At 66.2% G+C, this 56,701-nt stretch carries 53 protein-coding genes (2 of these 53 running past the window's edge); 22 read left to right on the plus strand and 31 right to left on the minus strand.

The window, feature by feature from the left end:
• From FA90_RS02970 to FA90_RS02980, 3 genes are all read right to left on the minus strand, one after another.
• Positions 1–291 carry the beginning of a porin gene (locus FA90_RS02970; RefSeq protein WP_036165789.1) on the minus strand. Its footprint begins 954 nt before the window's first position, so 291 of the gene's 1,245 nt are visible here — the first part of the coding sequence; its start codon is at positions 289–291; its stop codon lies beyond the left edge, outside the window.
• Positions 292–529: 238 nt separating this feature from the next.
• A complete protein-coding gene (locus tag FA90_RS02975) occupies positions 530–1,072 on the minus strand; it encodes a YgjP-like metallopeptidase domain-containing protein (RefSeq protein ID WP_051971357.1) in 543 nt (180 codons plus the stop codon).
• Between the two features lie 83 nt (positions 1,073–1,155).
• Positions 1,156–1,485, minus strand: coding sequence for a KGG domain-containing protein (locus FA90_RS02980; RefSeq protein WP_036165792.1), 330 nt, complete (start codon positions 1,483–1,485; stop codon positions 1,156–1,158).
• Between the two features lie 243 nt (positions 1,486–1,728).
• Between FA90_RS02980 and purU the strand changes: the two genes are divergently transcribed.
• Genes purU through FA90_RS02995 form a run of 3 tightly spaced genes read left to right on the plus strand, consistent with a single transcriptional unit; the run spans position 1,729 to position 3,668 of the window.
• Positions 1,729–2,598 (plus strand): formyltetrahydrofolate deformylase, encoded by an 870-nt coding sequence (gene purU / locus FA90_RS02985; protein WP_036165795.1) that lies wholly within the window; start codon positions 1,729–1,731, stop codon positions 2,596–2,598.
• A 31-nt stretch (positions 2,599–2,629) separates the two neighbouring features.
• Positions 2,630–3,175, plus strand: a complete 546-nt coding sequence (locus FA90_RS02990) for a YaeQ family protein (RefSeq protein ID WP_036165799.1) — start codon at positions 2,630–2,632, stop codon at positions 3,173–3,175.
• A gap of 31 nt (positions 3,176–3,206) precedes the next feature.
• Positions 3,207–3,668 (plus strand): copper chaperone PCu(A)C, encoded by a 462-nt coding sequence (locus FA90_RS02995; protein WP_036165802.1) that lies wholly within the window; start codon positions 3,207–3,209, stop codon positions 3,666–3,668.
• Between the two features lie 6 nt (positions 3,669–3,674).
• On the opposite strand, the gene FA90_RS03000 is transcribed toward FA90_RS02995, so the two are convergent.
• Positions 3,675–4,445, minus strand: coding sequence for a head GIN domain-containing protein (locus FA90_RS03000; protein WP_036165804.1), 771 nt, complete (start codon positions 4,443–4,445; stop codon positions 3,675–3,677).
• Between the two features lie 291 nt (positions 4,446–4,736).
• Between FA90_RS03000 and FA90_RS03005 the strand changes: the two genes are divergently transcribed.
• Together FA90_RS03005 and FA90_RS03010 are read left to right on the plus strand one after the other, a co-directional pair.
• Complete coding sequence (locus FA90_RS03005) at positions 4,737–5,879, plus strand: PEP-CTERM sorting domain-containing protein (protein WP_036165807.1); 1,143 nt, start codon at positions 4,737–4,739, stop codon at positions 5,877–5,879.
• 159 nt (positions 5,880–6,038) lie between these two features.
• Complete coding sequence (locus tag FA90_RS03010; RefSeq protein ID WP_036173849.1) at positions 6,039–7,160, plus strand: type IV pilus twitching motility protein PilT; 1,122 nt, start codon at positions 6,039–6,041, stop codon at positions 7,158–7,160.
• A gap of 95 nt (positions 7,161–7,255) precedes the next feature.
• Here the strand turns inward: FA90_RS03010 and FA90_RS24745 are convergent, their stop codons facing one another.
• The 4 genes from FA90_RS24745 to FA90_RS03030 all read right to left on the minus strand — a co-directional run bounded on the left by FA90_RS24745 (position 7,256) and on the right by FA90_RS03030 (position 11,366).
• Positions 7,256–8,236, minus strand: a complete 981-nt coding sequence (locus FA90_RS24745; protein WP_051971358.1) for a phytanoyl-CoA dioxygenase family protein — start codon at positions 8,234–8,236, stop codon at positions 7,256–7,258.
• A gap of 275 nt (positions 8,237–8,511) precedes the next feature.
• The gene (locus FA90_RS24750; protein WP_051971359.1) at positions 8,512–8,964 is read right to left on the minus strand and encodes a transglutaminase N-terminal domain-containing protein; all 453 of its coding nucleotides are present in this window, start codon (positions 8,962–8,964) and stop codon (positions 8,512–8,514) included.
• A 1-nt stretch (position 8,965) separates the two neighbouring features.
• A complete protein-coding gene (locus FA90_RS03025) occupies positions 8,966–9,931 on the minus strand; it encodes an alpha-E domain-containing protein (RefSeq protein WP_036165811.1) in 966 nt (321 codons plus the stop codon).
• Positions 9,932–9,944: 13 nt separating this feature from the next.
• Positions 9,945–11,366: a circularly permuted type 2 ATP-grasp protein gene (locus FA90_RS03030; RefSeq protein ID WP_036165814.1), complete on the minus strand. Its 1,422-nt coding sequence runs from the start codon at positions 11,364–11,366 to the stop codon at positions 9,945–9,947.
• 272 nt (positions 11,367–11,638) lie between these two features.
• On the opposite strand from FA90_RS03030, the gene FA90_RS03035 reads away from it, so the two are divergent.
• On the plus strand, positions 11,639–12,403 hold the full coding sequence (locus FA90_RS03035; protein WP_156116561.1) for a hypothetical protein: 765 nt from the start codon (positions 11,639–11,641) through the stop codon (positions 12,401–12,403).
• On the opposite strand, the gene FA90_RS03040 is transcribed toward FA90_RS03035, so the two are convergent.
• The 6 genes from FA90_RS03040 to FA90_RS03065 all read right to left on the minus strand — a co-directional run bounded on the left by FA90_RS03040 (position 12,372) and on the right by FA90_RS03065 (position 16,723).
• Complete coding sequence (locus tag FA90_RS03040; protein WP_081933600.1) at positions 12,372–13,691, minus strand: cytochrome c; 1,320 nt, start codon at positions 13,689–13,691, stop codon at positions 12,372–12,374. The genes FA90_RS03035 and FA90_RS03040 overlap by 32 nt on opposite strands.
• Entirely contained in the window at positions 13,688–14,428 is a 741-nt protein-coding gene (locus FA90_RS03045) for a c-type cytochrome (RefSeq protein WP_081933601.1), read from the minus strand. The genes FA90_RS03040 and FA90_RS03045 overlap by 4 nt, the downstream gene beginning before the upstream one ends.
• A gap of 55 nt (positions 14,429–14,483) precedes the next feature.
• Positions 14,484–14,918 carry a phosphate-starvation-inducible PsiE family protein gene (locus tag FA90_RS03050; protein WP_051972085.1) on the minus strand — a complete coding sequence of 145 codons (435 nt, stop codon included), beginning with the start codon at positions 14,916–14,918 and terminating at the stop codon, positions 14,484–14,486.
• 150 nt (positions 14,919–15,068) lie between these two features.
• Positions 15,069–15,533 (minus strand): cytochrome c family protein, encoded by a 465-nt coding sequence (locus FA90_RS03055; protein WP_051972086.1) that lies wholly within the window; start codon positions 15,531–15,533, stop codon positions 15,069–15,071.
• Between the two features lie 84 nt (positions 15,534–15,617).
• Entirely contained in the window at positions 15,618–16,286 is a 669-nt protein-coding gene (locus tag FA90_RS03060) for a 3'-5' exonuclease (RefSeq protein WP_051971360.1), read from the minus strand.
• Between the two features lie 5 nt (positions 16,287–16,291).
• Positions 16,292–16,723: a ProQ/FINO family protein gene (locus FA90_RS03065; protein WP_051972087.1), complete on the minus strand. Its 432-nt coding sequence runs from the start codon at positions 16,721–16,723 to the stop codon at positions 16,292–16,294.
• Between the two features lie 769 nt (positions 16,724–17,492).
• Here FA90_RS03065 and rpoD point away from each other — a divergent pair.
• From rpoD to FA90_RS03090, 5 genes are all read left to right on the plus strand, one after another.
• Positions 17,493–20,303, plus strand: a complete 2,811-nt coding sequence (rpoD, locus tag FA90_RS03070; protein ID WP_036165819.1) for an RNA polymerase sigma factor RpoD — start codon at positions 17,493–17,495, stop codon at positions 20,301–20,303.
• 276 nt (positions 20,304–20,579) lie between these two features.
• The gene (locus FA90_RS03075) at positions 20,580–21,308 is read left to right on the plus strand and encodes a gluconate 2-dehydrogenase subunit 3 family protein (RefSeq protein WP_036165821.1); all 729 of its coding nucleotides are present in this window, start codon (positions 20,580–20,582) and stop codon (positions 21,306–21,308) included.
• Positions 21,309–21,326: 18 nt separating this feature from the next.
• Positions 21,327–23,102, plus strand: a complete 1,776-nt coding sequence (locus FA90_RS03080) for a GMC family oxidoreductase (protein ID WP_036165824.1) — start codon at positions 21,327–21,329, stop codon at positions 23,100–23,102.
• A gap of 15 nt (positions 23,103–23,117) precedes the next feature.
• Positions 23,118–24,500 (plus strand): cytochrome c, encoded by a 1,383-nt coding sequence (locus FA90_RS03085; RefSeq protein WP_036165827.1) that lies wholly within the window; start codon positions 23,118–23,120, stop codon positions 24,498–24,500.
• 151 nt (positions 24,501–24,651) lie between these two features.
• A complete protein-coding gene (locus FA90_RS03090) occupies positions 24,652–25,470 on the plus strand; it encodes a transporter (RefSeq protein WP_051971361.1) in 819 nt (272 codons plus the stop codon).
• 52 nt (positions 25,471–25,522) lie between these two features.
• On the opposite strand, the gene FA90_RS03095 is transcribed toward FA90_RS03090, so the two are convergent.
• Together FA90_RS03095 and ppc are read right to left on the minus strand one after the other, a co-directional pair.
• Complete coding sequence (locus tag FA90_RS03095; RefSeq protein ID WP_036165830.1) at positions 25,523–26,161, minus strand: hypothetical protein; 639 nt, start codon at positions 26,159–26,161, stop codon at positions 25,523–25,525.
• A 151-nt stretch (positions 26,162–26,312) separates the two neighbouring features.
• On the minus strand, positions 26,313–29,153 hold the full coding sequence (ppc, locus tag FA90_RS03100) for a phosphoenolpyruvate carboxylase (protein ID WP_036165833.1): 2,841 nt from the start codon (positions 29,151–29,153) through the stop codon (positions 26,313–26,315).
• A 147-nt stretch (positions 29,154–29,300) separates the two neighbouring features.
• Between ppc and hemC the strand changes: the two genes are divergently transcribed.
• From hemC to ppa, 5 genes are all read left to right on the plus strand, one after another.
• Positions 29,301–30,308, plus strand: a complete 1,008-nt coding sequence (gene hemC, locus FA90_RS03105) for a hydroxymethylbilane synthase (protein WP_373994585.1) — start codon at positions 29,301–29,303, stop codon at positions 30,306–30,308.
• Between the two features lie 13 nt (positions 30,309–30,321).
• Positions 30,322–31,098 carry a uroporphyrinogen-III synthase gene (locus FA90_RS03110; RefSeq protein WP_036165839.1) on the plus strand — a complete coding sequence of 259 codons (777 nt, stop codon included), beginning with the start codon at positions 30,322–30,324 and terminating at the stop codon, positions 31,096–31,098.
• Between the two features lie 5 nt (positions 31,099–31,103).
• The gene (locus FA90_RS03115) at positions 31,104–32,294 is read left to right on the plus strand and encodes a uroporphyrinogen-III C-methyltransferase (RefSeq protein WP_036173877.1); all 1,191 of its coding nucleotides are present in this window, start codon (positions 31,104–31,106) and stop codon (positions 32,292–32,294) included.
• Between the two features lie 17 nt (positions 32,295–32,311).
• Complete coding sequence (locus tag FA90_RS03120; protein ID WP_081933604.1) at positions 32,312–33,508, plus strand: heme biosynthesis protein HemY; 1,197 nt, start codon at positions 32,312–32,314, stop codon at positions 33,506–33,508.
• Between the two features lie 67 nt (positions 33,509–33,575).
• The gene (ppa, locus tag FA90_RS03125; RefSeq protein ID WP_036165845.1) at positions 33,576–34,112 is read left to right on the plus strand and encodes an inorganic diphosphatase; all 537 of its coding nucleotides are present in this window, start codon (positions 33,576–33,578) and stop codon (positions 34,110–34,112) included.
• Positions 34,113–34,312: 200 nt separating this feature from the next.
• On the opposite strand, the gene FA90_RS03130 is transcribed toward ppa, so the two are convergent.
• The 10 genes from FA90_RS03130 to FA90_RS03175 all read right to left on the minus strand — a co-directional run bounded on the left by FA90_RS03130 (position 34,313) and on the right by FA90_RS03175 (position 45,344).
• Positions 34,313–35,779, minus strand: a complete 1,467-nt coding sequence (locus FA90_RS03130; RefSeq protein WP_081933605.1) for a PA domain-containing protein — start codon at positions 35,777–35,779, stop codon at positions 34,313–34,315.
• Positions 35,780–35,818: 39 nt separating this feature from the next.
• Positions 35,819–36,190, minus strand: coding sequence for a post-PEP-CTERM-1 domain-containing protein (locus tag FA90_RS03135; protein WP_036165848.1), 372 nt, complete (start codon positions 36,188–36,190; stop codon positions 35,819–35,821).
• Between the two features lie 10 nt (positions 36,191–36,200).
• Positions 36,201–36,872 (minus strand): choice-of-anchor J domain-containing protein, encoded by a 672-nt coding sequence (locus FA90_RS03140; protein ID WP_156116562.1) that lies wholly within the window; start codon positions 36,870–36,872, stop codon positions 36,201–36,203.
• A 222-nt stretch (positions 36,873–37,094) separates the two neighbouring features.
• Positions 37,095–38,165, minus strand: a complete 1,071-nt coding sequence (locus FA90_RS03145; RefSeq protein WP_036165852.1) for a branched-chain amino acid ABC transporter permease — start codon at positions 38,163–38,165, stop codon at positions 37,095–37,097.
• The gene (locus FA90_RS03150) at positions 38,165–39,217 is read right to left on the minus strand and encodes a branched-chain amino acid ABC transporter permease (RefSeq protein ID WP_081933606.1); all 1,053 of its coding nucleotides are present in this window, start codon (positions 39,215–39,217) and stop codon (positions 38,165–38,167) included. The genes FA90_RS03145 and FA90_RS03150 overlap by 1 nt, the downstream gene beginning before the upstream one ends.
• Positions 39,214–39,954, minus strand: coding sequence for an ABC transporter ATP-binding protein (locus FA90_RS03155; RefSeq protein WP_036165855.1), 741 nt, complete (start codon positions 39,952–39,954; stop codon positions 39,214–39,216). Before FA90_RS03155 ends, FA90_RS03150 begins: the two co-directional genes overlap by 4 nt.
• A complete protein-coding gene (locus tag FA90_RS03160; RefSeq protein WP_239700516.1) occupies positions 39,932–40,726 on the minus strand; it encodes an ABC transporter ATP-binding protein in 795 nt (264 codons plus the stop codon). The genes FA90_RS03155 and FA90_RS03160 overlap by 23 nt, the downstream gene beginning before the upstream one ends.
• Positions 40,727–40,764: 38 nt before the next feature.
• A complete protein-coding gene (locus FA90_RS03165; RefSeq protein WP_036165858.1) occupies positions 40,765–41,952 on the minus strand; it encodes a substrate-binding domain-containing protein in 1,188 nt (395 codons plus the stop codon).
• Positions 41,953–41,977: 25 nt separating this feature from the next.
• Positions 41,978–42,889, minus strand: coding sequence for an alpha/beta fold hydrolase (locus tag FA90_RS03170; protein WP_036165861.1), 912 nt, complete (start codon positions 42,887–42,889; stop codon positions 41,978–41,980).
• 73 nt (positions 42,890–42,962) lie between these two features.
• On the minus strand, positions 42,963–45,344 hold the full coding sequence (locus tag FA90_RS03175; protein ID WP_081933607.1) for a TonB-dependent receptor: 2,382 nt from the start codon (positions 45,342–45,344) through the stop codon (positions 42,963–42,965).
• Between the two features lie 281 nt (positions 45,345–45,625).
• On the opposite strand from FA90_RS03175, the gene FA90_RS03180 reads away from it, so the two are divergent.
• The 3 genes from FA90_RS03180 (at position 45,626) to FA90_RS03185 (ending at position 48,383) form a co-directional block, all read left to right on the plus strand.
• Positions 45,626–46,546, plus strand: coding sequence for a LysR family transcriptional regulator (locus tag FA90_RS03180; RefSeq protein WP_036165864.1), 921 nt, complete (start codon positions 45,626–45,628; stop codon positions 46,544–46,546).
• Between the two features lie 711 nt (positions 46,547–47,257).
• Complete coding sequence (locus FA90_RS26155) at positions 47,258–47,497, plus strand: hypothetical protein (protein ID WP_156116563.1); 240 nt, start codon at positions 47,258–47,260, stop codon at positions 47,495–47,497.
• A gap of 481 nt (positions 47,498–47,978) precedes the next feature.
• Positions 47,979–48,383: a hypothetical protein gene (locus tag FA90_RS03185; RefSeq protein ID WP_036165866.1), complete on the plus strand. Its 405-nt coding sequence runs from the start codon at positions 47,979–47,981 to the stop codon at positions 48,381–48,383.
• Positions 48,384–48,482: 99 nt separating this feature from the next.
• On the opposite strand, the gene FA90_RS03190 is transcribed toward FA90_RS03185, so the two are convergent.
• Positions 48,483–49,649, minus strand: coding sequence for a GNAT family N-acetyltransferase (locus FA90_RS03190; protein ID WP_036173893.1), 1,167 nt, complete (start codon positions 49,647–49,649; stop codon positions 48,483–48,485).
• A gap of 28 nt (positions 49,650–49,677) precedes the next feature.
• Here FA90_RS03190 and FA90_RS03195 point away from each other — a divergent pair, with 28 nt between their 5' ends.
• From FA90_RS03195 to FA90_RS03205, 3 genes are all read left to right on the plus strand, one after another.
• Positions 49,678–51,750 carry an NAD(+) synthase gene (locus FA90_RS03195; protein WP_036165869.1) on the plus strand — a complete coding sequence of 691 codons (2,073 nt, stop codon included), beginning with the start codon at positions 49,678–49,680 and terminating at the stop codon, positions 51,748–51,750.
• A 50-nt stretch (positions 51,751–51,800) separates the two neighbouring features.
• A complete protein-coding gene (locus tag FA90_RS03200; RefSeq protein ID WP_036165871.1) occupies positions 51,801–52,139 on the plus strand; it encodes a P-II family nitrogen regulator in 339 nt (112 codons plus the stop codon).
• Positions 52,140–52,241: 102 nt separating this feature from the next.
• Positions 52,242–52,589: a response regulator gene (locus tag FA90_RS03205; protein WP_036165873.1), complete on the plus strand. Its 348-nt coding sequence runs from the start codon at positions 52,242–52,244 to the stop codon at positions 52,587–52,589.
• A 2-nt stretch (positions 52,590–52,591) separates the two neighbouring features.
• Here the strand turns inward: FA90_RS03205 and FA90_RS03210 are convergent, their stop codons facing one another.
• The 4 genes from FA90_RS03210 to trxB form a co-directional block, all read right to left on the minus strand.
• Complete coding sequence (locus FA90_RS03210) at positions 52,592–53,209, minus strand: trimeric intracellular cation channel family protein (RefSeq protein WP_036165875.1); 618 nt, start codon at positions 53,207–53,209, stop codon at positions 52,592–52,594.
• A gap of 66 nt (positions 53,210–53,275) precedes the next feature.
• Positions 53,276–55,438 carry an ATP-binding protein gene (locus FA90_RS03215; protein WP_239700518.1) on the minus strand — a complete coding sequence of 721 codons (2,163 nt, stop codon included), beginning with the start codon at positions 55,436–55,438 and terminating at the stop codon, positions 53,276–53,278.
• A 212-nt stretch (positions 55,439–55,650) separates the two neighbouring features.
• The gene (locus FA90_RS03220) at positions 55,651–56,328 is read right to left on the minus strand and encodes a Smr/MutS family protein (protein ID WP_036165879.1); all 678 of its coding nucleotides are present in this window, start codon (positions 56,326–56,328) and stop codon (positions 55,651–55,653) included.
• Between the two features lie 21 nt (positions 56,329–56,349).
• Positions 56,350–56,701, minus strand: the 3' portion of a protein-coding gene (trxB, locus tag FA90_RS03225; protein ID WP_036165881.1) for a thioredoxin-disulfide reductase. The gene runs 602 nt beyond the window's last position; only the last 352 of its 954 coding nucleotides appear in the window; the start codon falls outside the window, past its right edge — the gene reads right to left on this strand; its stop codon occupies positions 56,350–56,352.

Consider the following 56,701-nt stretch of genomic DNA (forward strand, 5'->3'; position numbering starts at 1 on the left):
GCTGACCACCTGCAGCACCGCCGACCAGCGGTGGTCGAGCTTGAGGTCGAGCTGGGCGCCCAGGCGGCTGTCGACGTCGGCGCTCCAGGCGCGCGTGGCGCCGGCGCCGCTGTACTTCATCACGCTCGAGGTGTAGTCGGCGCGGTGCTCGCTCGAATGCACGAAGCCGAACGTGCCGAAGCCCGATACCGACCAGCTCGGGGTTTCCTGGCCCCACGCGGCGCCACCCATACCCAGCCCGGTTGCGAGCAGGAAAAGGGACAAGGTGTAGCCAGGAAGTCGGTGGTGCATTTATCTTTCTCGATAGTTCAGCCGGCGTCGCCTGCGGCACGCCTGGCATCTGGATTCGGGGAGTAGAAGGCCTCGGGACGCACACGAGGAAGGCGCGCGGCAAGCGCAGACATCGACTTTAAACCGTGACATACGGAAAGTCGATAGTTTAACTAAATTCTCAGGAGCAATTTTTATAACACTGTTGCGGTTGGGCAACGGTCACTTCAAGAATCGGTGGGATATGACGAAAGCCGGCTCAGCCCCACAGCCGTTCGCCGTCCAGTTCGAGCTGGGCCAGGTACAGCCGGACGTCCAACTCGAACTGGTGGTAGTGCGGCTCGATCCAGGTGCACAGCTTGTAGAAGGCCTTGTCGTGCTGCTTTTCCTTCAGGTGGGCCAGTTCGTGCACGGCGATCATGCGCAGGAACTCGGGCGGCGCATCGCGGAACACGCTGCCGATGCGGATCTCGTGCTTGGCCTTGAGGCGGCCGCCCTGGACCCGCGAGACCGCCGTGTGCAGGCCGAGCGCCTGCTGGACGATGCCGATCTTGCTGTCGTAGGCGACCTTGGACAGCGGTTCGGCGTTGCGCAGGTAATCGTCCTTCAGGTCCTGCACGTAGCCGTACAAGGCCTTGTCGGTGCGGATCGCGTGCGCGTGCGGGTAGCGCGTGCGCAAGTGATCGGCCAGGCGGCGCTCGTCGACGAGACGCGCGACCTGGGTGCGCAGGTGCTCGGGATAGGCGCCGAGGTATTTGCCGAGCGTGGCGTGGAGCAGGGCTTGCGGTTGGGCTTGGGACATGGGATGTGCACTCTAGCACAGGCCGGTGAGGGAGGGGCCCGGCGGTGCGCCGCCAGGCCCGGATGACGAGGGACTGTTCGCCTTTACTCTCCTTTGCCACCCTGGCGGTTGCCGTTCTTGGCCGCCGCGGCGGCCCGGTTGGCCGATTGCCGGCTTTCTCCACCCTTGCGGCCGATATCGGCCATGTGGGCGCGGTTGCGGCTGACCACTTCGCCGCCTTTCTGGCCGGCCCGGCGCGCTTCCTCCGAATCGAATTCGTGCGCCGTCCCTTTCTGGTGGGCCGCCTGGCCACCCTTGCTGGCGATTTGCCGCTGCTGGTTCTGGTCCATCGCAGCGAAACCGCGCTTTGCAGGCTGGCTTTTCTGCTCGTTGCCCGAGCTGGAAGCGCTCCTGCCGTCCTTGCTTGTCGCCATATCGATCTCCTTGTGCCTGTCGGTGAACAGTCAAACCCGAGCGTTTGGGGGTGCTCCCCCCTTATGGATGCGCTCGTGCGTTTAGAGAGGCGGGGCAGTCAATAGTTCCGGCAGTTCGCGCGCGCGGCGGGCATGCTCGCGGAATTGCCGGAATTGCAAAGCATGCGACAATGGCCGAGCCGCATTTTCCCGGTAGTTGTCGCGGCCTTTTCCTTCTAACGTCAACCCTTCCATCGAGCCAGCATGCAGTATCCCGAATACATCCTGACCCTGTCCTGCCTCGACCAGCGCGGCATCGTGCTGCGCGTCTCGGGCTTCCTGGCCGAATACGGCTGCAACATCATCGACTCCGCGCAGTTCGGCGATCCGGACTCGAAGCTGTTCTTCATGCGCGTACACTTCGCCCTGGAGGACGCGCAGGTCGACGACGCGCGCCTGCGCGCGGGCTTCGATGCCCTGTGCGCCAGCCTTGGCGCCGGCGGCCAATTGCACGATGCGCGCGTCAAGCCGCGCGTGATGATCATGGTGTCGAAGATCGGCCATTGCCTGAACGACCTGCTGTTTCGCTACCGCAGCGGCGTGCTGCCGGTGGAGATTCCGGCGATCGTCTCGAACCACATGGAGTTCTACCAGCTCGCGGCCAGTTACAATATCCCGTTCCACCACTTGCCGCTCGAAGCCGGGGCGAGCGATTCGGCCAAGCTCGCCCAGGAGGCGCGCATCATCGAATTGCTCGACACCCACCGCATCGACCTGGTCGTGCTGGCGCGCTACATGCAGATCCTGTCGCCGGGGCTGTGCGAAGCCTTGAAGGGCAGGGCGATCAACATCCACCATTCGTTCCTGCCGAGCTTCAAGGGTGCGCGCCCGTACGCGCAGGCGCACCGGCGCGGCGTCAAGCTGATCGGCGCCACTGCCCATTTCGTCACCGGCGACCTGGACGAGGGCCCGATCATCGAGCAGGACGTCGAGCGCGTCGACCATGCGATGCACGTCGATCAGCTGACGGCGATCGGGCGCGACGTCGAAAGCGTCGTGCTGGCGCGCGCGGTCAAGTGGTTCGTGGAACACCGTATCCTGCTGAACGGCGACAAGACCGTCGTGTTCAGCTGAACCTCTGACTCTCGAAAGCAGGCAATACCAGATGGCACTGAAGGCAACGATCTACAAGGCAGACCTCAGCATTGCGGACATGGATCGCAATTACTACCAGGAGCACGCGCTCACCATCGCGCGCCATCCTTCGGAAACCGACGAGCGCGTGATGATCCGCGTGCTCGCCTTCGCCCTGAACGCCGACCCGGCGCTGGCCTACGGCAAGGACCTGTTCGACGTCGAGGAACCGGCCCTGTGGCTGAAGGACCTGACCGGCGCGATTCAAACCTGGATCGAAGTCGGCCAGCCCGAAGAACGCCGCCTCATGAAGGCCAGCGGCCGCGCCGAGCACGTGATCGTGTACAGCTACAGCGCTACCAGCCACATCTGGTTCAAGGGCATCGCCAAGCAGATCGATCGCGCCCGCAACATCAGCATCGTCAACATCCCGGCGGAGACCAGCGCCCAGCTGGAAAAAATGGCCAAGCGTAACATGCAGCTGCAGTGCACGATCCAGGACGGCCAGGTCTGGCTGACCGATGGCGAGACCACCGTGCAGGTCGAGCGTGACACGCTGCTGGCGGAACGCCGATAATCCCAGCGTCGCTCATTTCCTCAGGCAGATCATGTCCAAACCGCTTTACACTCCGATCCGCAATCTCGTGCTGGCGCTGGCCGGCTTGTGCGCAGCCCCGCTCGCGCTGGCCCAGGTCAGCGTCGGCGCGCCCTGGATCCGCGCCACCGTCCCGGCCCAGAAGACCGCCGGCGCCTTCATGCAGATCAAGTCCGTCAAGGCGGCGCGCCTGGTCGGGGTCAGCACCCCGGTGGCCGGCCGCGCCGAACTGCACCAGATGTCGATGGACGGCCAGACCATGCGCATGCACGCGGTCGACGGCGTCGACCTGCCGGCCAACCAGCCGGTCGACCTGGCCGCCGGCGGCTATCACATCATGCTGTTCGACCTGCAGCGCCAGCTGAAGGACGGCGACCAGGTGCCGTTGACGCTGCGCGTCGTCGATGCCGGCGGCAAGCCCGAAAACGTCACCGTGCAGGTGCCGGTCAAGCCGATCGGCTACGTCGCCCGCTAAAGCGGCTCAACCCGGCGTCGCGCCCAGCCGGCGCACGCTGCCCGACCCCATCATCGACCTGGCCACGCGCGGGTCGCCGTAGTAGCCGATGCTGCCCGAGCCCATCACGGTGGTGCTCAGGCTGTCGCGCACCCACACGGTGGCGTCGCCGGAGCCGGCGATGGTGACGTTGGCGCTTTCCGTGCGCACGCGCGCGAGGTCGATGTCGCCCGAACCGCCGACCGAGATCGACACCGTGCGCGCCGTGCCGCCCTCGACGCGCAGGTTGCCGCTGCCGCCGACACCGACCACGATCCGTTCGGCGTCGACCTTGCCGACCCGGATCGTGCCGGTCCCGCCGATGTCGAACCGTACCCGTGCGCCGTCCATGCGGTCGACGTCAATGTCGCCCGAGCCCGCCAGCGCAAGCCGGTCGAGCTGGCGCACCGTCACCAGCACGCGCAGCTTGTACGTACGGATGCTGACCGCATGGCGGGTGCGGATCTGCAGCGTGCCGTCTTCGACCGCGGTCTCGATCAGCGCCAGCAGGTTGTCGTCGGCCTCGACCACGATACTGTCGCGCTCGCCGCGGCGCACCTCGACCTTGCCGGCCAGCGCCATCGCCACCCCGGTGAAGTGGCCGGCGTCGCGCGCCTGCCGCGTGATGTTGCCGCTGCCCTCGACCTGCTGGTAACGCTCCCCGGCGAAGGCGCCGCCGTACTTGGCACTGGCGCCGGCGGCGAGGGCACCGAGCAGGAAGGTGCGGCGCTTGAAGGAATGAGGCGTGGTCGTTCGCATGGCAGGTTCCTTGTGGTGAGGGTGGATGGGGGCATCCTAGCGCCTGCGGCCCAGGCGGGCAGCGGCCATGCGACGAAATGCAGCCGGGGCAGGACAGGCTGCGTCGGGCATGTCGGCATCCCTTGACTTTTGGTTTCCGGCATTTTTACAACGTATTGACGCTATATTGTCCAGAAAGTTAGATTTACTGCTGGAAATGATGATATTCTGTAGGCGCTCTCCTACTTCGACCTCGTCATGGACAATCGCACCGCTCATATCCGTCAGATTCGTGCTACTCAGCGTTTCAAAATGCGTTTGGCCGGCGTGGCGATGCTCGGTGTCGTCATTTCCTTGGCGGGCGTGCTGGCGGGACATCAGGTGGCGCTGCAGTTCCCGGCGGTAACTTCCACGCCGGACAGCGCGCCGGCGCTGACGGCCGGCCGCGCCGTCGCCACGAGCACGGCGCCGGCGCAGGCGCCGGCAAGCCAGTCCAAGGCGCGCCGCGTGTATCCGTTTTCGATCGTGCCCGGCGGCGTGCTCGATCGCGCCGAGCTGGCGCATGTGATCGCGCGCGACAAGGTGGCGGCGGCGCACTATGCCGGCTTCCAGGCCGACCAGGCCAAGGTGGTCACGGTCGCCAAGGCGCGCGCCGTCTATGTGTCCTACCGCAAGAACGGCCAGGTGTACTGGACGTCGAAGAAAGTCATGCTGGCCGAAGGCGAGACCCTGCTGTCCGACGGCGCCAGCGAAATCCGCACGCGCTGCGGCAATCGCGTCTCCGAGGAGCGCCGCCTGCCGGTGGCGGCCGACGAGCCGGCGCCGGAAGTGCTCGACACCGCGATGGAAGCCGGCGACGACGAAGGCGGCGCCCAGCCGGCCAGCATGGCGCTGGGCGACGACGGCGCCGGCCCCGGCGGCATCGGCGCGATCCGCACCCCGGTGACCTTCGCCAACGGCAGCGCCCTGGTGCAGGCCGGCCCTGAGCGTACCTCCGCGCCGGCCACGCCGCTCGGCACGTCCGGCCTGCCGCGCACCTACAACGGCAAGCCCACGACGATCGCCGCGCCGCAGGCCGCCCAGGTCAAGCCGGTGCCGGTTTCCGGGATCGACCGCGCCAGCGGCGGGGTCGCGGTGGGGGCCCGGGGAAGCGGCGGCACCGGCACGCGCACGGCCGCCACCAGCGCCAGCGTCGACCCGGCGCCCGCCGATTCGACCAATCCGCTCGCCGGCACCGCCCCGGTGCTCGGCTCGATCGACCTCCCGCCGCCTTCGGGCACGCCCGAACTGCCGCCACTGACGGACACGCTGGCGCCGGTCCCGGCCGCGCCGCTCGCGCCGGCCCAGCCGGGCGCCGACACCGCCAACGTCCCCGAGCCGGGCAGCCTGTGGCTGAGCGGCATCGCGCTGGCGGCACTGGCAACCCTGCGCCGCAAGACGCGCCAGCCGCGCTGAGCCTCCCTCGCGCGCCGGCGCACGCCCGCGGCGCGGGTGTGGCGGCGAGTGCACGGCCGATCTTGATTGCCGAAAAAATCTCTTTCCGAATGGAACTTTTCGGGCATGCTGGTTTTATAATTCCTGCATCGACCGATTCCAATTGCACAAGCCAGCATGATCGAACACCACCAGTCCTCGCAGATTCCCACCCTGTCGTACATCGAGAACGAAGACCACCCGGTGTTCGGCACCCTGGTCGAGCAGATCCTGCACCTGCTGAATTCGAAACTGGTGTTCTCGGACGTCATCATCCACCAGAACAGCCCGCTGATGCTGCGCCAGCCGAAGGGCCTGGTGGCGGTCACCGATTCGCCGATCACCAAGGAAGAGCTGGAAGAATTCTTCGACGTCATCGAGCCGAACTGGGCCGAGCGCATCCAGGAACGCGCGTTCGACCGCTCGATCGACCTGCACACCGCGCGCATCCGCGCCAACTGCTTCAGCTTCCAGGGCAAGAAGCGCCTGGGCTGCGTGATCCGCCGCTTCCCGAAGGAGCCGCTGGCGCTGGGCGAACTCGGACTGCACCTTGACGAGCAGGAATTCGCGCGCCTGACCTCCGGCCTGGTGCTGATCATCGGCGACACCTGCCAGGGCAAGTCGACCACGATCGCCTCCATCCTCGACGAGATCAACCGCCAGCGCTCGGGCCACATCATCACCATCGAAGACCCGGTCGAGACCCTGATCCCGCAGCGCAAGTGCATCATCACCCAGCGCGAAGTCGGGGCCGATGCCGACGTCGGCAGCTACTACCTGGGTGCGCTGGACGCCTTGCGCGAACGGCCCGACGTGATCGTGATCGGCGAGATCCGCGACGCCCAGACCGCCCAGGAAGCGCTGGCGCTGGCCGAGAGCGGCCCGCTGGTGCTGGCCACGCTGCACGCGCGCTCGACCGAGCTGGGCCTGCAGAAGATGCTGCGCCTGCTGGGCAACTCGGGCGCGCAGAACCAGGCGCTGGCGCACGCGCTGCGCGGCGTGCTGTGCCAGGCGCTGCTGCCGTCCAGGCAGGGCAACCGCTACCACCTCGCGACCGAATGCCTGTCGGTCAGCCCGGCCGTGGCCGGCATGATCGAGGAGGGCGACCTGGGCGCGATCCGCGCCCACATGAACCTCGGGCGCACACCCGGCTGCCACACCATGAACAGCGTGCTGGAAGGCCTGCTGGCTTCGCACAAGGTGGGTGTGGACGACGCGCGTGCGGCGACCACGGACCGGATCGGGTTTGCGGAGATGGTGTAGGCCGGCTGAGCTGTGCAGGCCGCCGCCATGCGAAGACGTTGGGAACGGATGCGGCTTTTCCGCCAATAGCGACGCAGCGGCTTGCCGCGATCGGTTCAGGCGACGGGCGTCGGTTCGCGCAGCGGTTCGTCGCTCGTCTGCGTGGCGACGGCGGGGGCGGGCGCCGGCGCCGCCTCCTCGGTGATCATCAGGCGGTTGATGTGGCGGTCGAACTGGCCGGCCTGGCGGCATTGCACCGGCGCGTATTCGTACAGGAAGCAGGGCAGCAGCGCGTACTGGATGCCGAGCAGCAGGCGCGGCTTGCGCAGCGGCGCGGCGCCTTTGTGGATGCCCTTGGTGTCGATCAGGAAGCCGGTGCCGGCTTCGCCCTCGATCGACGTGACGCTCGCGTACTTGCGCGCGACCTCGGCGTCGGCATAGGGCCGCAGGCGCATCGGCATGCGCTCGCGGTGGCTGCCTTCGACGTAGACGTGGGGCCCGCAGTCGCTGTCGACGTCGGTCAGGTAGATCAGCAGCTTGGTGCTGCCCGGCTCCGAATCGCGGTGGAAGCGCTGCACGGTGTCGGCCGCCGTGCCGGCGCGCGCGGCTTGCGGGAACGACCAGCGCAAGCCGAGGCTGACGATGGTCGGTGTGAAGCCGAGGTAGTCGCTCACCAGGCCGATGACGGCGGGATCGTTGGCGATCTGCAGCAGGTGCGGGCAAGCGACGATGGTCTCGAGCGGGTAGTCGCCCAGGCTCGCTTCCTGCGGTACCTCGCCCAGGCGGAAGCGCCGGCCGCTCCCGCGCGCATCGACCATGACCTTGTCGTCCAGGTAGCGCAGCATGTCGTCGCATTGCGCCCGCGACAGCAAGGGTCCGAGCCGCAGGCAGCCGGCCGCGCGCAAGCCGGCGGCCGGGTGGCGCGCACCCTGCGCGGGCGGGTGCGCGGCGCCGCGGTGGACGCGCAACGCGGCCACCAGGACCCGATGGCCGATATGGCGCAGGGTCCGGCTGGTGACGATCCGATGGAGGTAGTAAAGCGCGAGCCTGAGCCGGGTGGCGGCGGAACCGCGGCGAAACGATGCATAGGTTTGCATGATGACCCCCGAATGACTGAAAGCGAGCCGCCACGCGACCGGCATCCGAGTTTAATTCAGTTCAGCAACTTTTCCTATCTGCATCTTTGTCTAATTGTCAGAATTTTGTATCCATCTCAAACGAACGTGCATGCATCCTGCATGACCGTTGCCGGATGCTGCTGCGCAGCGCGTTGAAGTACCGGTTCGGCTCGTCGATGGTGACGAAGCGCGTCACCGCAACGCTGCCTTCGTCGAAGCCGCCGCCGAATTCGGCCTGCCGGGCGTGGTTTGACTTACTGTTGCGTTACCACCAAGGGCATCACCAGCGCCTCGACGCGCATGGTCTCCTCGCCGCTGCCGCTGCCGCTGCCGCGCCGCATGCCGCGCACCGGCGCCGCCGATTCGTAGTCGCGCCCGATCGCCAGGCGGCAGCAGGCATCGGTCATCGGGCGGATCAGCGGCGACAGGTGCTCCGGCAGCTGCAGCCGCCCCCGTCGCAGGGGGATGGTGCTGACTACGCCTTCGACCAGGATGCGCACCGCGTCGTGCGCTTCGCTCAGGGTCAGCATGTGCGAAACGTTGCCGTAGGCGTCGCCGTAGGGCGCGCAATGGCCCGGCGCCGCGATCTTCCAGGACAGCACCTGCTGTTGCGGCCCGGCGCGCGGCGTCGGGTGCCGCTGCTCGATGCTGTAGGCTTGCGGCTGGGTATGGCGGTACAGGGTTTCGTGGCGGATCGACAGGTGCATCTCAGGCGCCCAGGGGCACGAGGAAATCGCGGCTGATGCCGTTGCCGAGCGCGTAGACGTTCTTCATGAAGCGGTCCAGCGTGGCGTCCAGCCCGGCCTCCAGGACGTCTTCGATGCGCGCGAATTGCAGTTCGGCGTGCATCTTGCCGGCCAGGCGCTCGGTCTCGGACGAGACGTCGTTGCGCACCGCCTTCAGGTTCGCGACCACCTGCTCCATGCAGGCCAGCAGCGAGCGCGGCATGTCGGCGCGCAGCATCAGCAGTTCGGCCACGCGCGCCGGGGTGATCGAGTCGCGGTAGACCTTGCGGTAGATTTCGAAGCCGGCCACGGAGCGCAGCAGCGCGGCCCAGTAGTAGAACTCGCGCTGGGTCAGCACGTCGTGGTCGTCTGACGAAGGGGCGGCGCCTCTGGTGCGGTGGTACTTCACGTCGAGCAGGCGCGCGGTGCTGTCGGCGCGCTCCAGGAAGGTGCCGAGCTGGATGAAGTACAAGGCCGCGTCGTTGAGCATGGTGCCGAGCGTGACCCCCCGCGCCAGGTGGCAGCGGTGCTTGACCCATTCGAAGAAGGCGCCGGGGTCGGCGCTCGCATCCATGCCGCCGCGCACGCGCTCGGGCAGTTCGAGCCAGGTGGCGTTCTGCGTCTCCCAGAGTTCGGTGGTCAGCACCCCGCGTACCGCGCGCGCGTTCTCGCGCGCGGCGGTCAGGCAGGCCACGATCGACGAGGGGTTGGACGGATCGCGCACCATGAAGTCGAGCACGTTCTCGACATCGAGCGCGCCGTGGCGCGCGTCGAAGGCGTCCTGCAGCTCGGAGATGCCGAGCATGGCGCGCCAGGCCTGCTCGGTCTCGAGCCTGGACTGCGGCAGCATCGAGGTCTGCAGCGCGACGTCGAGCATGCGCGCGGTGTTCTCGGCGCGCTCGGTGTAGCGCGCCATCCAGTACAGGTGGTCGGCGGTGCGGCTCAGCATGTCGTGTGCTTCCTCATTCTTCCAGAATCCAGGTGTCCTTGGTGCCGCCGCCCTGCGACGAGTTCACCACCAGCGAGCCTTCGCGCAGCGCCACGCGCGTCAGGCCGCCGGGCACCATCGAGATCGTCTTGCCCGACAGGACGAACGGGCGCAGGTCGATGTGGCGCGGCGCGATGCCGTTCTCGACGTAGGTCGGGCAGGCCGACAGGGCCAGTGTCGGCTGGGCGATGTAGCCGTCCGGTCTGGCGATCAGCCTGCGGCGGAAATCCTCGATCTGCGCGCGGCTCGCGCTCGGGCCGATCAGCATGCCGTAGCCGCCGGCGCCGTGCACTTCCTTGACCACCAGCTGTTCCAGGTGGGCCAGCGTGTAGGCCAGGTCGGCGGGCTTCCTGCACTGCCAGGTCGGCACGTTGTTCAGCAGCGCTTCCTCGCTCAGGTAGAAACGGATCATGTCCGGCACGTAGGGGTAGATCGACTTGTCGTCGGCCACGCCGGTGCCGATCGCGTTGGCCAGCGTCACGCGTCCGGCGCGGTACACCGACAGCAGGCCGGGCACGCCCAGCGTCGAATCCGAGCGGAACGCGAGCGGGTCGAGGAAGTCGTCGTCCAGGCGCCGGTAGATCACGTCGACGCGGCGCGGGCCGCGGATGGTGCGCATCCACACCGCGTTGGCGTTGACGAACAGGTCCTTGCCCTCGACCAGCTCGACGCCCATCTGCTGGGCCAGGAAGGCGTGCTCGAAGTAGGCCGAGTTGTACATCCCCGGCGTGAGCACGACCACGGTGGGGTCGTCGACGCCTTGCGGGGCCACGCTGCGCAAATTGTCGAGCAACAGGTCCGGGTAGTGGTCGACCGGCGCGATGCGGTGGCGCGCGAACAGTTCCGGGAACAGGCGCATCATCATCTTGCGGTCTTCCAGCATGTACGACACGCCGGACGGCACGCGCAGGTTGTCTTCCAGGACGTAGAACTCGCCCTGGCCGGCGCGCACGATGTCGACCCCGGCGATGTGGGCGTAGATGTCGCTGGCCACGGTGATGCCCTGCATCTCCGGGCGGTATTGGGCGTTCTGGTAGATCTGCCGGGCCGGGATGATGCCGGCCTTGACGATGTGCTGGTCGTGGTAGATGTCGTGCACGAACATGTTGAGCGCCTTGACCCGCTGCACCAGGCCGGCCTGCAGCGCGCTCCACTCGTGCGCCGGGATGATGCGCGGGATGGTGTCGAACGGGATCAGGCGCTCGGTGCCGGCGTCGTCGCCGTACACGGCAAAGGTGATGCCGACGCGGCGGAACGCCAGGTCGGCTTCCAGGCGCTTGCGTTCGATGCGCTGCGGGTTCTGGCCGCGCAGCCAGGCCTCGAACTCGCGGTAGTGCTCGCGCGTCGCCCCACCTGCCGTACCGCCGCTCGTCATCTCGTTGAAGAAGTCCCGCATGCCGCCACCCCCGTATCTTTTTATATGATCAACATACAAGAAGCATGCCAAACCAATCCGGCGCGAAATGCCCTACGCTGGTGCGCGCCGGCCTGCATGGGTGCGGGGCGGGGTGCGGCGCGCACCCGCGCGTGGCACGGCCGGCGCCGCATGCCGTGCGCCGCAGCCGGGCCATCGACAAACTGCCCGGCAAGGCGTCGAATCGTGCTAGCCTGATTGCCGCATGCGTCGCTGCTCGTTTCGCTTCAGCCGATAGAAAGGGACCATACAATATGCATCGTTTGCGCCATGTGCTTGCCGTCCTGCTGGCCTGGTCGCCGCTGGCGGCGGGCGCCGCCCAGGAGGCGACGCCGGACACCGGCCGCGTCGAAGTCAGCAGCACGCGCGACCCCGAACTGCGTTCCTATACGCAGATGCTGAAAGGCTTGCAGGCCTATCGCGACAAGCATGCGCTGGCGCCGGACTCCGAGATGTATTTCATCCTGATCCCGAAGTCGAAACAGGTCGGGATGCAGGGTCTCAAGATGCGCCTGGCCAGCGACGACGATTCGATCGACATCCCGGTCGACGCGGGCGGCAGGTTCAAGCTGCCCCTGGTCGAACAGAAGCGCGACGGCGAATACGACCTGATCCTGGACCGGCCGAAAGGGCTTTTCAGGATCAAGCCTTATGTGAAAAGCGCCCAGCTGCCGCCCGACACCAAGCGCCTGGGGGATCTCAGGCTCGAATGCAAGGTGCGCTGGGCCATCGAAAAGCAGGAAGTGACCCGGGTGTTCCTCACCTATGTGAACCTGGTAGGCACCGGCGATCCATGCACGTCGCGTGCGGTGTCCGTCATGTTCCTTGCGCCGCTTGGCATCGACGCGGTGACGCTCGATACGCCCGGGCGCACCATCGCGCTCAAGGTGCGCGACTACGAAAATTATGCGCTGCCCTTGTGGGACGCCAGCCTGGCCGACGATAGCCCGGTCCGCTACACGAGCGGCGCGGCGCCGTCCGGCAACGTCAATCCGGCGGCACCGCCCGGTTCGCGTTGACCTCGCTCGGCGTCACGGCGCGCGCCGCGTTGCCCCAGCTGGCGCGCACGTAGCTGATGACGGCGGCGGCCTCTTCGTCGTCGAGCAGCGTGCTGAATGGCGGCATGCCATAGGGGCGCGGATTGCCGGCGGTGGCCGGCGCGAAGCCGCCGTTCAGGACAATGCGGATGGCGTTGACCGGTTCCGCCGCGCTCACGACGCGGTTGCCGGCCAGCGGCGGATAGATCGTCTGGCCGTCGCCCTCGACGCCGCCGCCGTCCTTGCCGTGGCAGTCGGCGCAGTGCCGGGCATACAGCCGTTCGCCACCCTTCATGAGCGCATCCGGCGCGGCGGCGGCCGGCGCGGTTGCCGCGTGCCGGCCGGGCGGCGCCGGCAGCGATCTCAGGTAGACGGCGATGGCCCGCAGGTCGGGCTCGGAAAGGTGCTGCAGGCTTTGCCCGACCACCTCGGCCATCGGTCCGAACACGGCATGCCGGGGCGCGACGCCGCTGCGCAGCAGCTGGACCAGGTCGGCCTCGATCCATTGGTCCGGGCCGGCTGGGCCGCCAGTGGTCAAGGCCGGCGCATACCAGCCGCTGCCGGCCATCAGGCCGCCATCCAGGACAGCGCTGGACGCGCCCATGGCGTTGCGCGCGCTGTGGCAAGCGCCGCAATGGCCCAGGCCCTCGACCAGGTAGGCGCCGCGGTTCCACACGTCCGCGCGCGCGGGCGCGGGCGCCGAAGTGGGCGACAGCGCGGGCGCATACACGCCGGGCGTGAAGTACAGCAGGCGCCAGGCGGCCAGCGCCGCCTGCAGCTTGTAGGGAAAGCCGAGCGCGTGCGGCGCGTTCGGCCGGCGCACGGATTTCAAACTGCGCAGGTAGGCGAACAGCGCGTCGCTGTCTGCGCGCGTGACCCGCGTGTAATTCGGGTAGGGGAAGGCCGGGTACAGCAGGCGCCCGCCCGGCGCGATGCCGTTGTGCAGCGCATTCCAGAAGTCGTCCGCGCTCCAGGCGCCGATGCCGGTGGCGCGGTCGGGCGTGATGTTGGGCGCGACCAGGCGTCCGAACGGCGTGTCCAGGGCGCGCCCGCCGGCATAGGCTGCACCGCCGCGCGCCGTGTGGCAGCCCACGCAGCCGCCGGCGCGCGCGAGGTAGGCGCCGCGTGCGATGTTGTCCGGCGTGGCTGCCCAGTCGGCGCGCGAGCTGGACGGGATCATTTGCATGCGCGGCCAGGCCAGCGCGATCGCCCCGGCCGCACAGGCCGTCGCCGCCAGCAGCGCCAGCCGGGCCATGCGCGCCATGCTCATGCGCCCTCCGCCACGCTGCCGCAGGCCAGCGGCAAGGGCCGCCCCACTGTCGGCGCCGGGGTTGGATCCGCCGGCTGCGGTTCGCTCGCCAGCCATGCCGAGATCGCGCTCACGTCCGACAGGCTCAGGCGAGTGGCGATCTGCGCCATGCAATCGGGCGCCTGGGCGCGGCGCGTGCCGTTGCGCCAGGCGCCGAACTGGGCGTTGATGTAGTCGCGCGGCAGGCCAACCAGGCCGGGCACCGCGGGCAGGGCGCCGCTCAGGCGTTCGCCGTGGCAGGCGATGCAGGCCGGCACACGCAGCGCCGGGTCGCCGCGCGTGACCAGCTGGCGCCCGCGCGCCAGCTCGCCAGTAGGCAGGCCGGCGCGCTCCAGCACCGGGCTCGGGAGGTGCTGGGCGGCGAACCAGTCGGCGATTTCGTGCAGGTAGTCATCGGACAGCGGCGTCACCATCCAGGTCATCAAGGGGTACTGGCGGCGGCCGGCGCGGAAGTTCTGCAGCTGGTTGTAGAGGTAGCCGGCCGGTTTGCCGGCGATGCGCGGGTAGTAGCGGCGTTCGGCGGTGCCGTTGCCGTGGCAGGACAGGCAGGGCGCCAGGCGCTGGGCCATGCTGTCGGGGACGCGGCGCAGGTCCGGTTTCGAAGAAATGGACTGCGAAGGCGCGGCCCGTGGAGCCAGCCCCGCCAGCAGGCAGATGGCAAGCGAGCAGGCGGCAAGAACGGGGATCGGACCTCGCATGGCGCTCCAGTGAGTGACGGTCGAGCTCAGCTACGACGCATCATACCGCGTGGTGTCAGGCGCCGGCGCCGCCGTCGTGTTCGCGCACCAGCCGGTACACGATGCCGAGCGCCAGCAGCGCCCCGGCCAGTGCGGCGATCTTGCCGGGGCTGGTGTCGGCGTCGAGGATGACGAACTTGCGCGCCAGCGCGAGCAGGGCGATCAGGATCACGGTCTTGACCTGGATGATGCTTTCGCGGCGCAGCGCGACCTTGACGATCGAGTGCTTGAATTCGAGCGCGATCAGGAGCGTCATGATCATGCCGAACACGAGCTGGAAGGCGTCGCTCCGCATCGGATTGAGCGGTTCGTTGATCAGGATCAGCGCCACGATCTCGACCAGCTCGACGACGGCCACGATGATGACCACGGCGATCACGGCGCTGAGGATCAGCGCGACCAGCTGCTCGAAGCGCTCGTAGAAGGTCATCACGCGCCAGTAGCGGCGCATCTCCTCGCGCAGGCGGGCACGCGCCGCGCCGGCGAGGTCCGCCTCGGCCTGCTGGAGGCGCGCGCCGATCGGCTTGTCGTCGTCCATCCTTGCTCCCTGGGCTGCAATCAGTGTAGCAGGGTGGCGCGGCGCGGGCGCGCGTATCGGCGGCTAGCGCGGCGGCGCGCCAGGCGCGGAACCGGCGGGCGGCTGGCCGGCAGGTGGCTGGCCGGCCGAGGGCGACTGGAAGGTGCGCAGGTAGGCCAGCAGCGCGGCGATCTGGCGCACGTCGCCGATGCCCCAGAAGCGCATCGCCGTGCCCGGCACCAGCTTGTCGGGAGCGTGCAGGAAGGCGGCCAGGGTGGTGTCGTTCCAGACGATGCCGGAGGCCTTCATGGCAGCCGAATAGCGGAAGTCGGGCGTGGACCCGGCGCGGCGGCCGAACAGGTCGTTGAGCTGCGGCGCGAAGCCGGCGCGGGCGTTGGGGCCGACCTGGTGGCAGCCGGCGCACTGGGCGAACAGTTTTGCGCCGGTGGCGGCGTCGGTGCCGGAGGGAGAACAGCCGGCCAGCGTCAGGGCAGCCGCGCACAGGGCGGCCCAGGCTGCGCGGCGTGGAAGCGGGTGAAGCGGGTTCATGCCGGCATTATAGGCCTGCACGGCGGGGCGCATGCAGGCTCGCGTAGCGGCGCCCGCCGGCAGCACGCCGGGTCGGCCAGGATTTCAGTCCTGCGGCTCGACGCGCCTGCCGGTGCGTTCAGGCGCGGACGCAGGCGCCTGCCCCGGCTGCACCTGTGTGCGCCAATGGCGATAGATGCGCAGCGCGACGTGGGCGTCGTCGGCCGCGTACAGGATCTGCTTGTCGGAGAGACGCGGCATGGCCCAGTTGGTGGTGGTGATGCGGCGCGATTTTTGCAGGCGCTGGCCGAAGAAGCGCTCGACCGCGGTCTTCGCGCCCCAGGCATTGCGCTCGCCGCGGCGCAGGGCGGTGGCCAGGTCGAGCACGTTGGCGGTGTCGATGCCGAGCTTGGTGCGCAGGCGGCGCACATCGTCGCCCAGGCCGAAGCCGACCTTGAGCACGGCCGGCGATTCCAGAAGAACGCGCAGCGCCGCCAGTGCCGGCGACGCGGCGCCGGCTCCGGCGTCCAGCGCGCCGATCTGGAACAGCCAGGCATGGCGGTCGTCGGCCAGCTGCACCAGGTGCGGGCCGGTCGAGACTTCGCCCTTGCGGAAGGTCGGCTTGGATTCGGTATCGAAGCCGATCGCGTCGGCCTGCGCCATGGCGGCCAGCGCCGCGGCGGCATCCTCGGGCGTGCGCACCATGCGCACCTCGGCCAGGGTCAGGCCCTGGTAGGGCGGCAAGGCGTCGTCCGGCGTCGGCGCGTCGGCCATGCGGTTTAGCGGCGCGAGAACTTGGATGCCAGCTGCTGCAGCTTGTCCTGGCGCTTGCGTTCGGCTTCGGCCTCGGCGGCGGCGTCGCGCTCGGCCTTCTTGCGGTCGGCTTCCTTCTTGTAGCGCTCCTGCAGCAGCTCCTTGGCGTGCTGGCGGTGGGTGTCGTTGACTTCGGCGCCGGGATTGCCGTCGAGGTCATAGCGCACGGTCGCCTTTTCCATCGCGCGCAGGTAACGCATCGAGCCGGTGTGGATGCCGAGCGCCGCGCGCATGGTCTTGCGGTTCAGGCCGGGCATGCGCGCCAGCACCTGCTTGTCGATGCCGATCGCCAGCGGCAGGCACTCGCGGAATGCCTTGAACTGCTGCTGCAGCTGCTTGAGCAGGGCGCGCGGCGATTGTGCGTCGGCGCCGGGGGCCGCGGCGGGTGCGGCTTGCACGGCGGACGTGTCGGCGCCGCCATCGACCTCGCTGTGTGGCTGCTGATCTTGCGGCTGATCTTTCTGCTGATCTTGCGGCTCGGCGTGCGGCAGGGACTCGCCGGCATCGTTGATTTCAGGAGACTCGGCGACGGAACTGATCGTATTCATTGACTTCATGGTGAGAACGGGAAGCGGAAGGATAGCATGGCAAAGCGGCCATGGGCGGCTCTGCCTTGTAACGTATCATCGTTTGGAACCGTTCTTCCAGGAATTCCTTGCGGAATCGAAAGGCGCGGCCCCTTGAAGTCGTGTATGATCCGCCCCTTTCCTTGCGTCGGGCTTGCGCCGACGCAGACCGGCCGAGGGGTCGGAGGTGGGCAAATGGAGCGCGCAACTGGACCGGGAAGTATGCGGATCCGTTATATCGTTTATCCGATATTTTAATTATCACTGAATCTTTCCTTGGTGCATAATATGCCTGTCTCCTCTATTTCTCCCTTGGAAAATAGATTCAAGCCCGTTGTCTGACGGGCTTTTTTTCGTTCCGACATGCATAGCCGCGATTTCAACCTCTGCCCGTTCCGCCCCAGCCCCCGTCCGAGCGCTCCGCCGCCAGGAGCGTCGCCGCTGGAGTCTGGTCGGTGCCGCTTGATTTCCGGCCGGTCCGCCCCTAGTTAGGCCCCTTAGTTCAGCCTATTACTTATTGCGCCGCATTGGCCTGCCGAGCAGGCCAGGTGGCTTATTGACTTCGCAGGCGCGCACTTCGCCTCGACTGGAGAAAAGTTACATGAAAAACACCGCCAAGACTCTGACACTGACAGCGAAGAAGGCGCCGGCGAAAAGCACGGCACAGCTGTCGGTGCCGAAAACCGCGACCTCCTACTTTCTCGAAACGGAAGCGGCGGCCAAGGTGACGGTGGTCAAGACGCGTTCCCGTCTGGCGTCGCTGAAAGCGGTCCAGGCCGAGCAGGACATGGGCGCGGATGCCCCGGCCGCCGCGGTCCAGGCCGAGGCGGAGCAACTTCAGTCGGCGGACTTCGACCAGGCCGCCGCCTCGGGCGCCGCCGCTGCCGAGCAATTGGCCGAAGCGGCCAGCGCCGACGACAGCGCACCCGCAGCCGTTGGCTCGGCCGACCTCGCCGCAGTTGACGCGCCGTCTGCCGCTGCCCCGGCCGTCGCTGCCGTCGCCGGCGACGACGATTTCATCCCGACGCCCGCAACGCCGGCCGCGCCGCCGGTGATCGTGCGCAAGCGCACCTCGAAGCTGGCTGCGCTGAAAGCCGCCGCCGAACCGAGCCCGGCCGCAGAACCGGCGCCGGCCGCCGAGCCGGTCGCCGCAGTTGCCGCGCCGGCCGCCAGCGCCTCGGACGCCGCTGCCGCTGCCGCCGACGCGCCCGCGCGCGTGGTGCGCACCCGCACGCGCCGCGTCGAGCCGGGCGCCACCGCCGCCTTGCAAGGCGCCGCCCCGGCCGCCGGCACCGGCAGCGTCAGCACCACCACCGACGCCGCCGCGCTGGCCGCGATCGATACTTCCGGCTATCTGCTGCCGCAGGTGAAGGTTCCGGGCCGCCGCGGTCGCAAGCCGAGCGAGTTCGTCCCCGAGAACGACGAGATCGCCGCGCTGAACGCGGTCGAGCGCGCCGAACTGAAGGCCGCTTCCAAGCTGCGCGAGCGCAAGGCCAAGGGCATCGCCGGCATCATGGGCACCGAACAGGGCTTCTCGGGCGAGGAACTGGAAAAGCGCCGCACCCAGCTGAAGAACCTGATCAACATGGGCAAGGAGCGCGGCTACCTGACCCACGCCGAGATCAACGACCACCTGCCGGAAAACATCATCGATCCGGAAGCGATCGAAGGCATCATCGCGACCTTCAACGACATGGGCATCGCGGTGTACGAGCGCGCCCCGGAAGCCGAGATGATGCTGCTGTCGGACGCGGTCGTGACCCCGACCAGCGAAGACGAAGTCGAAGCCGCGGCCGCGACCGCGCTGTCGACCGTGGACTCCGACTTCGGCCGCACCACCGACCCGGTCCGCATGTACATGCGTGAAATGGGCGCGGTGTCGCTGCTGACGCGCGAAGGCGAGATCGCCATCGCCAAGCGCATCGAGGACGGCCTGAAGGACATGGTGCAGGCGATCTCGGCCTGCCCGGTGACGATCTCGGAAATCGTCGCGCTGTCTCACAAGATCGCCAGCGACGAGCTGAAGATCGATGACGTGGTCGACGGCCTGATCGAGCCGGACGAAGGCGCCGCGCCGGCCGCACCGGTGGCTGCGGCTGCTTCGGACGACGAGGACGAGGAAGAGATCGAGGAAGAAGAGGAAGAGGGCGTCGAAGGCGGCGGCAGCGCTGCCGCCGGCTACTCGGCCGAGCAGCTTGCCGCGCTGAAGAAGACCGCGCTGGACAAGTTCGCGATCATCGAGAAGCAGTTCGACAAGATGGGCCATGCGTTCAAGACGCACGGCTACGGCTCGCTGCAGTACATCGCGGCCCAGGACATGATCTCGACCCAGCTGCTGGGCATCCGTTTCACCGCCAAGATCGTCGAGAAGCTGTGCGACACGCTGCGCGGCCAGATGGACGAGGTGCGTTCGATCGAGCGCGCCGTGCTCGACATCTGCGTGAACCGCTGCGGCATGCCGCGCGCCCACTTCATCAAGGTCTTCCCGGGCAACGAGACGGACCTGGAATGGGTGCAGCGCGAAGTCGATTGCGCCTACCCGTACTCGGCGGTGCTGTCGCGTAACGCGCCGGCCATCATGGAACTGCAGCGCCGCATGATCGACCTGCAGGCGCGCGTGGCCCTGCCGCTGGCCGACCTGCGCAAGATCAACAAGCAGATGGCCGCCGGCGAGAAGCGCGCCCGTACCGCGAAGCGCGAGATGACCGTGGCCAACCTGCGCCTGGTGATCTCGATCGCCAAGAAGTACATCAACCGCGGCCTGCAATTCCTCGACCTGATCCAGGAAGGCAATATCGGCCTGTTGAAGGCGGTCGACAAGTTCGAGTACCGCCGCGGCTACAAATTCTCGACCTACGCGACCTGGTGGATCCGCCAGGCGATCACGCGCTCGATCGCCGACATGGCGCGCACGATCCGCGTGCCGGTGCACATGATCGAGACCATCAACAAGATGAACCGCATCTCGCGCCAGATCATGCAGGAAACCGGCAGCGAGCCGGACATGGCGACGCTGGCGACCAAGATGGAGATGCCGGAATCGAAGGTGCGCGAGATCATGAAGATCGCGAAAGAGCCGATTTCGATGGAAACCCCGATGGGCGAGGACGGCGATTCGCAGCTGGGCGACTTCATCGAGGACAATGCGACCCTGGCCCCGCTGGAAGCGGCGATGCACGCCTCGATGCGCGGCGTGATCAAGGAAGTGCTGGACTCGCTGACCCCGCGCGAAGCCAAGGTGCTGCGCATGCGCTACGGCGTCGAGATGAGCAACGACCACACGCTGGAAGAAGTCGGCAAGCAGTTCGACGTCACCCGCGAGCGTATCCGCCAGATCGAAGCCAAGGCGATGAGCAAGCTGCGCCAGCCGTCGCGTTCGGACAAGCTCAAGACCTTCCTGCAGAACCAGTAAACGCGTACCGTCCGTACGGCACGAAGCCACCCGACCGGGTGGCTTTTTTTATGCCTGTAAACATCGCTCCGATCAAAGGAGGCGTTGGTGGTTCACTGTTTTACGCAGGAAATATCTTTGTCAATAGGTGATAACACGCACTTGTTGCGTTGGAACCTTAAATCTTTGTTACCGGTTTGTAACTGGTGCTTTTGACGTTCAGCAATAGCCGTTAGAATCCCGCGTTTCACCGCAAGCTTTCCAAGCGGTAACTTGTATTCACAACGGAGATTTGCTATGTCGGATGATCAACAATCCCCATCGCGCCGGCGCCTGATCAAGAGCCTGATGTTCGTGCCGATGGGCGCGGGCGCGGTCGGCGCCCTGCATGGCGGCCTGAGCCCAGCCGGCGCGGCCGCCACCAACGCCCCCGAAGGCAAGCCGGATCCTTACACCCCGGCTTTCTTCAGCGCGGACGAATGGCGCTTCGTCAACGAGGCCTGCGACCGCCTGATCCCGCACGACCAGCACGGCCCCGGCGCCGTCGAACTCGGCGTGCCCGAGTTCCTCGACCGCCACATGCAGACCCCGTACGCGGCCGGCAGCATCTGGTACATGCAGGGGCCGTTCCTGGAAGCGCCGGCGGAGTTCGGCTACCAGGGCAAGCTGCCGCTGAAGGACATCATCCGGGTCGGCATCAAGCAGTTCGACGCTTACTGCGCCAAGCAATTCGGCGGCAAGCGGTTCGCCGACCTCGACAACAAGCAGCAGGAAACGCTGCTCAAGGATGCCGAAGGCGGCAAGCTCAAGCTCGACGAGATCTCCTCCAAGCTGTTTTTCAGCAACCTGCTGGCCGAAGTCAAGAACGGTTACTTCGCCGATCCCAAGCACGGCGGCAACAAGGGCATGGGCTCGTGGAAGATGATCGGCTACCCCGGCATGCGCGCCGATTACCTCGATTGGGTCGAGGTGCGCGACAAGCCGTACCCGATCGGTCCGGTGGACCTGGCAGGACGCCGCGGATAAACGACAAACAGGAACAACATGAGTATCGTAAAAAGCAAAGTCGACGCCGTGATCGTCGGCGCCGGCTGGACCGGCGCGATCCTGGCCAAGGAACTGACCGACCAGGGATTGACCGTGGTCTGCCTGGAGCGCGGCCCGGACCGCGACACCCAGCCGGACTTCGCCTACCCGCGCGTGGTGGACGAGCTGGAAGGCTCGGTGCACCGCAAGTACCTGCAATCGCTGGGCCAGGAAACCGTCACCATCCGTCACGGCGTGAGCGACACCGCGGTGCCGTATCGCCAGATGGGCTCGTTCAAGCCGGGCACCGGCGTGGGCGGCGCGGGCAGCCACTGGTCGGGGGCGCACTTCCGTCCGCTGCCGGAAGACTTCAAGCTGCGCACCAACATGGAACAGCGCTTCGGCAAGAAGTTCGTGCCGGCCAACATGACCATCCAGGACTTCCCGATCACCTATGACGAGCTGGAGCCGTGCCTGGACCACTTCGAATACGTGTGCGGCACCTCGGGCAAGGCCGGCAACGTCAACGGCCAGATCATCGAGGGCGGCAACCCGTTCGAAGGTGCGCGCAAGCGCGAGTACCCGCTGCCGGCCAACCCGAACTACCTCGGTTCGGAATGGTTCTACAAGGCCGCCAAGGAGATGGGTTACCACGCCTATCCGATCCCCGCATCGAACGCCTCGCGCCCCTACATCAATCCCTACGGCTGCCAGATGGGCCCGTGCAATGCCTGCGGCTTCTGCTCGGACTACGGCTGCCTGAACTACTCGAAAGCCAGCCCGAACGCCAACGTCTGGCCGGTCGTGCGCGGCCGCAAGAACTTCGAGATGCGCACCCACGCGCAGGTGTTGAAGGTCAACCTCGACGCCGACAAGAAAAAGGCGACCGGCGTGACCTACCTGGACGCCCAGGGCCGCGAGACCGAGCAGCCGGCCGACCTGGTGCTGCTGTGCGCCTTCTCGCTATACAACGTGCACCTGATGCTGTTGTCGGGCATCGGCACCCCGTATGACCCGGCGACCAGAACCGGCACCATCGGCCGCAACTACTCGTACCAGAACCTGAACCGCGTCTCGCTGTTCTTCGACGAGACCGTGCAGGCCAACCAGTTCATCGGCATCGGCGGCGCCGGCGCCACCTTCGACGACTTGAACGGCAAGCAGAACGACCCGACCAAGAGCGGCTTCATCGGCGGTGGCATCGTGTGGGCGCGCCAGCCGGGTTCGGGTCCTGTGCGCGGCATCGCGACCGCCCCGGGCGTGCCGAACTGGGGCAGCGACTGGAAGAAGGGCGTCAAGGAAGCCTTCCGCCACTCGTTCTACTACGAAGTGCAGGGCTCCTGCATGTCGTACGAGGATGCGTACCTGAGCCTGGACCCGAACTACAAGGACGCGTTCGGCCGTCCGCTGCTGCGCATGACCTTCGACTGGCACGACAACGAAGTCAAGGCCTCGCAGTACCTGGTCGGCAAGGCCCAGGAGATGAGCAAGGTGCTCAATCCGCTGGCGATGAAGGGCGACGCCAAGAAGGACGGCTCGCACTACAACATCACCCAGTACCAGTCGACCCATACCTGCGGCGGCGCGATCATGGGCAGCGACCCGAAGACCTCGGCGTTGAACAAGTACCTGCAATCGTGGGACGTGTCGAACGTGTTCGCACCGGGCGCCAACGCCTTCCCGCAAAACAACGGCTACAACCCGACCGGCCTGGTGGGCGCGCTCGCCTACTGGTGCGCCAAGGCGATCCGCGAACAATACCTGACCAACCCGGGTCCGCTGGTGCAGGCATAAAGGACGACTATGACGATGAGTTCCAAGAAAAAAGCCATGGTCGCCGTCGTCGGCGCCGCCGTGGTGGTGTTCGCCGGCGCGCTGGCCTACGCCTTGACCCCGACCCCGACCCGCGCGATCGCACCGATCAGCGCCCCCGACCCGGTCGCGCTGCATCAACTGGTGGAGCAGGGCCGCTACGTGGCGACCGCTTCCGACTGTATCGCCTGCCACACGGCGCAAGGCGGCAAGGCCTTCGCCGGCGGCCACGCGATCCAGTCGCCGATCGGTAACATGTACAGCACCAACATCACGCCGGACAAGGCGACCGGCATCGGCAGCTACACGCTGGCCGATTTCGACCGTGCGCTGCGCCACGGCATCCGCCAGGACGGCAGCACGCTCTACCCGGCGATGCCGTACCCGTCGTACGCGAAGATGAGCGACCAGGACGTGCGCGCCCTGTACGCCTACTTCATGCACGGCGTGGAACCGGTCAACGCCGCCAACCACGCCAACGACATCACCTGGCCGCTGTCGATCCGCTGGCCGGTGGCGATCTGGCGCAAGCAGTTCGCGCCCGCCGACATGGCGCCGCTCGAGCTGTCCAAGTACCAGAGCGAGCAGCTGGCGCGCGGCGCCTACCTGGTGCAGGGCGCGGGCCACTGCGGCTCCTGCCACACCCCGCGCGCGAGCTCGCAGCAGGAACTGGCGCTGAGCGAACTGGACGCCGGCGGCAAGGCCTACCTTGCCGGCGGCCCGGTGATCGACGGCTGGCACGCGGTCAATTTGCGTGGCGACAAGGTGGATGGCCTTGGAGACTGGTCCGAGCAGGACATCGTCGACACGCTCAAGACCGGCCGCAACGGCCGCACCGCGGTGGTCGGCAGTCCGATGAACGACGTGGTCGCGCACAGCACGCAGAACCTGAACGACGCCGACCTGCACGCGATCGCCGCTTACCTGAAGTCGCTGCCGGCCACCGGCGCGTCGAAGTCGACCTTCGTCGCCAGCGACGACACGGCGAAAGCCCTGCGTGCGGGCCAGGACGGCGAGCGCGGCGCCCAGCTGTATCTCGACAACTGCGCGGCCTGCCACCGCACCGACGGCAAGTCGAACGCGATCACCTTCCCGGCGCTGCCGGGCAACCCGACCGTGCTGTCGGATGATCCGTCCACGCTGATCCGCCTGGTGCTGGCCGGCAGCCGCCTGCCGTCGACGCACGAGCGTCCGTCCAACCTCGGCATGCCGGGCTTCGCCTGGCGCCTGTCGGACGACGAGACCGCGCAGCTGGTGACTTTTGTCCGCAACAGCTGGGGCAACCATGCGCGCGCAGCGAGCGCATCCGACGTCGCCAGCGTGCGCAAGGCGCTGCAGAAGGATGGGGGACGCGACGACGACAAGGGCGATTCGCACTGAGCCGTCACGCCGGAGCAGGAAAAGGCCAGGCCGGTCGAACGGCCTGGCTTTTTTTATGGATGACGTGCCCGCCAGGGCGGGTCGATGCGCACGGGTATAATCCGGCGCTATCGATTCATCGCCGCATTCACTCCGACCCCATCGACGCACCATGACCCGCCTGACCCTTCCATCGCCCCGCATCTTCCTGCTCGCCGCCTGCGCGCTCGCGTGCGCGGGCGCGCACGCCCAGAGCGGCGGCAACGACGACAAGATCGATACCGACCGCCCCGATTTCGTCAATTCCCCCGACGTGGTCGGCAAGGCCCGCTTCCAGGTCGAAGCGGGCGTGGAATGGGACCGCCAGCGCGAACCCGACGAGCATACCCGTACCATCACCACGCCGCTGACGCTGCGCTACGGCATCGGCGAGTCCTTCGAGCTGCGCCTCGAGACCGACGGCCGCAGCATCGAGCATGCGAGCGACCCGTCCAGCGGCGCGCACACGACCACGGCCGGCTACGCCGACAGCGCGATCGGCTTCAAGTGGCACGGCGCCGACCAGCAGGGCAGCGTCCCCTCGTACGGCGTGATCGTCGAAACCTACGTGCCCAGCGGCAGCCGCGCGCTGCGTACGCCGGGCCTGCGTCCGGTGCTGTACGTGCCGGCCGAGTGGACCCTGCCGAACGACTTTTCGCTCGGGATCATGCCGGGCGTGGGGCTGGATCGCAACGACGATGGCGCGCACTACGGCTACGGCGTGATGGCCGCCAGCCTGGGCAAGGATTTCAACGAGCGCCTGCACGGCATCCTGGAACTGGCGCTGCCCCAGATCGCGCGCGCCGACAATGGTGGCACCCAGGCGCGCGTCGACACCGGCGTGGCCTGGCTGGTCAACAAGGATTGCCAGGTCGACGCCATCGTGATGCATGGGCTGAACCACAATACGCCGGGACTGAGCCTGGGGTTCGGGTTGTCGTTCAGGCTGTGATGAAAAAAACGGGACCGCGCGGTCCCGTTTTCATGGCGACGCCCGGCGCGCGTCAATGATCGTTGCGAAAGCCCGGACGGAAAGTCACCGCCGGCGCCTCGCAGTGCTCAACGGCCTTCGGCTGATATTCGCTTGCGCGCTTTTCGTAGCATTCGTCGAACACCGAACAGTAGCAGTAGTCGATCGTGATGTCGGCCATGTGATCGTGCAGGGCGTCGAAGACCGGGTTCGGCTTATCCGGTTCGTCCCAGGTGAACATCGGCAGCGATGCACCTGGACGGACCAGGGCGCCGCGCACGTTGCCGCGCCGGTTCAGGCCGTTCACGGTGCCTGTCGAGGCCCCACAGCAGGTTTCAAGCAAATCGTTCAGGTCTTTCATCGGCTTGCCCTTGTAGCTCAGCTGGACCCAGTCGATACGCGCTGGCCCCACGCCATTGTTGGCGAACAGGTATTCCACCGTGCGGCGCGAGCGATCAGCGCCGGGCAAGGGCTTCTCCGTCGACATATTGCGCCACTGCTCGAGATAGGGATAACTATTGGCGGCAACCAGCTTTTCCATCGCATGTCCGGAATGAATGGCCAGCCCCAGAGAGACCAGCGAGACGATCGTGGCCGCCACCGCGAGCGTGACGTCGAGCCAGCGCGTGCCGGTGCCGTGCGGGTGGTGATGGGCGTGGTGTTCGTGTTCCAACGTGCTCTCCTATGCAGGGTGATTGTTGCTGCAACCGCAACAAAATAGCATAAAGAAAACTTTTTGAACACGAGCATGTGGCAAAACGATGTGGCAAAAAAACAGCGGCCACGCGGGCCGCTGTTCCTTGCTGCCGCTGCGACGGTGCAGATCAGCCGGTATTGCGCAAGCCCGCCGCCACGCCGTTGATCGACAGGTGGATGCCGCGGTGCACGCGCTCGTCGACTTTTTCCTGTTCCGACAGCGCGCGGTGGCGTTCGATCAGCTCGACCTGCAGGTGATTCAGCGGGTCGAGGTAGGCGAAGCGGTTCTGGATCGAGCGCGCCAGCAGCGGGTTGGCCGCCAGGCGTTCGTCGCTGCCGGTCACCAGCGTCAGGCAGCGCAGCGTCTCGGCGTATTCCTCGGTGATGCGCTTGAAGATGCGCTCGCGCAGGGCGGCGTCCGGCACCAGCTCGGCGTAGCGCGAGGCGATCGCCAGGTCGGTCTTGGCCAGCACCATGTCCATGTTCGACAGCAGCGTGGCGAAGAACGGCCAGTGCTCGAACATCTCCTGCAGCAGCGCCTGGCGCTGCTCACGCTCGCCGTCGCCGGAAGCATCGCCGAGCCAGGAAGACACAGCCGCGCCGAAGCCGAACCAGCCCGGCAGCAGCAGGCGGCACTGGCCCCACGAAAAGCCCCAGGGGATCGCGCGCAGGTCTTCGATGCGGCGCGTGGACTTGCGCGAGGCCGGGCGCGAACCGAGGTTCAGCTCGGCGATCTCGGCGATCGGCGTGGCCGCGAAGAAGTAGTCGGTGAAGCCCGGGGTTTCGTACACCAGGTCGCGGTAGGCCTTGTAGGCGCGCTGCGACAGCTCGGCCATCACCGGCTCGAAGCGGGTCAGGCGCTCGACCTGCACGCGGTCCTCGTCGTGCGGGGTCAAGCCGGCTTCCAGCGTGGCGGCGACCAGCAGCTCGAGGTTGCGCCGGCCGATCTCCGGATTGCTGAATTTCGAGGAAATGATTTCGCCCTGCTCGGTCAGGCGGATCTGGCCGTTGACGGTGCCCGGCGGCTGCGCCAGGATCGCGTTGTAGCTCGGGCCGCCGCCGCGGCCGACGGTGCCGCCGCGGCCGTGGAACAGGCGCAGCTTGACGCCGGCGTCCTCGAACACGCGCACGAGTTTGAGTTCGGCCTGGTAGAGCTCCCAGTTCGACGTCATGAAGCCGCCGTCCTTGTTCGAGTCGGAGTAGCCGAGCATGACTTCCTGCAGCTGGCCCTGCTGGGCGATCATGCGCTTGACCGGATCGAGCGCCATCCAGGCCGCCATGATGTCGCCGGCGCGCTGCAGGTCCGGGATGGTCTCGAACAGCGGGATCACCATCACGTCGCATTCGCCTTCGCGTGGACGCAGCAGGCCGGCTTCCTTCTGCAGCAGCAGCACCTCGAGCAGGTCGGACACGGTCTCGGTGTGCGAGATGATGTAGTTGCGGATCGCGCGCGTGCCGTAGCGCTGGCGGATCTCGCGCGCCGCGTGCAGCACGCCCAGCTCGGACTGCGTGACCTCGGAATAGTCTTCGTACGGCGTGTACAGCAGGCGAGGCTGGGCCAGTTCGTCCAGCAGCAGCTTGACCTTGTCGTCTTCGCTCAAGGCGGCGTAGTCGGGCGTGACGCCCACGCGCGCGAACAGCTCGGCCAGCACTTTCTCGTGCACGTCCGAGGTCTGGCGCATGTCGAGCGAGGCCAGGTGGAAGCGGAAGACCTGCGCCGCGCGCAGCAGGCCGGCCAGGCGCGGCTTGACCAGGATCGCGCCGTGGTTGGCCTGGAGCGAATCGGCGAGGAGCTGCAGCTCGGCGTGGAACTCGGCGGGATCGAGGTAGGGCTCGGCGTGGCCGACTTCCTTGCGCAGGATGTTCGACGAGGCGCCCAGCGCGCGCGCGGTCGCGGCCAGGCGCGCGTAGATGCCGATCAGGGCGCGCCGGTAGGGCTCGTCGCTGCGGTGCGGCGAGTGGTCGGGCGAATCCTCGGCCAGCACCTGCAGCGCCTCGCTGGCCGGCACCAGCAGGGTCGAGGTCGACAGCTCGGCGCCGAGCGCGTGCACCTGGTCGAGATAGAAGTCGAACAGCGTGGTCGACTGGCGCACCAGCGCGCGGCGCATGGTGTCGCCGTTGACGTTCGGGTTGCCGTCGCGGTCGCCGCCGATCCAGCTGCCCATCTGCATGTAGGCGGCGTCGCCCAGGTCGGCCTTGGCGCCGTCGTAATGGGCCGCCAGCTCGTCCTCGACGTCGTCGTACATCGCCGGCAGTTCGCGCAGGAAGGTGCTCTTGTAGTAGGACAGCGCGTTCTCGATCTCGTCGGCGACGGTCAGCTTTTCGTAGCGCAGCATGCGCGTCTGCCACAGCGTCGTGATGCGCGCCTGCAGCAGCATCTGGTTGTGCGCCGCTTCCTTCGGCGTGAGCGGCAGGTCGCGTTCGGCCAGCAGGCGCGCGATGTCGTGCTCGGCGTCGAGAATACTCTTGCGCTGCACTTCGGTCGGGTGCGCGGTCAGCACCGGCGAGATCAGCGCGTCGCGCAGGAAGGCCTCGACCGCGCTCTTGTCGACGCCGGCGCTTTTCAGGCGCTCGAGCGCGTAGGCCACGGTCGACGGCTGCGCCTTGGTGCCGGCCAGCATGTGGGCGCGGCGGCGGCGCACGTGGTGCTGGTCTTCGGCGATGTTGGCCAGGTGCGAGAAGTAGGAAAAGGCGCGCACCACCGAGTTGGTTTCTTCGCGCGTGAGCTTTTTCAGCAGGCCCGTGAGTTCGGCGCCGGCCTGGGGATCGTCTTCGCGGCGAAAGCGCACCGCCGTCTGGCGGATGGTCTCGACCACGTCGAACACGGCTTCGCCTTCCTGTTCGCGCAGCACGTCGCCGAGCAGGCGGCCGAGCAGGCGGATGTCTTCTTTCAGGGGCGCGTCCTTGTCGACGCCGGCGGGTTGATCTTTAACGTCCGGGGCATTCACGTCTAGAGCAGGTTTGTCCATATCGACCACAGTTAAGGTTGAAACACCGTTGGAACCGCCACCCCTGGGATGGCGTTTGTCATGCATGATCGGAGAAGGGCGCATGATAAAATTTGTGGTCTTAAGCATGAGCCTCTACCGGCGCTGGCCGATCCGGGCACAACGACAGTGAAAGAATCCGTTTTGAACTCGAATGACACGACGCAGCACATCCCCGCGACTTTGGTGATCGCATCGCGCGAAAGCAGGCTGGCCATGTGGCAGGCCACGCACGTGCGCGACCGGCTCGCGGCATTATATCCGTCTTGCCAAGTCAGCATCCTCGGAATGACCACCCGCGGCGACCAGATTCTCGACAAGACCTTGTCCAAGGTCGGCGGCAAGGGCCTGTTCGTCAAGGAACTCGAAGTCGCCATGGCCGAGGGCCGCGCCGACCTCGCCGTGCACTCGCTCAAGGACGTGCCGATGGAGCTGCCGGAAGGTTTTGAACTGACCGCCGTGCTCGAGCGCGAAGACCCGCGCGACGCCTTCGTCTCGAACGATTACGACAGCCTGGCCTCGCTGCCTGCCGGTTCCATCGTCGGCACCAGCAGCCTGCGCCGCCAGGCCCTGATCGCCGCGCGTTATCCCCAGCTGGTGGTCAAGCCGCTGCGCGGCAACCTCGACACGCGCCTGGGCAAGCTGGACCGCGCCGACTATGCCGCCATCATCCTCGCCGCCGCCGGCCTGAAGCGCCTGGGCCTGGAACGGCGCATCCGCGCCTACCTGTCGCCGGAAGACAGCCTGCCGGCCGCCGGCCAGGGCGCGATGGCGATCGAGATCCTGTCGGGCCCGCGCAGCGACGGCGTCGACCTGGCCGCGCTGCTCGCGCCCTTGAACCACGACGCCACCGCGCGCGCGGTGCAAGCCGAGCGCAAGGTGTCGAAGGTGTTCGGCGCCAGCTGCCAGATTCCGCTGGCGGCGCACGCCACCCTGGACGGCCTGCACGGCAGCCAGACGCTGCGCCTGCGCGCGATGGTCGCCACGCCCGACGGCCGGCGCCAGGCGTTCGCCGAGGCCACCGGCCCGGCCTCCTTGCCCGAGCACCTGGGCGAGCTGGTCGCGCAGCAGCTGATGCAGCAGGATGCGCACGCCATCCTGGCCGAGTGCAAGGCCGACGCCGCCGGCGACGCTTGAAGCGCCTGCGCCGATGAACGAGCGGCTGGTCGTCGTCACCCGCCCGCGCCGCCAGGCCGGGCCGCTGGCCGATGCGATCGCGGCGCTGGGGCGCACGGCGGTCGTGCTGCCGCTGCTGGAGATCGCGCCGCTGCCCGACACCACGCTGCTGCAGGCCGCACTGAGCGACCTGGCGCGCTATGCGCTGGTCGCCTTCGTCTCGCCGAACGCGATCGAGGCCGCCTTCGCCCATGTGCGCGCGTGGCCGGGCGCGACCGCGATCGCCGTGGTCGGCGCCGCCAGCCGCGCGGCGTTGGCGCAATATCCCGTGATCGACCCCGCCACCCGCATCGTCAGCCCGCTCGACCCGGCTTTCAGCGATTCCGAACACCTGATCGAAGCCCTGGAGGCCACGCTCGGCCTGGATGCGCTGCGCGCCCGCCGCGTGCTGGTGGTGCGCGGCGACGGCGGACGCGAACTGCTGCCCGACGCCCTGCGCGCCGCCGGCGCCGAGGTCGAGACCGTGGCCGCCTACCGCCGCGCCGTGCCGGCCTTGAGTCCCGCGCTGGCGGCCTCGCTTCAAGCCTTGCTGGCGCGGCCGAACGACTGGATCATCACCAGCTCGGAAGCGCTGCGCGGCCTGGTCGAGCTGGCCGGCCGGCTCGAAACGCCGTGCACTGTGGCAGATTTGCAACATCAACGCCTGATCGTGCCACATTCGAGAATCGCCGAGACCGCACGGGCGCTGGGTTTTACCGACCTGACGCTGACCGGCTCCGGCGACGAGCGTCTGCTTGCCGCGTTACAATGATGAGCATGAACGAATTGCCCAACAACCCAGAGCCATCGAGCGTGAAAGGGCCGGCGGTGCCGGTGCTGCCGCCGCAGTCGCCTCCGCCGCAGTCGCCTTCCTTCGAGCCGCGCGTGCCCGAGCACCAGGGCCTGTTCCAGAAGCCGCAGAACCTCGCCATCATCGCGCTGGCCGTGCTGCTGGCGGTGCAGACTTTCTCGACCCACACCCGCTTCAACAAGCTGCGCGAAGACGTCGCGCGCACGCTGCAGAAGGACAATGCCTCCAACGCCGAGACCGCGCAGGCGCTGCGCGAGACGCAGGAGGCCGCCAAGGAGCTGCAGGTCAAGGTCGGGGTGCTGGAAAACCGCCAGGCCGAGTCGCAGAGCCAGCAGGCCGCGCTCGAGCAGATGTACCAGGACATTTCCAAGAACCGCGACGAGTGGGCGCTGTCCGAGATCGAGCAGGTGCTGTCCACCGCCAGCCAGCAGCTGCAATTGGCCGGCAACGTGTCTGGCGCGCTGATCGCGCTGCAGAACGCCGACCGTTCGCTGTCGCGCTCCGACAAGCCGCAATTCATCACCATCCGCCGCGCCATCGCGCGCGACATCGACAAGCTCAAGGCGCTGCCGCAGGTCGACCAGGCCGGCATGGCGCTGCGCCTGGACAACGTGATCTCGCAGATCGACATGCTGCCGCTGCTGTCCGACGAGAAGCCGGCCGAGCCGACGGCGCCGTCGCGTATTGCAGCTGCATCGTCCGCCGGCGCGGCCAAGGGCAAGGCGCGCGCGGTGGCCGCCGGCACGGCTGCGCCCGCGGCGCCGGAATCGCTGGGCCTCGGCCAGCGCGTGACCCAGACCTGGCAGGCCTGGAGCCACGAAATGTGGGACGACATCCGCCAGCTGATCCGCGTGCGCACCGTCGAGACGCCGGACGCGCTGATGCTGTCGCCGAGCGAATCGTATTTCGTGCGCGAGAACCTCAAGCTGCGCCTGCTGAACGCGCGCCTGGCGCTGTTGTCGCGCAACGAAGGCACCTTCCGCGACGACCTCGGCGACGCCCAGGAGATGCTGGCCAAGTACTTCGACACGCGCGCGCGCTCGACCGTCGCGGTGCAGGGCTTGCTGCGCCAGGTCCAGGCCAACAACGTCACGATCGACGTGCCCGACCTGTCGGACAGCTTGAGCGCCGTACGCAACTACAAATCGAAGTCTTGAGCCGGGGAAGCTGAACGATGCGTTTACTTCTCTGGTTAGTCGCTCTCATGGCCGCGGCCATCGGCATCGCCGTGACTGCGCGCTTCAATCCCGGCAACGTGGTGTTCTTCTACCCGCCGCACCGGATCGACCTGTCGCTCAACCTGTTCGTGGTGCTGGCGGCGCTGCTGTTCCTGCTGCTGTACGGCCTGGTGCGCGCGGTGCGCGCGACGCTCGGCATGCCGCAGCGCGTGGCCGCCTACCGCCTGCGCAAGCGCGAGCGCGAAGCCAACAAGGGCTTGCGCGATGCCTTGAAAGCCCTGTTCGAGGGCCGCTTCGGCCACGCCGAAAAGGCCGCCATGCGCGCCGCCGAACTGCCCGAGAACGCCGGCCTGGCCGCCCTGATCGGCGCACGTGCGGCGCACCGCATGCGCGAACCGGCGCGGCGCGAAGCCTGGCTGGCCGGCATCGCCCACGACAACGCGATGAAGACCGCGCGTTTGATGACGGTGACCGAACTGGCGGTCGACGAGCACAAGCCGGAAGGCGCGCTCGAGGCCGTGGCCGAACTGAACGCCAGCGGCCAGCGCCACATCCACGCGCTGCAGTGGGCGATGAAGGCCAACCAGCAGGCACGCAACTGGCCGGAAGTGCTGCGCCTGGTGCGCACGCTCGACAAGCGCAACGCGCTGCATCCGGCCTTGTCGAACCGCCTGCGCGAAATGGCCTACGACGACCTGCTGTCCGAAGGCGGCATCGACGCCGAGTCGATCCGGCGCGTGTGGGCCGGCATCCCGGCGCTCGACCGCGCGCAGCCGAACATCGCCGCGCGCGCCGCCGCCGCATTCAACGCGCGCGGCCTGCACGACGAGGCACGCATGATCGCCGAGGACGCCTTGAAGGCCGGCTGGGACGAGCGCGTGGTGCGCGCCTACCGCGACGCCGCCGGGCCGGAAGGTTCGCCGACGCTGCTGGCCCAGATCGAGAAGTGCGAAGCCTGGCTGCGCGAGCATCCGAACGACGCCGAGCTGGCGCTGACCCTGGGCGTGCTGTGCCTGCGCCAGAAGCTGTGGGGCAAGGCCCAGCGCTACCTCGAGGCGGCGCTGTCGGACTCCACCGAGCCGGACAATGTGCGCGAGGCGCACCTGAAGCTGGCCCAGCTGCACGAGGCGCTCGGCCAGCAGGACGAGGCCAACCATCACTATCGGCAGTGTGCACTGGCAACCGTGCTTTGATCGCCAGCAGCTATAATTACCCCCTTTATTGTTTTTCCAGCAATCCATCAGTAAACAAGGACAACCCATGAGCCTGAACAACGTCAACGCCGGCCGCGATGTGCCGAACGATTTCAACGTCGTCATCGAAATTCCGATGAACGGCGACCCCGTCAAGTACGAAGTGGACAAGGAGTCGGGCGCCATCTTCGTCGACCGCTTCATGGGCACCGCGATGCACTATCCGTGCAACTACGGCTACGTGCCGAACACCATCGCCGACGACGGCGACCCGTGCGACGTGCTGGTCATGACCCCGTTCCCGCTGCTGCCGGGCGTGGTGGTGCGTTGCCGCGCCATCGGCGTGCTGAAGATGACCGACGAAGCCGGCGGCGACTCGAAAGTGCTGGCCGTGCCGGTCGACAAGCTGCTGCCGCTGTACAGCGGCATCCAGACCGTGCAAGACGTGCCCGAGCTGACCCTGCGCCAGATCCAGCACTTCTTCGAGCACTACAAGGACCTGGAAAAGGGCAAGTGGGTCAAGGTCGAAGGCTGGGAAGGCCCGGACGCGGCCAAGCAGGAAATCGTCAACGGCGTGAAAGCGTACGAAGGCAAGCAGCAGTAATCGTTTTACTCGGCCGCCCGAGGCTGCGCTGTGTCGTATCGCAGCGCGGCCTCGGGCGGCATGGAAGGGCCGGCAGCCTGGTGGGCGCCGGCCCTTTTGTTTTGCGCGGCCGGCGGATGGCCGCCGCGCGTCATGGCGTTTGCGTGAAGCGCCGCGCATCACAAGCCGCACGTCACCAACCGCTCATTACCAGCCGCGCATTACCAGCCGATATCCTGCAGCAGCGGGAAGGTGAGGTCGCGCGGCGGCGTCACCTGGTGGCTCAGGTCGTCGTTGATGGCCGGCTCCATCAGCTGGTTCGGCTTGGCCTCGGTGGTGTAGTGCGATACCGACGAACCCGGTATCAGCTCGCTCGGCGTGTACAGCAGGATGCGCCCGGCGGCATCGGTGCCGGCCAGGCGGTTCGGGTTCACGCCCAGGCTGGCCACTACGCCCGACTGGGTGCGCGAGCGCCGCTGCAGCGCCGCCTTGAGCGTCACGCCGGCCGCCTGGGTGATGCGTACCGATGGAATCGCGATGGTCGGGTCGGAGCCGCTCAGACCGATCGGATCACCCGGTGCGTTGTCGGCCACCACCATGGCGATGGCGCCGGCGGCTTGCACGTTGAGCGCCTTGACCGTGAAGTTGCAGGCGCCGCGGTCGACCAGGGCAACGTTCCCGCGTACCGCCAGCGCGTTCAGGCTGCTCAGCGGCATGCACGCCAGGCCGGTGCCGTCCGCCTGGTCGACCACCGGCATCAGCTGGCCCTGGACCGGCGGATTGGCCAGCGGCGGGCCGAAGGACGCGTCGCCGACTTCATAGTTGCCGGCGGCCTGGCCGGCTGCTGCGCCCGAGACCGCCAGGTTCGAGGACGGCGCCAGCACACGCGGTACGTTGGCGGTCACGATCGGGCCGTTCCAGGACAGGCCGCGCCAGGTGATGGCCGAAGCGGCGCGCTGGGCGTCGGTGAGTTCGACCCAGGTGCGGTTCAGGCGATTGTCCAGCAGGTAGTAATCCCAGATCGACGGAATGCCCTGGATTTCCTCGCCGGTGGCGTCGTCGGTGAAGGTCTGGAAGCCCAGCCCGTGCGCGAATTCGTGCAGCAGCACCGTCACCAGGTCGATCCCGCTGCCGAACTGCTGGTCCAGGCCGAGGTAGAAGCCAGAACCGGGCAGGCAATCCGCGAACAGGCCCAGGCGCGAGTTGAAGCGGGCGACGATGTGCGGTTCGCCTGGCGTGGAAATGTCCTCGCCGGCCAGCTTGCTGGCCAGGGCGCTCGGGTACCAGGTGTTGGTGCGCGGTGCGTTCGGAAAGTCGGTCCAGATCTCGTTGGCGCCGGCCGAGCCCAGGGTGGCGCTGGTGGCCGTGCAGGACAGCGGCACGAAAGAGGCGCCGATGCGGATCGTGACGTTGCTGGTCAAGGTCGCGCCCCAGATGCTGGCCGCATACTGGAAGGCGTTCAGGCGCTGCTGGCCGAGCGTGGTGCCGCTGTTGCCGCCGACCGGCGCGGCCGGGGTCGGGTCGTTGAAGCCGACCCCCGCCGCGTTCTGGTTGACGATCACGATCGTGGCGGCGGCCTGGGCCTGGGCCGCGCCCAACAGCAGGGCGGTAGCGCCGAGCACGGCGGCGCCGTGTTTCAGGCGCGGCAGATGCGGTGGCAAACGAAGCGGGAAATCAGCGGCTTTCATGGTCGGACTCCTTGTGCGCGGCCTGGTCGGCGGGGTGGGTCAGCGCGCGCGCTCGGCGGCGTCGAGGCCTTGCACGCATTGGCTGGACAGCTTGCCGTCCGGCCCGCGCGTGACGACTTCGTAGACCATGCGCGACTCGCCGATGCGCACGCCGCGGGCACCGTCGCTGCGCGAGAGGCTGGCGGCGGCGGACGGGCGGGCGGCGCCCATCGCGGCGTCGGGGGCGCCGCCGGGCGTGGCGGCGCGCAGGGCGCGCATCTCCTCGGGTGTCGGGGCGCGCATCTTGCCGGTGACAGCGTCTTTCACGACGACCATGCCTTCCTGGTCCGCGGCGCGGGCCTGGATCGACAGCGTGGCGCACGCGCACAGCACGAGGACGGCGCTCAGGGTGAGCAGGGCTTGTTTGGGCATGACGATCTCCTCAGGATTTGCGCGCAGCGCGGCCCAGCAGCGGCAGCAGGCCCATGCCCAGCGCCAGCATCATCCAGTGCGAGGGCTCGGGGATGGCGGTTATCACGCTGACCGTGTCCAGGCCGACATAGTTCAGGGAATCGGCGGCGCCGACGTAGCGGAACGCAAAGCGGCCGCTGCCGGTGAAATCGACGCCGACAAGGTCGTGCTGCCAGCTGGACGGATAATTGCCGTTTCCGCCCAGCGTGGCGAGCAGGGTGGTGAAGCTGGACGGATCGGCGCTCGCGCCGGACGAGAAGCGCACTTCGAGCACGTCGTTGAAGCCGGGCGTCCCGGTGCCGCGGCTGAAGAAGTCGAGCACCGTGGCGCCGTACAGGTCGAGCGTCGGAGTGATCAGCCAGTTGTCGACGGTGCCGCTGCCGTTGGCGGCGCCGAGGAAGCTGGCGGCGGCGTAGGAGTCCGCTGCGCCGGCCTGGGCCGAAAACAGGCCGGGGTTACCCTGCAACCAGCCGCTGCCCGGCGGCAGGCTGTCGTTGACCTGCACCCACCCGTTCAGCCCGCTGACACTGCCGAACCCTTCGTTGAGTATTTCCAGCCCGGACGCACGCGCCGTCGTGGAACCCAGCGCTGCCAGCGAGAGTGTCGCTGCGGCGCACATGGTTTTCGCGGAAAGCCCTTTCATGGGAAGTCCTTTCATGGAAGCCAGTAAGATGGTGACCGCTCGCGCTGGCTGACGACGAGACCATTGCCGACTTCATCTTATGGCTGAGATAACAACGAGCATTGATCTTCAGCTAATGGATGAGCTGGATTGCATAAGTCGCGCCGCATGGGACCCGCAGGCGCATTGGGCGGTACAGGCGCGTGCGGGTGCGCAGGTGCGGCGCTTCGACAGGAAGGGGAATCAGCCGCGCAGCCGGCGCAGGCGCAGCTTGCCGACGATACCGATCGGGAAGAAGTAGACCGAGAGCACGAACAGCACGCCCAGCCACAGCATCCAGCGGTCGGGATGCACGGCCGCGGCCAGCATCGGGACGCCGGCCAGGGCGTCGGACGCCTGGCCCATCAGCGTCTTGAGATAGTTCTGGGCCAGGATGAAGAGAAAGGCGCCGATCACCGCGCCGTACATCGTGCCCATCCCGCCGATCACGACGATCAGCAGGATGTCGGTCATGACCTCGAAGCCGAGCATGGTCTTGGGCCCGACGTAGCGCAGCCACAAGGCCATCAGCGCGCCCGCGAGCGCGGCGACCACGGCGGCCAGTACGTTGGCGAGCACGCGGTAGACCACCGTGCGGTAGCCCAGCGCCTCGGCGCGGAATTCGTTCTCGCGGATCGCCTGCAACACCCGGCCGAACGGCGAATTGACCAGGCGCAGCAGGAACAGGAACAGCAGCAGAGAGCCGAAGAACACGATGTAATAGGTGATCAACCTGCCGTCGACGACGCGCCCGAACACGGCGTGCTCGAGGGGCGTGAAGCCGGGCGAGAGCAGCGCGGGCACGCTGAAGGTGCGGCCGTCCTCGCCGCCGGTGAAGTCCGACAGCTGCGACGCCAGCACCCCGAACGAGGCTGCCACCGCCAGCGTGATCATGGCGTAGAAGATCGCGCGCACGCGCAGCGCGAACAAGCCGATGACCAAGGCCAGCACGACGGTCAGCAGCAGCGCCAGCGCCAGGCCGGCCAGCATGATGGCCCAGCCCGGCTCGTCGCTGCTGGCCAGCGCGATGCCCACGCCATACGCGCCGATGCCGTAGAACATCGTGTGGGCGAAGGACACGATGCCGGTGTAGCCCAGCAGCAGGTCGTACGACGCCACCAGCACGACATACACGCAGATCGTGGCCGCCGTGTTGAGCGGCCGGGCGCCGGAAAACAGGAAAGGCGCCAGCGCCAGGCCGAGCGCGATCAGCAGCAGCGCGCCGGACAGCGGCCGGCTGCGCGGCAGGTCGCCGGACAGGAGTCGGATCGGCATCAGAGCTTCCCTTTCGTGTACACGCCGGCCGGGCGCCACAGCAGGATGAGGATCATCAGCGCGACGTTGGAGACCAGGTTGAGCTTGGGCGCCAGGAAGCCGGCGTAGTTCTGCACCAGCGCCATCAGGACGGCGCCGATGAAGCAGCCTTCGACCGAGCCGAGGCCGCCGACGATGACCACGATGAACACCGTCACCAGCAGGTCGCTGCCCATGCTGGCCGACAGGGTTTCCTTGTACAGGCCCCACATCACGCCGCCCAGCCCGGCCAGTGCCGAGCCGGCCGCGAACACGCCGACGAACAGGCGCCGGATGCGGTAGCCGAGGCTTTCCACCATGTCGCCGTTTTCGACGCCGGCGCGGATCAGCAGGCCGATGCGGCTGCGATTGAGCGTCATGACCATCGCGGCGAAGACCAGCATGCCCACCGCCACCGCCAGCAAACGGTATTTTTCGACCGGCGCATCGCCCAGGAAGATGGCGCCGCGCAAGGCGGCCGGCAGTGGCAGCGGGATGGCCTCGGCGCCCCAGATTACGTTGATCAATTGCTCGGAGACGATCATGCCGCCCATCGTGATCAGGATCTGCTTCAGGTGCTGGCCATAGACCGGCATGATGACGACGCGCTCGAACGCCCAGCCGAGTAGCGCCGTGACAGCCATCGCCAGCAGCGCCGCCAGCCCGAGCGCGCCGAGGTTGGCGCCGAGCGAGTCGGCATCGAGCGAGCCGCGCATCGGCAGCAGCACCAGCGTGGCGGTATAGGCGCCGACCGTGACGAAGGCGCCGTGGCCGAAGTTCAGTACGTTCATCAGGCCGAACACCAGCGTCAGGCCGCTGGCCACGAGAAAGATCATCATCCCCATCGCCAGGCCGGCGGCGGTCAGCGTGATCCAGGTCGGCAGGCTGAGCAGGGGCAGCATGGCCAGCGCCAGGATGGGCGCCAGCAGCAGGGGAACGACGTCGCGGCGCGCGGCGGGCAGGGCGGTGGCCGGCGGCGCGGCCCTGCGGACGACGGTGGCGCTGGCGTCGGATCGGGTGTCGAGTTGCGTCATTGATGCGAATCCAGTGAAAGTCCCAGCAGCCGCTGCTGCAGCGTCTCGTCGGCGGCCAGGCCGGCCATCGTGCCGTCATGGACGACGCGGCCGTCGTCCATGACGCTCACGCCGTCGCCGAGATGCTTGACGAAGTTGAAGTTCTGTTCGACCAGCAGGATGGTGGTGCTGGTGTCCTTGAGTTCGCGAAAGGCCGCCATCAGGCTTTGCACGATGGCCGGGGCCAGGCCCTTGGTCGGTTCGTCGACCAGCAGCAGCTTGCGCGGTTCGACGATCGCGCGCGCGATCGCCACCATCTGCTTCTGGCCGCCGGACAGGTAGCCGGCCGGATAGTTCCAGAATTTTTTCAGCGCGGGAAAGAAGCCGCAGATCCAATCGACGCGCGCCATGTCCATCGGGCCGTCGCGCGCGGCCAGGTACAGGTTCTCGCGCACGGTGAGCGTCGAGAACACCGACATGCTTTCCGGTACGTAAGCGATGCCGGCGCGCGCGATCTCCGGCGTGTTCAAGCGCGTGATGTCGCGCCCTTCGAAGCGGATCGCGCCGCTGCTGGCGCGCCACAGGCCCATGATGGTGCGCAGCGTGGTGGTCTTGCCGGCACCGTTGCGGCCCAGCAGCACGGTCAGGCCGCCGCGCTGCACCGCCAGGTCCACGCCCTGCAGGATGTGGTACTGGCCGATATGGGTGTGCACGCCGCTGAGGGTGAGGATAGGCTCAGGCTGCTTGAGTGATGCCAAGATAGGCCTCCTGTACGATTTTCGATTGCATGACCTCACGCGGCGGACCGTCTGCCACCAGCGCGCCGTTGTGCAGCACCAGGATGCGGTCGGCCAGCGAGCGCACCACGTCCATCTTGTGCTCGACCAGCAGCACGGTCTTGTCGGCCTCGAGCTTGACCTGGCGGATCAGGTCGAGCACGACCGGCACCTCGTCGACGCTCATGCCGGCCGTCGGCTCGTCGAACATCATGATCTCGGGTTCCAGCGCGAGCAGGATGGCGACCTCGAGCTTGCGCTGGTCGCCGTGCGGCAGCGTGCCGACCAGGGCATCGCGCCTGGGCGCCAGGGCGACCCGCTCCAGGTAACGCTCGGCGCGCGCGATCACGTCCTTGTGGCTAGACCACAGCGAGAGCAGCGACATGCCGATGCCGGCGCGGCTCTGCACCGCAAGGCGCACGTTCTCCATCACCGACAAGTGCGGGAACAGGTTGGTCAGCTGGAAGGCGCGGCCGATGCCCAGGCGCGTGCGGCGCGCGGCGCCCAAGCGGGTGACGTCCCGGCCGTGCAAGAACACGCTGCCGGACGTGGCCGCCAACTGGCCGGAGACCAGGTTGAAGTAGGTGGTCTTGCCGGCGCCGTTGGGGCCGACGATGACGCTCAAGGTGCCGGGGTAAAACTCGGCCGTGACGCCGTCGACCGCGACGTGGCCGCCGAACCGGGCGCTCAGGTCGCGGGTTGACAGGGCAGCCGGCCGGGCGGCCGGGACAGGCGACTGGGCGGGCTCGTGCACGATCATCTCGATGTCAGCCAACGTGTCACCCAGCGCGGTCAGCGCTTGTTGGTCACCGGCAGCGGCAGATCGCCGGCGGGGATCTCGCGCACCAGTTCCAGCAGGTCCCATTCGTTCTGCTGGATCTTCTTGATGCGGAAGTGGTACATCGATTGCAGCGCCTGGTGGTCTTCCTTGCGGAAGGTCATCGCGCCTTTGGGCGTATCGAAGGTCATGCCTTCCATCGCCGCCGCCATCTGGTCGCCGTTGCCGGACGGCGCTTTTTGCAGGGCAGCGACCACGGCGCTCGCGGCCGCCATGCCGCCGGCGGTGAACATGTCTGGCGGAGCCTTGAAGCGCTTCATATGCTCGGCCACCAGCCAGTCGTTCATCTTGTTCTTCGGGAAGCCATAGTAGTAATGGGTGGTACCTTCGGTGCCGGCGTAAGCCTTCCAGGTTTTCATGATCGGCAGGATGTTGCCGCCGGGCGCCAGCGAAATGCCGTAGCGTTCCGGCTTCATGTCCGCGATCTTGTTCATCGGATTCGGGCCGGCCCAGACGATCGCCAGCACGCGCGGCTGCGGCTTGTCCTTGAGCGCATCGAACAGGCGCTGGGTCGGGGCGGTAAAGTCGGTGGTGGCGGCCGGTGCATATTCCTCGTGCACCACGCTGGCCTTGCTGCCGGTCGTCTGCAGCGCCTGCTTGCCGGCCTTGATGGCGTCGCGCCCGAAGGCGTAGTCCTGGGCCAGGAAGGCGACGCTGCCGTTCTTGAGCGTCGAGGCGGCCGCCAGCGCATCTTGCATCGAGCTGCGGCCGCTGCGGAAGATGTACTTGTTCCGCTTGGCGCCGGTGATCTCGTCGGCCACCGCCGGCTCGACCACCAGCACCTTCTTGTATTCCTTGGCCACCGGCAGCATCGCCAGCGCGGAGCCGGACGAGGTAGTGCCGACCGCGATGTCGACCTGGTCGTCGCCGTAGGCTTCCGCCAGCAGCGTGCGGCCGAGGTCGGGCTTGCCCTGGTCATCCTTGACGATCACCGTCAGCTTGCGGCCGTTGATTGCCATCTTGGGGCCGAGCAGGTATTCGAGGCCCATCATAAACCCGGTTTCGGTTTCCTTGGCATAGGCTTCCAACGGCCCGGTCTTGCCGGCGATCAGGGCCACTTTCAGGTCCGGCGCGGCCACGGCGTTGCCGCCAGCGGCGAAGGTGGCCAGCAGGACCGCGGCCATGGGTTTGATGCGTTTCATCTCGTCTCCTTTTCTCTTGGTTTTTTTAATCGACTTTCGCCAAAAAACGGACGATTGCCTCGAAAGCGGCCGGCTCGGTCAGCATCGGCGCATGGCCGACGTTCGGCACCTCGACGTATTCGATCGAAAGCGCCGCACGCCGCATCCAGTCGGCCTGGGGCGCTTCGACCAGGTCGGACAGGGCGCCGCGCACCAGCAGGGTCGGGCGCTGGCTGGTCAGTGCGCGAAATGCCTTGCGCGCGGCCAGCGAGGTCGGGCGCAGCTTGCCGTCCTGGAAGGCAATGGCAATGTTCGGATCGTAGCGCGCTGTCAAGCGGCCCTCATCGCCTGGTGCGAAGGCGCGCCTGGCCCATTTGTCCCACTCGCTGTCCGGGTTGTCCGGAAAGGCGCAGCGATTGATGTCCTTCACGAAGCCGGCGGCCTCAATCCAGGTGGCCGGGCGCACGGTTTTGCCGACGTAGCCGGCGATGCGCGCCAGGCCCCTGGCGGAGATCACTGGTCCAATGTCGTTCAGCACGGCGGCGGCGATGCGCTCGATGTTGCGCGCCGCCAGCGTCAGCGTGATCAGTCCGCCCATCGAGGTGCCCACGAAGACCGCGCGCTCGATGCCCAGGCCGGCCATCACGGTCTCGACGTCGTTGGCGTAGACCTCGGGGTGGTAATTGTCCGGGTCCGGATCGTGCGCCGAGCGCCCGCGCCCGCGCACGTCGAGCGCCAGCACGCGCCGGCCCAGCGCGGCGATGCGTGGTGCGAACTCGTCGAAGTCGGCGGCGTTGCGGGTCAGGCCGTGCAGGCAAAGAACCGGTAAATGAGCAGGCAGATGCGCCGCCGCCACGTGCCCCGGCGCTGCGTCGGCCCGGACGCCGGCCGCGTAGTCGCGCGCCGACAGGCGCAGGCCGTCGTCGCTGGTGAAACTGATTTCGGTGTACTTGGACATTTGACCCCGTCGCGATTGCTTTTATTCCGTCCGGCGCCCCGGGGAACGCCGTTCGGGCTTGCCTGGAGAACGATCAGAACTTCACGTCGACGGTGGCCAGCACGGTGCGCGGATCGCCATAGAACGTCGTGACGGAATTGAAGAAGGTCGAGAAGTTGTACCCGGCCACCTTGTAGCGCTTGTCGAGCAGGTTGCGGCCATGCAGGCCGACTTGCAGCTTGCGGTCCGCGCTGCTCCAGACCAGGCCCGCATCCCACAAGCCGTAGCCGCCCTGGGCCAGCATCAGGTTGCCGGGGATGGTGACGTCCAGCGTGGGAACACCGGTCGCACGGGCGATCTCGGTCTGGTACACCTTGCTCTTGTAGGCGACGCTGTTGGTCAGGCTCAGCGTGCCGCTGCGTCCCATCACCCCGAACGGCCAGTCGTAGTTGACCGAGATGTTGGCCGCGTTCTTGGGCGTGTTCTGGAATTCGGTGCTGCCGGCGATGTCCACCAGCGCAGTGCCGGCCGCGTTCGACACCAGCCACTGCTTGTACTTGGCGTCGATGTGGCTGTACATCGCCGACAGGCTGAGCTGATTGGTGAGATAGGCGATCGCTTCCAGCTCCAGGCCGTCGATTTTCGCCTTGCCCGCGTTGGTCAGCGTACCGGCGAAGCCGGTCACGTTGCCGCTGGCATCGTAAGTCGCGATCGAACCCGGGATCTGCACGTTCTTGTAGTCGGTGTAGAAGACCGCGGCGTTGGTCTGCAGCCGCCCGCCGTTCATCGACGACTTCAGGCCTAGTTCGACCGAACTGACCTCTTCCGGATCGACGCCGCGGCGCTTGGCCAGCGAGGTCGTGCTGTTCGGGTTGCCGCCCAGGTCCATGCGCGGGTCGAACATGCCGCCCTTGAAGCCCTTGGCCCAGGTCGCGTAGACGTTGTGCTCCGGCGCCAGCTTCCAGCCGATGCCGAGCTTGGGCGTGAACTTCTTGTCGGTGCGGTCCAACTGATCCTTGCTCATGTCGGTGTTCGCCGGCCCGAACTGGATCGCGGCGGTATTGCCCAGCGGGGGCGATCCCTTCAGGCCGAGGTAGCTCGCCTTGAAGATGCGCGCGCTGCGCTGGTCGTCCGTCCAGCGGCCGCCGACGTCGATGTGGAAGGTGTCGGTCAAGCTGTAGCTGGCGTCGGCATAGGCGGCCCAGGTCTTGGTGTCGATGTCGTCGTAGGTGAGCAGCGACAGGCCGGCGGCGGCGTTGTAAAGCACGTCGAACTTGTTGAAGGCGTTGGCCTTCATGTAGTACACGCCGGCCACGCCCTGCAGCTTGGAGCCGGTGTAGGTGAGCTGGAATTCCTGGCTCTTCTGGTTGTCGCTGTAGACGGTCGGGGCTTCGAACAGCGTGGTTTCCAGCGAGTCGAAATCGATCGGCGCATGCGATTCGGACTTGCGGATCGCGCTGATCGATTTCACGGTCAGGGTCGGGGCTATCGTGTATTCGACCAGCAGCGAGCTGCCCTGGTTGATCACCTGCTGCTTGTGGTCTTCGACCGAGTACAGGTTGGCGCGGGTGTCGTACAGGCCGGACAAGGGCGCGACGCTGGCCGGCGCCGGCCCCGCGGTCAGGCGGTAGCCCTGGCGCGGTTCGGAATCGTCCACCGTACGGTCGCTGGCGAAGCGTACGAACAGGTCGCCGTTGGGGGTCAGCTCGGCGCTCACGCGGGCCGCCTTGACGTCCTTGTCGTAGTTGTCGTGGCCGTTGACGACGTTGCGGCCGAAACCGTCGCGGTTGAAGGTGGCGATCGTACCGCCGATGCGCAGGATGTCGGTCACCGGCGTGCTGGCCTTGAGCACCGCGTCTTTTTCGCCGAACTTGCCGAGCTTGCCCTTGACGTCGACCATGGGCTGCGCGGCCAGCCGGCGGGTGACGTACTTGACCGCGCCGCCGATCGTGTTGCGTCCGTACAGCGTGCCCTGCGGGCCGCGCAAGACTTCGATGCGGTCGAGGTCGTAGATGTCGGTCAGGGCGCCCTGCGGACGCGCCAGGTACACGTCGTCGAGGTAGATGCCGACGCCTTGCTCGTAGCCGGCGACAGGATCCTGCTGGCCGATGCCGCGGATGAAGGCCGTCAAGGTGGTGTTGGTGCCGCGCGAAGTCTTGAGCGTGGTGTTGGGCACGCGCTCGGTCAGCGCGGTGATGTCGGGGAGGGCCTGTTTTTCGATCTCGGCGCCGGACAGCGCGGTGACCGCGCCCGGCACGTCCTGGATCAGCTCCGCGCGGCGGCGCGCGGTCACCACGACCTTGCTGATGTCCTCTTTGGAACCGCTTGCGGCGGAAGCGCCAGCGGCGCCGTCTTCCTGTGCCTGGGCGGCGCCGATCCCGCCGCCATACAGGGTCAGCAGGACGGCGATCGAAATGGCCGATCGAATCGGGGCCGAGCGAACAGGGGTGTACAGCGGGTGCTGACTCGCGTGCATTGCATGTCTCCGTTTTTTGTAGGGTGTTATGCGTTCAGGTACGTGTCGCATGGATAAGTGTGCCTTGGTTGAAATTGAATGAATAGACAACATCGCGCCCACCCTTTGTGCACGAATGCACAGCTATATGCACCATCCGGTGTGCTGCAGAAGGAGGCAAACGCGGGTTGCAAGGTCGGAACTTGGCTGGTCTGTCGCAACGCAACCATGGTTCCGAAAACGTTGCAGCGGCAATGTGCACCAGTGCACAATATGTTGTATTGACATCGGACAACGCGTCTATGAACACGCTGCCAGAGTGGACCGACCTACGTTTCTTCCTGGAACTTGCTCGCGTTGGCACGCTGTCCGGGGCCTCGCGCCGGCTCGACGTCGAGCACACCACGGTCGCGCGCCGGATCGACCGGCTCGAAGCCCAGCTCGGCACGACGCTGTTCGACCGCTCGCGCGAGGGTTACGAACTCACCGAAATGGGGCAGGCGCTGTTGCCGCATGCGGAGACGATGGAAGGCGCCGCGCTGGCGGCCGCCGAGCAGCTCGTCGGCACCGAAGTCGCGGCCCATGGCGTGGTGCGCCTGGGCGTGCCGGAAGTGTTCGGGGTGCGCGTGGTGGCGCCGCGACTGGTCGGATTGCTGCAGGAGCATCCCGAGCTGGCCATCGATTTGCTGGCGCTGCCGAGCTTTGCCAACCTGGCCAATCGCGAAGCCGATATGGGCGTGATGCTCGACCCGCCCGCGACCGGCCGCTATGTCGTCACCCGCCTGGCTTCGTTTCGTTTCTACTTGTACGCCGCGCCCGGTTACCTGGCGCGCCATACGCCGATCCAGACCTTGGCCGACCTGGAGCGCCACGATTTCGTCGACTACGTCCAGGATCGCTTGGCGAGCCGCGAGCTGTCCTACATCAACGAACTCGGCTTCAAACCGCGCCGCCGTTTGTGCTGTTCGGGCATGACGGCGCAGATCGAGGCGGCCGCCGCCGGCATGGGCTTGATGATGGCGCCGCCGTACGCGGTGCCGGACGACGGCCGCCTGGTGCCGGCACTGCCGGGTTTTTATGCCGAGCGCTCGTTCTGGCTGGCGGCGCCTGCCGATCTGTACCGGCTGCGGAGAGTGAGGGTGGTGTGGGAACTGCTGCGTGAGCTGGCCGACGGCAACCGGGGATTGTGGTGGCACGACACCGATCTGGAGCAGGCGGCTTGAAGTTTTTCGAGACGTACGACCTCTGCAAACCGTCGATATTCAGCGCAACCAGTCATGTTGTCGGGATTTCACAACTCGAAAGAAATGTTGCCCGAAAACACTACATACTGTGGCAATATGAAATGAACATCGCCGGACAGGCTTTTATCATGTGCTCTTTTCAGATTGCAAGGCATTGTTGAGCATCAGTGGCCATCTTACGCATAAGACGAGCGTGATCCCGATCCAGCGTCCCTTGCTCCATAGTTGATTGCTGCTTGTGATTTGCATACGCATCAAACAAAGCGAGATTCATCTAATAATTATTATGATTTTCGTGACTATGCGTTGGTGCAAACCCCTAGTGAGATTCTAATGCTACTCAGGGTGAGACAGCTAATTGGATTGCGGAATCCACAACTGTCGCACCCATTGCTTGCGCCTCGATTCAATAAGCTAACTGATGTCCAGGAGCGCTGCCATCTCGATGGTTTAATGTTTGGAGCATTGTGTCGGGTTCGGCAAGATTAGCCACTGTTTGACCAGACAATCACCTTAGAAGCAATTAAAGATCAGACGTGAGAATATAAAGGTTTAGTTTTTTAATTCTGCTAACGGCACGTTGTTATTCGCTGTACTGTTAGGTGCCTGATATGGCAGCGCCAGTCGGGTGATGCTCGGGTCTACCTCAGTCGAGCAGCAGATGGTCGATAAAGCGTTAAAGGAGAAAAAATGATGAATTTGTCTATCGAGAAAGTAACCAAGTATTTAACTGAAAAGAAAATTCCGGAAGATGCATATGCATTTTATAGCGATAGAGAAGATGCGTTCTGTATCGATAAAGTAGGCGAAGAGTGGTTAATCTATTATGTCGAACGCGGCAAACGTATTGAACTCGCTTGGGGCAAGACAGAAAGTCAAGCGCTTGATGTTCTTAGGCTATATTTGCTTCATGAATTCAAGATGAATTAGTGTTTGCATGTCAGAATTTAAATTTTTTGATATTGGTATGTAACAATTTCCCTATGTTGATCGAGTCAAGGGTATTGGCTGATTTATTGCACATACGGACCCGGTCGAGATTCTGATGCTATTAAGGCTGAGGCAGCTAATTGGGCTACAGAACCCAAAAATTTCGCACCCGCTACTTGATGCTCCGTTCGATAAGTTACTTGATGTCCAAGAGCGCTACCAGCCTGTTGATTTAATGCTTGGAACACTGCATCGGGTTCGGCAAGATTGGCCAATGTTTGATCATATAACCTCTTTAGAAGCACTTAAGGGCCTGGGGTGACGATAGAATGTTTGGCTCCGCGTGGCGGGTGCTGGCGCGGTGGTGTGTTCTTTGCTGTTAATTGCAGGATATGACAAGGTCAATCCATAATGATTAATGTAAACAGAGCAAATTGGGCGAGAGCCTATTGCAATAGCGAATTGAAATGGGTGCCAAAAAATGACTGATAATTTATTGAGGCTTGAGTTTGAAGAGGTATGCAAGAGGCTGGTAAGCGAAAACGACCCAACTCTCTCTGAGGAGGAATTGGAGCCGTCCTATGAGATTCTACTGAACTTCTTAATTCGAAATCAACACAACCGACAGGAGATTATTGAATTTCTCAACGCAATAATTAGATCGTTTCGCAGCCCTCAAACGATAAATAGTCGCTTCTTTCCAGGGATGGCAATTGCTTATTGTATGCACGTTTTGCTCTGGCAAGAAATTTATGATTTTGCGCTTGCGGAGAATAAAGAATTTTATTCTCGGAAAATGCAAAAGGGAATGGCGGATATTCTTAACGCATACGATGATGACTGGGATGATAAGGACCTTTATCGGCGCTTTGATGTAAATAAATAGTTATTTTTCTAGGCGGTTCAATCGCCAAAGCGTAGTAAAAGAGATGATCGCCGTGGATGAGGAAACGGAATCGCCTAATTCTGTCATAGAGTTCAGCTCTTAAGCCCCGCCCTTGAACGGACTCCGATCATTAAGCTCATCGATATACTCCTCAATCCCCCCGCTCTCCCTCTCCAAAAACCGCTGCACCGCATCCGCAAACGCCGGATGCGCCAGCCAATGCGCCGACCACGTTTTGGTCGGCAAGAACCCGCGCGCCATCTTGTGCTCTCCTTGCGCCCCGCCTTCGAACACCTGGATCCCCTGCTCGATGCAGAATTCCAGCGGCTGGTAATACGCCGTCTCGAAGTGCAGACAAGGCACATGTTCCAGCGCCCCCCAGTAACGCCCGAACAGCGTCGTCTCGTCGTGCACCACCAGCGACGCCGCGATCGGCCGGCCGTCGCGTTCGGCAATCACCAACAACAGATTAGAAGGCATCTCCCGCCCGATCCGCCGGAAAAAGTCGATGTTCAGGTAAGGACTGGAATAATGCTCCTTATACGTATTGCGGTAGCAGCGCGTAAAGAACCGCCATTCCTCCTCGGTGATGTCCGGCCCGCGCACGCGCCGCATCGTCACGCCAGCTTCCGCCACCTTGCGCCGCTCGGCGCGGATGTTTTTGCGCTTCTTCTGTTCCAGCGTCGCCAGGAATTCGTCGAACGAGGCATAGCCCGCATTCATCCAGTGAAACTGCACGCCGCTGCGCAGCAGGAAGCCGGCATCGAGCAGCTGCTGCGCCTGCTCCTCGGGCGGGAACAGTACGTGGGTCGATGAGACGTCTGTCGCCTTTTGCGTCCCGACCAGCACCTCGACCAGCGCCGCGCGCGCGGGCGCGTCACGCGCGAGCAGGCGCGCGCCGCTGACCGGGGTGAACGGGATCGCGCTCAGCAGCTTGGGGTAGTACTCCAGCCCGTGCTCCTGGTAGGCGTTGGCCCAGGCCCAGTCGAACACGTATTCGCCATAGGAATGGTCCTTGACGTACAAGGGCAGGGCGGCAGCCAGGCGCTCGGTGCCGGGTTCCGGCGCCTCCGGAGCCGGCTCGTACAGCAGGATGTACTGCGGCTGCCACCCGGTCTCGGACGTGGCGCTGCCTGACTCGTGCAGGGCATGCAGGAAGGCATACGATAGGAAGGGATTGGCCTGCGCTTGTAGGGCCACCAGGCCGTCCCATTCCGCCTGCCCGACTTCGGAAAGAGATGAAACGATATGCGTGCGATAATTCAAGATGACTTCCGACCTCAGTAGACAGACGATGGACAAGCGATTTTTGAACCTATATTCCCACGACTTCGCCCGCGTCGCGGTTGCCAGCCCGCGCGTGCGCGTGGCCGACCCGAGCTTCAACGCGCGCGAGACGATCGCGCTGGCGCACCAGGCCGCCCAAGAGGGCGCCGTGCTGGTGGCGTTCCCGGAACTCGGCCTGTCCGCCTACAGCTGCGACGATCTGTTCCATCAGCGCGCGCTGCTCGACGCCTGCGTCGATGCCCTGGGCGAGGTCGTCGAAGCGTCGAGCAGTTTGCCGCTGGCGCTGATCGTCGGCCTGCCGCTGCGCGTGGACCACGTGCTGTTCAATTGCGCGGTGGTGGTGGCGGGCGGCCGCATCCTGGGCGCGGTTCCGAAGAGCTACCTGCCCAATTATGGCGAATTTTACGAAAGCAGGCAGTTCAGTCCAGCGGACAACGCCGTGGTCGACGCGATCGAGCTGCTCGGGCAGCGGGTTCCCTTCGGGCCGGAGCAGCTGTTCGAGCTCGAGAACATCCCGTTTTTCCGCTTCCACGTCGAGATCTGCGAAGACGTCTGGGTGCCGATTCCGCCCTCGTCCTACGCGGCCCTGGCCGGCGCCACCGTGCTGGTCAACCTGTCGGCCTCGAACGTGGTGGTGGGCAAGAGCGGCTACCGCCACCAGCTCGTCAGCCAGCAGTCGGCGTGCTGCATGGCGGCGTATCTGTACACCTCGGCGGGGATGGGCGAGTCGACTACCGACATGGCGTGGGATGGCCAGTCGATGATCTACGAAAAGGGCGATATGCTGGCCCAGTCCGAGCGCTTCCGCGAGGACTCGCACTTCATCGTCGCCGACGTCGACCTGGAACGCCTGTCGCTCGACCGCATGCACACCACCACCTTCGCGCAATCGGTGCGCCGCCATGCCGATGGGGTGTCGAAGTTCCGCATCCAGCGCTTCGCGCTCGCGTTGCCGCTGGACCGGGACTTGCCGCTCAACCGCCTGGTCGAGCGCTTCCCCTACGTGCCGGCGGATGGCCGCCGCCGCGACGAGCGCTGCACCGAGGTCTACAACATCCAGGTGCAGGCCCTGGTGCAGCGCCTGCAATCGTCCGGCCACCAGAAGGTCGTGATCGGCATCTCCGGTGGCCTGGACTCGACCCACGCGCTGCTGGTGTGCGCCAAGGCCATGGACCGCCTGAACCTGCCGCGCGCTAACATCCTGGCGTACACGATGCCGGGCTTTGCCACCAGCGAGCGCACGCTGCGCCAGGCGCGCGAGCTGATGGAATCGGTCGGCTGCAGCGCCCACGAGATCGACATCCGTCCGAGCTGCATCCAGATGCTGAAAGACCTCGGCCACCCGTATGCCGAAGGCAAGGAAGAGTACGACGTCACTTTTGAAAACGTGCAGGCCGGCGAGCGCACCAGCCACCTGTTCCGCCTGGCGAACCACCACCATGCGATCGTGATCGGCACCGGCGACCTGTCCGAGCTGGCGCTGGGCTGGTGCACCTATGGCGTGGGCGACCACATGTCGCACTACAACGTCAACGCCAGCGTGCCCAAGACCCTGATTTCGCACCTGGTGCGCTGGGTAGCCGACACGAAGCAGATCGGCGACACCGGGTCGGACGTGCTGATCAAGGTGCTCGAAACCGAGATCAGCCCGGAACTGGTGCCCGGCAAGACCGGCACGGGAAAAGAGGAAGGGAAGCCGGCCCAGGTGACGGAAGATTTCATCGGCCCCTACGAGCTGCAGGACTTCAACCTTTACTACACGCTGCGCTACGGCTTCACGCCGACCAAGGTCGCGTTCCTGTCGTGGTGCGCCTGGCACGACCGCACGCAAGGCCCGTGGCCCGAAGGCGGCAGCCCGGCGCGCAACCAGTACGACCTGGCGGTGATCAAGAAGAACCTGGGCATCTTCCTGTGGCGCTTCTTCAAGACCAGCCAGTTCAAGCGCTCCTGCGTGCCGAACGGGCCGAAGGTCGGCAATGGCGGTTCGCTGTCGCCGCGCGGCGACTGGCGCGCACCGAGCGACTCGGAAGCGACCGTGTGGATGGAGCAACTGGCCAGGATTCCCGACCAGGCCGGTTGATCGGGGCTACAGGCATGCGATAATGTCAAGCTGGACCCATAGGAGATGAGATGAAACAGATTACCTGCGTGATCAAACCCTTCAAGCTGGACGAAGTGCGCGAAGCGCTGGCCGAGGTCAACGTCACCGGCCTGACCGTCACCGAAGTCAAAGGTTTCGGCCGCCAGAAGGGTCATACCGAGCTGTACCGCGGCGCCGAATACGTGGTCGACTTCCTGCCCAAGGTAAAAATCGAGGTCGTGGTCGACGACAGCCTGACCGACACCGTGGTCGACGCCATCATCAAGGCCGCGCGCACCGGGAAGATCGGCGACGGCAAGATCTTCGTGCAGGAGGTCGAACAGGTGATCCGTATCCGTACCGGCGAAACGGGACCGGATGCGGTCTGACCCGCAAAAGTGACGATTCGGTCACGTTTCCGCTTGCCTTTGTGTTACCTTGATTCGTAGAATCTAACATTGTCCGTAGCGTGGACACCTGGATGAGCGAGTGTGAAACATATACTGGTGGTCGACGACGAGGAAGCGGTGCGCTACGTGTTCGAGCGCTACCTGGACAAGGCGGGCTACCGCGTCTCGACCGCTGCCGGCGGCGCCGAAGCACTTGAACGCCACCAGGTCGACCGCGCCGACCTCGTCATCACTGACTTCAAGATGCCGGGCATGAACGGCGAGGAATTGCTGCGCCGCCTGCGCGGCCTCGATCCCAGCCTGCCGGCGATGATGATCTCGGCCAATCCGATCGACGTCGGCCCCATGCTGGTGGGCGTGCGTTTCTTCCGCAAACCGGTCATGCTCGACCAGGTGGTCGCGCACCTGCAGGCCGTGCTGCCGGCCTGACTTCAACGGCCCATGCGCAAGTCGAATTTCCACGCCAGCAGGCGCGTCGTGGTAATGAACAGGGCGCTCGACCATAGCGCGAAGTCGCCCGAGACGTGCAGCATTCCCATCGACAGGAAGATCCAGTTGCCGATAAACGCGCAGATCGCATAGGGCTTGCCGTCCCGAAACACCATCGGCACTTCGTTGCAGACGATATCGCGCAACACCCCGCCGAAGATCCCGGTGATCACGCCCATCATCGAGGCGATGAACAGCGGCATGTGCGCATCCAGCGCCGACGAGACCCCGGCGACCGAAAACAGCCCCAGACCGACCGCGTCGGCGATCACGATCAGGCGTTCCGAGACGATCTGGCGCAGCGTGCGGATCGCCGGCGACGCCACCAGGGCCAGCACGAAGATGAGGATCGCGTATTCCTGGTGGATCACCCAGAACAGCGGGCGCTTGTCGAGCAGGATATCGCGCAGCGTGCCGCCGCCGAACGCCGTGATGAAAGCCACCGTGAAGACCCCGACCAGGTCCATGCGCTTGCGGCGCGCTTCGATGAAGCCGGAAAAGGCGCCGACCAGGATGGCGACGATTTCAATGGCGGTGACGACGTGGTCGGGAACGTGCACGGTCGAGCTTTGGCGGGATAGCTGGCAACATTGCTAGACTATCACGCCTGAGCTCGACAGGTCGGATTATTCCGAAGGGATGGCTGCCGGTGCAACTTCGGCCAGCGGCAGGCGCATGGTGAAGACGACTTCGCCTTCCGCGTAGTGGTACGCGATCGAACCCTGGTGTTCGCGCACGATCTGCTGGGCGATGTACAGCCCCAGGCCCATGCCGGTGCGGTTGCGCGGGTTGTTCAGCGAACTGCGCTTGAATGGATTGAACAGCGCGGCCTCGGTCTCGGACGGGATCGGCAAGGCGGCGTTGGCCACGGACACGGTCGCCTGCTTGCCCTCGACGCCCTGGCGGACGCGGATCGGGTGGTTCGGCAAGCCGTGGTGGCGCGCATTGCTGAGCAGGTTGGACAGCACCTGGCCCAGGCGCGATTCGTCGGCCAGCACCTCTGCGGGCGCGTCGCACTTCAGGTCGTAGGTGATGGTCGGGTAGGCCAGGCGGGCTTCCTCGACGATGTCCTCGACCAGCGCGGACAGCTGCACCTGGTCCAGGCCGGCGCCGAGCGCCAGGCCGCGGTCGATGCGGCTCATGTCCAGCACCTGGCCGATCATGCGCTGCATGCGGCTGCTGGAGGACTGGATGCGCTTGCCCAGCGTGCCGCTGCGGTCGTTGGCGCCGGTATTGGTCTTTTCCAGCACGATGCCGGCCATGTTGATCGAATGCAGCGGGTCGCGCAGGTCGTGACCCAGCATCGCCAGCAGCTGGGCGCGCGTCGATTCGGTCTGCGCACGGCGCGCATTGGAGACGCGCGCCAGCTCGCCCAGCGTCATGCGCGCGTGCGTGAGGATGCCGTCTTCCCACGGATGGGCGCAGCCGCTCACGGTTTCCACCCAGGCGTCGAACGAGCCGCGCGGGGTCAGGCGCGCACCCAGCGGGCCATGCTCGGTCTTGTCCGGCCGGCCGCCCCAGGCCACGGTCTCGACCTGTTCCACGCGCAGCAGCAGGCACCAGCCCTGGCTGGGCGGATCGTAGGGAATGGCGAGCAGGCCGGCCCACTTGCCCAGCGCCGGACGTACCGCCAGCGGCCAGTCGGCATGGCATTTATGCAGCACCAGGTCGTGCGCGTCCTGGGGCAGGGTGGCGACGATCGCTTCGCCCAGCGCCTGGTCGATGCCGCGGCACACCACGCGCCCGTTCTGGGCCGCGATGATCGCCTGCGACTGGGTCGATTCGAGCAGGCCCTCGCCATGCTCGATCAGCGCCTCGAGCGGGTCTTCCTCGAGCAGCAGCGATTCGACCAGGCTGGCGCGCACCGAGGCGGCGCGCTCGACCAGTACGGCTTCCTGGCGCGTCTCGATGCTTTGCAAGGTGGACGCGATCACGTTGGCTAGCACGTCGGCCGCCATGCGCACCGAGTAGGGCACGCGTTTCGGGCTCATGTGGTGGCAGGCGATCAGGCCCCACAGGCGGCCGTTGATCACGATCGACACGCTCATCGATGCGCCCACGCCCATGTTCTGCAGGTATTCGATATGGATCGGCGAGACGCTGCGCAGCACGCCGAAGCTCATGTCGAGCGGCGCGCTGCCTTCCGCGCCGAGCAGCGGCACGGCGTGGTAGGTGATGTCGGCGATCATGCGCAGCGTGTTGAGCACGTACAGGCGGCGTGCCTGTGGCGGGATGTCGCCGGCCGGGTAGCGCTGGTTCAGGTAAGGGGTGATGTCGTCGCGGCGCGCCTCGGCCACCACGTCGCCGCTGTCGTCGGCGCGGAAGCGGTAGGCCATCACGCGGTCGAAACCGGTGAACTCGCGCACCTGGCGCACGGCGGTGTCGAGCAGGCCCTCGACGGTTTTTTGCCGGCGCAGGCGGTCGATCGAGCTGTGCGCCTTGATCGCGAACATCGCGACTTCGTCGGTGGAGGCCTCGCGCCGCTCGAATTCGATCAATACGCGCGCGCGGTGCGTGTGCACGACGCAGTCGTAGTCCTTGCCGTCCAGCGTGACCGCGGCGACCGCGGCCGGGGCTTCGCCGCCGTCGGCCGCGTCGATGCATTCTTCGACGATTTCCGCGACCTCGTCCGGCAGGCCGAGCGCCGCATACGGCTGGCCCAGCGCTGGCGCAATGCTCGGCAAGTCGTTGATGTTCGCGCTCCAGCCTTCGACCCGGCCTTCGATATCCAGGAAGATCAACATGCCGTGCGGCTGGATCGTCCCTGGAATGTGGATGGGTTCATCCACGCAGTTGCGCAGATCAACCCGTTGCGGGGCGTGCATCGGGACGGGATTGCTGGAGCTCACGCGTTCGATTCCTTCTCATGCAGAGCCACGGCGGCGCTGCTCAGTATGCATCTTACCGGTTTCAATCAAAAACCGGCGAATTTTTGCTAAACGGCACAAATAGTTGACCACAGGTGACGGTTTTTCGTCATATTTAGCCAACGTTGTTAAACTTAATCCTCGACCAGGGCCGAGCGCAGCAGCACGATCAGGGCGCCGTGGCCGCCGTCGCTGCGGCCCGCCGCGCAAAATGCGACCACGCCCTCGGTCTGCACCAGCCAGCTGTGCACCATGCCGCGCAATACCGGTTCACCGCCCACCGAGCCATAGCCGACGCCATGGATGATGCGCACGCAGCGCTCGCCGCGCCGGTTCGCGCGGCGCAGGAAATTGTCGAAGTGGCGGCGCGCCATGTCGCGCGTCAGGCCGTGCAGGTCGAGTTCATCCTCGACCGGCCAGCGGCGCTTGCGCAGTTTCTTGACCACGTCGGGGCCGACACCGGGCGCCGCCCAGCTCAGCGACGGGTCTTCGTCGAGCAGGCCGTCGACGTCGAAGCCATCCGACAGCATCGATTCGGCCAGGATCGCCGCAGTTTCTTCCTCCGCCGTGCGCGGGCGCCTGGGTACCGGCGCGCCGTGCAGTTCGGCGTCCTGCACCGGGCGCCAGACGTAGCGGTCGGATTCCTTCATCTTGACCACGCCGCCCAGCGCGGAGTTAAATTCGACCGCGTTCTCTCGCGCGATGCGCTCGCGCTTTTCGCGCTCGGCTTTTTCGATGGCGCGCAGGCGCTCTTCTTCCTTGAGCCGGTCGCGCAAGGATTTGAGGTCGGAGAAGTCCTTGAAGCCTGCCATCGATGCCGTGGTCCTTCGCTTTTACTCGAGTGCTTCCAGATAGCGCTGGGCGTCCAGCGCGGCCATGCAGCCCGAGCCGGAGGAGGTGATCGCCTGGCGGTAGATATGGTCCTGGACGTCGCCGGCCGCGAACACGCCCGGCACGCTGGTGGCGGTGGCCATGCCTTCGGTGCCGCTGCGGGTTTTAATATAGCCGTTGTGCATCTCCAGCTGGCCCTCGAAGATGCCGGTATTCGGCTTGTGGCCGATCGCCACGAACAGGCCGTGCACCTTGATCTCTTTCTCCTGGCCGCCGTCGGCCGACTTCAGCTTCAGGCCGGTCACGCCGCTCGGGTCGCCGACGACGGTATCCAGCGTCTGGTTCAGTTCCAGC

The organism is Massilia sp. 9096 (assembly GCF_000745265.1).
Classification (GTDB): domain Bacteria; phylum Pseudomonadota; class Gammaproteobacteria; order Burkholderiales; family Burkholderiaceae_D; genus Telluria.

Bases quoted from the DNA above. Each gene is read 5' to 3' on its own strand.
- FA90_RS02975 (WP_051971357.1), bottom strand. From the start codon at position 1,072: ATGTCCCAAGCCCAACCGCAAGCCCTGCTCCACGCCACGCTCGGCAAA.
- FA90_RS02980 (WP_036165792.1), bottom strand. From the start codon at position 1,485: ATGGCGACAAGCAAGGACGGCAGGAGCGCTTCCAGCTCGGGCAACGAG.
- purU (WP_036165795.1), top strand. From the start codon at position 1,729: ATGCAGTATCCCGAATACATCCTGACCCTGTCCTGCCTCGACCAGCGC.
- FA90_RS02990 (WP_036165799.1), top strand. From the start codon at position 2,630: ATGGCACTGAAGGCAACGATCTACAAGGCAGACCTCAGCATTGCGGAC.
- FA90_RS02995 (WP_036165802.1), top strand. From the start codon at position 3,207: ATGTCCAAACCGCTTTACACTCCGATCCGCAATCTCGTGCTGGCGCTG.
- FA90_RS03000 (WP_036165804.1), bottom strand. From the start codon at position 4,445: ATGCGAACGACCACGCCTCATTCCTTCAAGCGCCGCACCTTCCTGCTC.
- FA90_RS03005 (WP_036165807.1), top strand. From the start codon at position 4,737: ATGCGTTTGGCCGGCGTGGCGATGCTCGGTGTCGTCATTTCCTTGGCG.
- FA90_RS24745 (WP_051971358.1), bottom strand. From the start codon at position 8,236: ATGCAAACCTATGCATCGTTTCGCCGCGGTTCCGCCGCCACCCGGCTC.
- FA90_RS24750 (WP_051971359.1), bottom strand. From the start codon at position 8,964: ATGCACCTGTCGATCCGCCACGAAACCCTGTACCGCCATACCCAGCCG.
- FA90_RS03025 (WP_036165811.1), bottom strand. From the start codon at position 9,931: ATGCTGAGCCGCACCGCCGACCACCTGTACTGGATGGCGCGCTACACC.
- FA90_RS03030 (WP_036165814.1), bottom strand. From the start codon at position 11,366: ATGCGGGACTTCTTCAACGAGATGACGAGCGGCGGTACGGCAGGTGGG.
- FA90_RS03035 (WP_156116561.1), top strand. From the start codon at position 11,639: ATGCATCGTTTGCGCCATGTGCTTGCCGTCCTGCTGGCCTGGTCGCCG.
- FA90_RS03040 (WP_081933600.1), bottom strand. From the start codon at position 13,691: ATGAGCATGGCGCGCATGGCCCGGCTGGCGCTGCTGGCGGCGACGGCC.
- FA90_RS03045 (WP_081933601.1), bottom strand. From the start codon at position 14,428: ATGCGAGGTCCGATCCCCGTTCTTGCCGCCTGCTCGCTTGCCATCTGC.
- FA90_RS03050 (WP_051972085.1), bottom strand. From the start codon at position 14,918: ATGCGCCGCTACTGGCGCGTGATGACCTTCTACGAGCGCTTCGAGCAG.
- FA90_RS03055 (WP_051972086.1), bottom strand. From the start codon at position 15,533: ATGAACCCGCTTCACCCGCTTCCACGCCGCGCAGCCTGGGCCGCCCTG.
- FA90_RS03060 (WP_051971360.1), bottom strand. From the start codon at position 16,286: ATGGCCGACGCGCCGACGCCGGACGACGCCTTGCCGCCCTACCAGGGC.
- rpoD (WP_036165819.1), top strand. From the start codon at position 17,493: ATGAAAAACACCGCCAAGACTCTGACACTGACAGCGAAGAAGGCGCCG.
- FA90_RS03075 (WP_036165821.1), top strand. From the start codon at position 20,580: ATGTCGGATGATCAACAATCCCCATCGCGCCGGCGCCTGATCAAGAGC.
- FA90_RS03080 (WP_036165824.1), top strand. From the start codon at position 21,327: ATGAGTATCGTAAAAAGCAAAGTCGACGCCGTGATCGTCGGCGCCGGC.
- FA90_RS03085 (WP_036165827.1), top strand. From the start codon at position 23,118: ATGAGTTCCAAGAAAAAAGCCATGGTCGCCGTCGTCGGCGCCGCCGTG.
- FA90_RS03090 (WP_051971361.1), top strand. From the start codon at position 24,652: ATGACCCGCCTGACCCTTCCATCGCCCCGCATCTTCCTGCTCGCCGCC.
- ppc (WP_036165833.1), bottom strand. From the start codon at position 29,153: ATGGACAAACCTGCTCTAGACGTGAATGCCCCGGACGTTAAAGATCAA.
- FA90_RS03110 (WP_036165839.1), top strand. From the start codon at position 30,322: ATGAACGAGCGGCTGGTCGTCGTCACCCGCCCGCGCCGCCAGGCCGGG.
- FA90_RS03115 (WP_036173877.1), top strand. From the start codon at position 31,104: ATGAACGAATTGCCCAACAACCCAGAGCCATCGAGCGTGAAAGGGCCG.
- FA90_RS03120 (WP_081933604.1), top strand. From the start codon at position 32,312: ATGCGTTTACTTCTCTGGTTAGTCGCTCTCATGGCCGCGGCCATCGGC.
- ppa (WP_036165845.1), top strand. From the start codon at position 33,576: ATGAGCCTGAACAACGTCAACGCCGGCCGCGATGTGCCGAACGATTTC.
- FA90_RS03130 (WP_081933605.1), bottom strand. From the start codon at position 35,779: ATGAAAGCCGCTGATTTCCCGCTTCGTTTGCCACCGCATCTGCCGCGC.
- FA90_RS03135 (WP_036165848.1), bottom strand. From the start codon at position 36,190: ATGCCCAAACAAGCCCTGCTCACCCTGAGCGCCGTCCTCGTGCTGTGC.
- FA90_RS03140 (WP_156116562.1), bottom strand. From the start codon at position 36,872: ATGAAAGGGCTTTCCGCGAAAACCATGTGCGCCGCAGCGACACTCTCG.
- FA90_RS03145 (WP_036165852.1), bottom strand. From the start codon at position 38,165: ATGCCGATCCGACTCCTGTCCGGCGACCTGCCGCGCAGCCGGCCGCTG.
- FA90_RS03150 (WP_081933606.1), bottom strand. From the start codon at position 39,217: ATGACGCAACTCGACACCCGATCCGACGCCAGCGCCACCGTCGTCCGC.
- FA90_RS03165 (WP_036165858.1), bottom strand. From the start codon at position 41,952: ATGAAACGCATCAAACCCATGGCCGCGGTCCTGCTGGCCACCTTCGCC.
- FA90_RS03170 (WP_036165861.1), bottom strand. From the start codon at position 42,889: ATGTCCAAGTACACCGAAATCAGTTTCACCAGCGACGACGGCCTGCGC.
- FA90_RS03175 (WP_081933607.1), bottom strand. From the start codon at position 45,344: ATGCACGCGAGTCAGCACCCGCTGTACACCCCTGTTCGCTCGGCCCCG.
- FA90_RS03180 (WP_036165864.1), top strand. From the start codon at position 45,626: ATGAACACGCTGCCAGAGTGGACCGACCTACGTTTCTTCCTGGAACTT.
- FA90_RS26155 (WP_156116563.1), top strand. From the start codon at position 47,258: ATGATGAATTTGTCTATCGAGAAAGTAACCAAGTATTTAACTGAAAAG.
- FA90_RS03185 (WP_036165866.1), top strand. From the start codon at position 47,979: ATGACTGATAATTTATTGAGGCTTGAGTTTGAAGAGGTATGCAAGAGG.
- FA90_RS03195 (WP_036165869.1), top strand. From the start codon at position 49,678: ATGGACAAGCGATTTTTGAACCTATATTCCCACGACTTCGCCCGCGTC.
- FA90_RS03200 (WP_036165871.1), top strand. From the start codon at position 51,801: ATGAAACAGATTACCTGCGTGATCAAACCCTTCAAGCTGGACGAAGTG.
- FA90_RS03220 (WP_036165879.1), bottom strand. From the start codon at position 56,328: ATGGCAGGCTTCAAGGACTTCTCCGACCTCAAATCCTTGCGCGACCGG.